This is a genomic window from Thioalkalivibrio versutus (genome assembly GCF_001999325.1).
GTDB classification, from domain to species: Bacteria; Pseudomonadota; Gammaproteobacteria; order Ectothiorhodospirales; family Ectothiorhodospiraceae; genus Thioalkalivibrio; species Thioalkalivibrio versutus.
Map to the genome: position 1 here is coordinate 1 of NZ_MVAR01000018.1, position 56,370 is coordinate 56,370.

The 56,370-nt window shown below is 65.1% G+C and carries 52 protein-coding genes and 4 tRNA genes; 33 read left to right on the forward strand and 23 right to left on the reverse strand.

Translation table 11 applies throughout. The annotated features are described in order from the left end of the window. Positions 1–274 precede the first annotated feature (274 nt). On the reverse strand, positions 275–1,030 hold the full coding sequence (locus B0684_RS06535; RefSeq protein WP_018649740.1) for a UDP-2,3-diacylglucosamine diphosphatase: 756 nt from the start codon (positions 1,028–1,030) through the stop codon (positions 275–277). 7 nt (positions 1,031–1,037) lie between these two features. Continuing rightward, positions 1,038–1,553 (reverse strand): peptidylprolyl isomerase, encoded by a 516-nt coding sequence (locus B0684_RS06540; protein ID WP_026304767.1) that lies wholly within the window; start codon positions 1,551–1,553, stop codon positions 1,038–1,040. A 199-nt stretch (positions 1,554–1,752) separates the two neighbouring features. On the opposite strand from B0684_RS06540, the gene gltX reads away from it, so the two are divergent. After that, complete coding sequence (gene gltX / locus B0684_RS06545) at positions 1,753–3,183, forward strand: glutamate--tRNA ligase (RefSeq protein ID WP_018176100.1); 1,431 nt, start codon at positions 1,753–1,755, stop codon at positions 3,181–3,183. Between the two features lie 50 nt (positions 3,184–3,233). Here the strand turns inward: gltX and folD are convergent, their stop codons facing one another. Beyond that, positions 3,234–4,097 (reverse strand): bifunctional methylenetetrahydrofolate dehydrogenase/methenyltetrahydrofolate cyclohydrolase FolD, encoded by an 864-nt coding sequence (folD, locus tag B0684_RS06550; protein WP_018144036.1) that lies wholly within the window; start codon positions 4,095–4,097, stop codon positions 3,234–3,236. Between the two features lie 134 nt (positions 4,098–4,231). Continuing rightward, positions 4,232–5,107, reverse strand: coding sequence for a GGDEF domain-containing protein (locus tag B0684_RS06555; RefSeq protein ID WP_018176099.1), 876 nt, complete (start codon positions 5,105–5,107; stop codon positions 4,232–4,234). A gap of 173 nt (positions 5,108–5,280) precedes the next feature. On the opposite strand from B0684_RS06555, the gene B0684_RS06560 reads away from it, so the two are divergent. The 5 genes from B0684_RS06560 to B0684_RS06580 all read left to right on the forward strand — a co-directional run bounded on the left by B0684_RS06560 (position 5,281) and on the right by B0684_RS06580 (position 8,076). Beyond that, positions 5,281–5,357 (forward strand) — tRNA-Pro (locus tag B0684_RS06560). Between the two features lie 67 nt (positions 5,358–5,424). After that, positions 5,425–5,501, forward strand: a tRNA-Arg gene (locus tag B0684_RS06565). Positions 5,502–5,541: 40 nt separating this feature from the next. After that, positions 5,542–5,617 (forward strand) — tRNA-His (locus B0684_RS06570). Between the two features lie 18 nt (positions 5,618–5,635). Beyond that, a tRNA-Lys gene (locus tag B0684_RS06575) sits at positions 5,636–5,711 on the forward strand. Positions 5,712–6,078: 367 nt separating this feature from the next. Beyond that, a complete protein-coding gene (locus B0684_RS06580; protein WP_018176098.1) occupies positions 6,079–8,076 on the forward strand; it encodes a polysaccharide biosynthesis protein in 1,998 nt (665 codons plus the stop codon). 520 nt (positions 8,077–8,596) lie between these two features. Here the strand turns inward: B0684_RS06580 and B0684_RS06585 are convergent. The 12 genes from B0684_RS06585 to B0684_RS06640 all read right to left on the reverse strand — a co-directional run bounded on the left by B0684_RS06585 (position 8,597) and on the right by B0684_RS06640 (position 22,366). Next, a complete protein-coding gene (locus B0684_RS06585) occupies positions 8,597–9,565 on the reverse strand; it encodes a D-2-hydroxyacid dehydrogenase (protein WP_018168164.1) in 969 nt (322 codons plus the stop codon). Beyond that, complete coding sequence (locus tag B0684_RS06590; protein ID WP_018144032.1) at positions 9,556–10,407, reverse strand: aldolase/citrate lyase/malate synthase family protein; 852 nt, start codon at positions 10,405–10,407, stop codon at positions 9,556–9,558. Before B0684_RS06590 ends, B0684_RS06585 begins: the two co-directional genes overlap by 10 nt. Continuing rightward, a complete protein-coding gene (locus tag B0684_RS06595; RefSeq protein ID WP_018168165.1) occupies positions 10,404–11,054 on the reverse strand; it encodes a sugar transferase in 651 nt (216 codons plus the stop codon). The genes B0684_RS06590 and B0684_RS06595 overlap by 4 nt, the downstream gene beginning before the upstream one ends. Then, on the reverse strand, positions 11,051–12,265 hold the full coding sequence (locus B0684_RS06600) for a glycosyltransferase family 4 protein (protein WP_018176097.1): 1,215 nt from the start codon (positions 12,263–12,265) through the stop codon (positions 11,051–11,053). Before B0684_RS06600 ends, B0684_RS06595 begins: the two co-directional genes overlap by 4 nt. A gap of 184 nt (positions 12,266–12,449) precedes the next feature. After that, positions 12,450–13,739 carry a nucleotide sugar dehydrogenase gene (locus tag B0684_RS06605; RefSeq protein ID WP_018144029.1) on the reverse strand — a complete coding sequence of 430 codons (1,290 nt, stop codon included), beginning with the start codon at positions 13,737–13,739 and terminating at the stop codon, positions 12,450–12,452. 72 nt (positions 13,740–13,811) lie between these two features. After that, positions 13,812–15,158 (reverse strand): hypothetical protein, encoded by a 1,347-nt coding sequence (locus B0684_RS06610; RefSeq protein WP_018168166.1) that lies wholly within the window; start codon positions 15,156–15,158, stop codon positions 13,812–13,814. Beyond that, complete coding sequence (locus B0684_RS06615; RefSeq protein WP_018176096.1) at positions 15,155–16,291, reverse strand: glycosyltransferase; 1,137 nt, start codon at positions 16,289–16,291, stop codon at positions 15,155–15,157. Before B0684_RS06615 ends, B0684_RS06610 begins: the two co-directional genes overlap by 4 nt. Further along, the gene (locus tag B0684_RS06620; protein ID WP_018176095.1) at positions 16,288–17,625 is read right to left on the reverse strand and encodes a phenylacetate--CoA ligase family protein; all 1,338 of its coding nucleotides are present in this window, start codon (positions 17,623–17,625) and stop codon (positions 16,288–16,290) included. The genes B0684_RS06615 and B0684_RS06620 overlap by 4 nt, the downstream gene beginning before the upstream one ends. A gap of 12 nt (positions 17,626–17,637) precedes the next feature. Beyond that, positions 17,638–18,357, reverse strand: a complete 720-nt coding sequence (locus tag B0684_RS06625; protein WP_018176094.1) for a hypothetical protein — start codon at positions 18,355–18,357, stop codon at positions 17,638–17,640. 28 nt (positions 18,358–18,385) lie between these two features. After that, on the reverse strand, positions 18,386–19,471 hold the full coding sequence (locus B0684_RS06630; RefSeq protein ID WP_026304766.1) for a sugar-transfer associated ATP-grasp domain-containing protein: 1,086 nt from the start codon (positions 19,469–19,471) through the stop codon (positions 18,386–18,388). A 34-nt stretch (positions 19,472–19,505) separates the two neighbouring features. Continuing rightward, on the reverse strand, positions 19,506–21,341 hold the full coding sequence (locus B0684_RS06635; protein WP_018168171.1) for an ABC transporter ATP-binding protein: 1,836 nt from the start codon (positions 21,339–21,341) through the stop codon (positions 19,506–19,508). Then, positions 21,341–22,366, reverse strand: coding sequence for an NAD-dependent epimerase (locus tag B0684_RS06640; RefSeq protein WP_018176093.1), 1,026 nt, complete (start codon positions 22,364–22,366; stop codon positions 21,341–21,343). Before B0684_RS06640 ends, B0684_RS06635 begins: the two co-directional genes overlap by 1 nt. A 385-nt stretch (positions 22,367–22,751) precedes the next feature. Here B0684_RS06640 and B0684_RS06650 point away from each other — a divergent pair, with 385 nt between their 5' ends. From B0684_RS06650 to B0684_RS06660, 3 genes are read left to right on the forward strand one after another with little or no spacing between them, the layout of a single operon-like run. After that, positions 22,752–23,882, forward strand: a complete 1,131-nt coding sequence (locus tag B0684_RS06650; protein WP_018168403.1) for a polysaccharide export protein — start codon at positions 22,752–22,754, stop codon at positions 23,880–23,882. Positions 23,883–23,884: 2 nt separating this feature from the next. After that, positions 23,885–24,328, forward strand: coding sequence for a low molecular weight protein-tyrosine-phosphatase (locus tag B0684_RS06655; protein WP_077276996.1), 444 nt, complete (start codon positions 23,885–23,887; stop codon positions 24,326–24,328). A 22-nt stretch (positions 24,329–24,350) separates the two neighbouring features. After that, complete coding sequence (locus B0684_RS06660) at positions 24,351–26,531, forward strand: polysaccharide biosynthesis tyrosine autokinase (RefSeq protein WP_018168405.1); 2,181 nt, start codon at positions 24,351–24,353, stop codon at positions 26,529–26,531. 366 nt (positions 26,532–26,897) lie between these two features. Here the strand turns inward: B0684_RS06660 and B0684_RS06665 are convergent, their stop codons facing one another. From B0684_RS06665 to B0684_RS06680, 4 genes are all read right to left on the reverse strand, one after another. After that, a complete protein-coding gene (locus B0684_RS06665; protein ID WP_026304765.1) occupies positions 26,898–28,988 on the reverse strand; it encodes a YjbH domain-containing protein in 2,091 nt (696 codons plus the stop codon). A gap of 17 nt (positions 28,989–29,005) precedes the next feature. Further along, positions 29,006–29,770 carry a capsule biosynthesis GfcC family protein gene (locus B0684_RS06670; RefSeq protein ID WP_018168407.1) on the reverse strand — a complete coding sequence of 255 codons (765 nt, stop codon included), beginning with the start codon at positions 29,768–29,770 and terminating at the stop codon, positions 29,006–29,008. 17 nt (positions 29,771–29,787) lie between these two features. Next, positions 29,788–30,327 carry a YjbF family lipoprotein gene (locus tag B0684_RS06675; RefSeq protein WP_026181998.1) on the reverse strand — a complete coding sequence of 180 codons (540 nt, stop codon included), beginning with the start codon at positions 30,325–30,327 and terminating at the stop codon, positions 29,788–29,790. Positions 30,328–30,474: 147 nt separating this feature from the next. Further along, entirely contained in the window at positions 30,475–30,807 is a 333-nt protein-coding gene (locus B0684_RS06680) for a hypothetical protein (RefSeq protein WP_018176092.1), read from the reverse strand. 273 nt (positions 30,808–31,080) lie between these two features. Here B0684_RS06680 and B0684_RS06685 point away from each other — a divergent pair, with 273 nt between their 5' ends. Beyond that, a complete protein-coding gene (locus B0684_RS06685) occupies positions 31,081–31,533 on the forward strand; it encodes an RT0821/Lpp0805 family surface protein (RefSeq protein ID WP_018144014.1) in 453 nt (150 codons plus the stop codon). Positions 31,534–31,659: 126 nt separating this feature from the next. Here B0684_RS06685 and soxB read toward each other — a convergent pair whose 3' ends face one another. The 3 genes from soxB to B0684_RS06700 form a co-directional block, all read right to left on the reverse strand. Continuing rightward, positions 31,660–33,468 (reverse strand): thiosulfohydrolase SoxB, encoded by a 1,809-nt coding sequence (soxB, locus tag B0684_RS06690; protein WP_018176091.1) that lies wholly within the window; start codon positions 33,466–33,468, stop codon positions 31,660–31,662. Positions 33,469–33,578: 110 nt separating this feature from the next. Continuing rightward, a complete protein-coding gene (locus B0684_RS06695) occupies positions 33,579–35,021 on the reverse strand; it encodes a M48 family metalloprotease (protein ID WP_018168411.1) in 1,443 nt (480 codons plus the stop codon). A gap of 55 nt (positions 35,022–35,076) precedes the next feature. After that, positions 35,077–35,430 carry a hypothetical protein gene (locus B0684_RS06700; RefSeq protein WP_018168412.1) on the reverse strand — a complete coding sequence of 118 codons (354 nt, stop codon included), beginning with the start codon at positions 35,428–35,430 and terminating at the stop codon, positions 35,077–35,079. Positions 35,431–35,628: 198 nt separating this feature from the next. On the opposite strand from B0684_RS06700, the gene B0684_RS06705 reads away from it, so the two are divergent. The 23 genes from B0684_RS06705 to B0684_RS06815 all read left to right on the forward strand — a co-directional run bounded on the left by B0684_RS06705 (position 35,629) and on the right by B0684_RS06815 (position 56,185). Further along, the gene (locus tag B0684_RS06705; RefSeq protein ID WP_018144010.1) at positions 35,629–35,958 is read left to right on the forward strand and encodes a rhodanese-like domain-containing protein; all 330 of its coding nucleotides are present in this window, start codon (positions 35,629–35,631) and stop codon (positions 35,956–35,958) included. A 136-nt stretch (positions 35,959–36,094) separates the two neighbouring features. Continuing rightward, a complete protein-coding gene (locus tag B0684_RS06710; RefSeq protein ID WP_018144009.1) occupies positions 36,095–36,325 on the forward strand; it encodes a sulfurtransferase TusA family protein in 231 nt (76 codons plus the stop codon). A gap of 187 nt (positions 36,326–36,512) precedes the next feature. Then, positions 36,513–37,187, forward strand: a complete 675-nt coding sequence (locus tag B0684_RS06715; RefSeq protein ID WP_017941141.1) for a 4Fe-4S dicluster domain-containing protein — start codon at positions 36,513–36,515, stop codon at positions 37,185–37,187. A gap of 43 nt (positions 37,188–37,230) precedes the next feature. Next, positions 37,231–38,637: a heterodisulfide reductase-related iron-sulfur binding cluster gene (locus tag B0684_RS06720; protein WP_018168413.1), complete on the forward strand. Its 1,407-nt coding sequence runs from the start codon at positions 37,231–37,233 to the stop codon at positions 38,635–38,637. Positions 38,638–38,660: 23 nt separating this feature from the next. Then, positions 38,661–39,689, forward strand: a complete 1,029-nt coding sequence (locus tag B0684_RS06725) for an FAD-dependent oxidoreductase (protein WP_018168414.1) — start codon at positions 38,661–38,663, stop codon at positions 39,687–39,689. Beyond that, entirely contained in the window at positions 39,628–40,500 is an 873-nt protein-coding gene (locus B0684_RS06730) for a hypothetical protein (protein WP_018168415.1), read from the forward strand. Before B0684_RS06725 ends, B0684_RS06730 begins: the two co-directional genes overlap by 62 nt. Positions 40,501–40,549: 49 nt before the next feature. Then, a complete protein-coding gene (locus B0684_RS06735; RefSeq protein WP_018144005.1) occupies positions 40,550–41,266 on the forward strand; it encodes a 4Fe-4S dicluster domain-containing protein in 717 nt (238 codons plus the stop codon). Beyond that, positions 41,259–42,170 carry a CoB--CoM heterodisulfide reductase iron-sulfur subunit B family protein gene (locus B0684_RS06740; RefSeq protein ID WP_018144004.1) on the forward strand — a complete coding sequence of 304 codons (912 nt, stop codon included), beginning with the start codon at positions 41,259–41,261 and terminating at the stop codon, positions 42,168–42,170. Before B0684_RS06735 ends, B0684_RS06740 begins: the two co-directional genes overlap by 8 nt. A gap of 111 nt (positions 42,171–42,281) precedes the next feature. Next, a complete protein-coding gene (locus tag B0684_RS06745) occupies positions 42,282–42,728 on the forward strand; it encodes a biotin/lipoyl attachment domain-containing protein (protein WP_018168416.1) in 447 nt (148 codons plus the stop codon). Between the two features lie 8 nt (positions 42,729–42,736). Continuing rightward, complete coding sequence (locus tag B0684_RS06750; protein ID WP_026313015.1) at positions 42,737–43,144, forward strand: DsrE family protein; 408 nt, start codon at positions 42,737–42,739, stop codon at positions 43,142–43,144. A 36-nt stretch (positions 43,145–43,180) separates the two neighbouring features. Further along, positions 43,181–43,618, forward strand: a complete 438-nt coding sequence (locus B0684_RS06755) for a glycine cleavage system protein H (protein WP_077276997.1) — start codon at positions 43,181–43,183, stop codon at positions 43,616–43,618. A gap of 105 nt (positions 43,619–43,723) precedes the next feature. Next, positions 43,724–44,905, forward strand: a complete 1,182-nt coding sequence (locus tag B0684_RS06760) for a radical SAM protein (RefSeq protein WP_018649742.1) — start codon at positions 43,724–43,726, stop codon at positions 44,903–44,905. Then, positions 44,898–45,989, forward strand: coding sequence for a lipoate--protein ligase family protein (locus tag B0684_RS06765; RefSeq protein WP_018649743.1), 1,092 nt, complete (start codon positions 44,898–44,900; stop codon positions 45,987–45,989). The genes B0684_RS06760 and B0684_RS06765 overlap by 8 nt, the downstream gene beginning before the upstream one ends. Before the next feature lie 25 nt (positions 45,990–46,014). Beyond that, positions 46,015–47,097 (forward strand): geranylgeranyl reductase family protein, encoded by a 1,083-nt coding sequence (locus tag B0684_RS06770; protein WP_018649744.1) that lies wholly within the window; start codon positions 46,015–46,017, stop codon positions 47,095–47,097. A 54-nt stretch (positions 47,098–47,151) separates the two neighbouring features. Then, on the forward strand, positions 47,152–48,324 hold the full coding sequence (locus tag B0684_RS06775; RefSeq protein WP_018143997.1) for a radical SAM protein: 1,173 nt from the start codon (positions 47,152–47,154) through the stop codon (positions 48,322–48,324). A gap of 284 nt (positions 48,325–48,608) precedes the next feature. Continuing rightward, positions 48,609–49,946, forward strand: a complete 1,338-nt coding sequence (locus tag B0684_RS06780; RefSeq protein ID WP_018649745.1) for an OmpP1/FadL family transporter — start codon at positions 48,609–48,611, stop codon at positions 49,944–49,946. 206 nt (positions 49,947–50,152) lie between these two features. Beyond that, positions 50,153–51,109, forward strand: a complete 957-nt coding sequence (locus B0684_RS06785) for a hypothetical protein (protein ID WP_018649746.1) — start codon at positions 50,153–50,155, stop codon at positions 51,107–51,109. A gap of 154 nt (positions 51,110–51,263) precedes the next feature. Continuing rightward, entirely contained in the window at positions 51,264–51,692 is a 429-nt protein-coding gene (locus tag B0684_RS06790) for a hypothetical protein (protein ID WP_018143994.1), read from the forward strand. A 3-nt stretch (positions 51,693–51,695) separates the two neighbouring features. Continuing rightward, the gene (locus tag B0684_RS06795; protein WP_018649747.1) at positions 51,696–52,739 is read left to right on the forward strand and encodes a lipoate--protein ligase family protein; all 1,044 of its coding nucleotides are present in this window, start codon (positions 51,696–51,698) and stop codon (positions 52,737–52,739) included. A 39-nt stretch (positions 52,740–52,778) separates the two neighbouring features. After that, positions 52,779–53,162 (forward strand): hypothetical protein, encoded by a 384-nt coding sequence (locus tag B0684_RS06800; RefSeq protein ID WP_018143992.1) that lies wholly within the window; start codon positions 52,779–52,781, stop codon positions 53,160–53,162. Between the two features lie 53 nt (positions 53,163–53,215). Continuing rightward, complete coding sequence (gene proV, locus B0684_RS06805) at positions 53,216–54,421, forward strand: glycine betaine/L-proline ABC transporter ATP-binding protein ProV (protein ID WP_018176083.1); 1,206 nt, start codon at positions 53,216–53,218, stop codon at positions 54,419–54,421. Between the two features lies 1 nt (position 54,422). Beyond that, positions 54,423–55,265: an ABC transporter permease gene (locus B0684_RS06810; protein WP_018143990.1), complete on the forward strand. Its 843-nt coding sequence runs from the start codon at positions 54,423–54,425 to the stop codon at positions 55,263–55,265. Positions 55,266–55,315: 50 nt separating this feature from the next. Beyond that, positions 55,316–56,185 (forward strand): glycine betaine ABC transporter substrate-binding protein, encoded by an 870-nt coding sequence (locus B0684_RS06815; RefSeq protein ID WP_018649748.1) that lies wholly within the window; start codon positions 55,316–55,318, stop codon positions 56,183–56,185. The last annotated feature ends 185 nt before the right edge of the window (positions 56,186–56,370 follow it).

Sequence of the window (56,370 nt, forward strand, 5' to 3'; positions counted from 1 at the left end):
CGGAGCGAGGTTCCCGGGCGGAATCCGGGTGCCCTTCTTTGGGTCCTTTCTTGGGCAAGCAAGAAAGGACCTCGGGGCGCGCTGGCGAGTCAGCGCTCGGCAGGCGGCGGACCGGAGCCACCGTAAACACCGGTTGCCGAACCAGGCCTAGCCTCGACGTAAAAGGCTATCTTCGTACGGATACGATTCGGGACCCTGTGGCCTGTCTATTAGGGCTTGGTGGGGGCGTTCGCGGGCAAGCCCGCTCCCACAACACTCGCTGTGGCGGATTCGATCAGGTGCAGAGGAGGTGTTCGGGGTAGGGCGAGCCGTCGAGCTGGCGCAGGACGGGGCCGGTCGCGCTGATTTCCAGGTAGCCGGGGTGTTCGTCCCAGGCGGGCAGGACGCAGCGTTGGCGTGGCTGGCCGTCGACGGTCAGCTCATGGATCGCTGGGCGGTGGGTGTGGCCGTGGATCATCAGCGGGACGTCGGCGTCACGGAAGGTGTTGGCGACTGCCTCGGCATTGACGTCCATGATCGCGGCGGCTTTCATCTGACCCTTGTCGCGGCTGGCGGCGCGCATGGCTTCGGCCTGGCGGATGCGTTCTTCCAGCGGATGGGCGAGAAACGCCCGTTGCCATTCCCCACTGCGTACTTGCTGACGAAACGCCATGTGCTCGGTGTCGTCGGTGCACAGGGAGTCACCGTGCAGGAGTACGGCAGGGCCGCAGGGCAGTGCCGCATGCAGGGGGTCGGGAGCCAGCTGCATCCCCGCGCGCGCGGCGTAGGCCTCGCCCACGAGAAAATCCCGATTGCCATGGATAAAGGCCACCGGGATGTCCAGGGTCTTCAGGCCTGCGGCGAGCCGTTCGGCAGCGGGAAAGCCGGCGTCGTCGCCGACCCAGTACTCGAACAGGTCGCCGAGGATGTACAGGGAGGAGGCCGCGCGCGCCGGCCCTTCGAGGAAGGCGAGCGTGGCCTCGAGCAGGGGGCCGGGTTCGCGATCCAGATGCAGGTCGGAGATGACCAGGGCCGGCGCGCGGGCACTCACGAAGAGGTTAGTCCTCGACGCGCTTGACGCTTTCCATCACGACCGGCTCCTGCGGTACGTCCTGGTGCATGCCGGCGCGGCCGGTGGGAAGGGCCTCGATCTTGCGCACCACGTCCATGCCCTCGGAGACCTTGCCGAATACGGCATAGCCCCAGCCCTGCGCGTTCGGGGCCGTGTGGTTCAGGAAGTCGTTGTCGTTCACGTTGATGAAGAACTGGGCGGTGGCGGAATGCGGGTCCTGGGTGCGCGCCATGGAGATCGCACCGACCTCGTTCTGCAGGCCGTTGTCCGCTTCGTTGCGGATCGGCTCGCCCGCGGACTTCTGGTTCATATCCTTGTCGAAGCCGCCGCCCTGGACCATGAAGCCCGGGATCACGCGGTGAAAGATCGTGCCGTCGAAGAAGCCATCATCCACGTAGGAGAGGAAGTTGGCGACCGTCTCCGGGGCGGCTTCGGCGTTGAGTTCCAGCACGATGCGGCCGTGGTTGGTTTCGATTGCGACCTGCGGATGGGTGTCGGCCATGAGGGCTCCTGATGTAAAGAGGGTGATCAGCAGGGTGGCCAGCACGACGCCGAGCCGGGTGCGGATGCGTTGCATTGGACTGACCTCCGGAAGATAAGACCGGCAATGGTACCCGCCACTGGCAAGGCCTGCCAGCATGCCGGAAGTGTGTGTGGGCGTGAGGGCGAGGCGCTGGTGAGCCGGTGGACGCTCCGCTACCATGCGCGCGATGACGAACTCGATAATCCGCACCCGCTTCGCCCCCAGTCCCACCGGCCTGTTGCACCTGGGCAATGTACGCACGGCGCTGTTCAGCGCGCTGCGGGCCCGTTCGCGCGGAGGGCATTTCCTGTTGCGCATCGAGGACACCGACGCCGAGCGCTCGCGCCCGGAGTTCGTCGACGCGCTGCAGCGCGATCTGCGCTGGCTCGGGCTGGACTGGGACGAAGGCTTTGGCGCCGGGGGCGATGCCGGCCCCTACGCGCAGTCGGAGCGGGGCGAGCTCTATGATGGCTATTACCGGCAATTGACCGAACAGGGTCTGGCCTACCCGTGCTTTTGTTCGTCCGCCGAGCTGGAACGCGGGCGCAAGCGGATGCGCGCGCAGGGCAAGCCGCCGCGCTATCCCGGGACCTGTGCCCAGCTGAGTGCCGAGGAGGTTGCCCGGCGCGAGGGCGAGGGCCAGAAGCCGACGCTGCGCTTCCGTGTGCCACTGGGCCGGACGGTGCGTTTCGAGGATGGCGTGCGCGGCCCGGTCAGCTTCCGCACCGACGAGATCGGCGATTTCGTGATCCGTCGCTCCGACGGCACGCCGGCCTTTTTCTTCTCCAACGCGATCGATGATGCCCTGATGGGCGTGACCGACGTGGTGCGCGGCGAGGACCATATCGCCAACACGCCGCGGCAGATGCTGCTGCTGGAGGCGCTGGGCCTCGCGGCACCCGCGTATCACCACCTGCCGCTGGTGATGGGGCAGGACGGGGCGCCGCTGTCCAAGCGCAATGGTTCCGCGAGCGTCGAGGAGTTGCGGACGAAGGGCTATCTGCCGGTCGCGATCCTGAACCACCTGGCGCGTCTTGGGCATCGCTACGAGAGCGATGCCCTGCTGTCGCCCACGGAGCTGGCGGCCGGATTCAGCCCCGAGCGTATTGGTCACAGCGCGGCGCGGCATGATCCGCAGCAGCTGGATCACTGGCAGTCAGAGGCCCTGCGCAGCCTTTCGGATGCCGAGATGCAGGCCTACCTGGAGGCGGCGGGGGTGCTGGAGGCGGTGGCCGCCGAGCAGCGCCCGGCGCTGGCGCGGCTGCTGCGCGACAACATCACCCGCGCCGAGGAGGCGCCACTGTGGGTCGCGGCGTTCGCCGCCGATCCGGCGCCGTACAGCGCGGCCGCGCGCGAGGAACTGACGGCCGCCGGCGCGGAGTTCTTTAGCGCGGGGCTGGAGGCGCTGGATGCGGCCGAGGATTTTCCCGCCCTGGCCAAGGCGGTGGGGCAGGCCACCGAACGCAAGGGGCGCAAGCTGTTCATGCCGTTGCGGGCGGCGTTGTCCGGGCAGACCTTTGGGCCGGAGCTGCCGCGTATCTGGGAGTATCTGGGGCGCGAACGCGTGCGTCTGCGGCTGGAGGCCGCGCGTCGTCACGCAGCGGGCTGAACCCGCGAGAAGCAAGCGCCCGCCCGCAGGCGGGCGCTGGACGCCATCGTTCAGGCCGCTTCGTGGGTCCCGAAGGCGCGGGCGCGCAGGGTGTTGTCCAGCAGCATCGCCACGGTCATCGGGCCGACCCCGCCCGGCACGGGCGTGATCCAGGCGGCCTTCTCGGCGGCGGCGTCGAACTCCACGTCGCCGGTCAGGGTACCGTCGTCGCGGCGGTTGATGCCGATGTCGATCACCGTGGCGCCGGGCTTGATCCAGTCACCCTTGACCAGGCCGGGCTTGCCGACCGCTGCGACCACGATGTCGGAGTGCCGTGCAATGGCGGCGGTATCCGGGGTGAAGCGATGGCAGATGGTCGGGGTCGCACCGGCCAGCAGCAGTTCCAGGGCCATGGGTCGGCCGACGATATTGGAGGCGCCGATCACGCAGGCCGTGCGGCCCTTGAACGGTTCCTCGATATGCCGCAGCAGCTGGATGACACCCCAGGGGGTGCAGGGGCGCAGGCGCGGCACGCGCGCCACCAGGCGGCCGACGTTGTACGGGTGGAAGCCGTCCACGTCCTTGGCCGGGGAGATGCGCTCGATCACCGTCTCGGGGTCGATGTGATCCGGCAGCGGCAGCTGGACCAGGATGCCGTCGATGGTGCGGTCGGCATTGAGCTGGTCGATCAGCGCTAGCAGATCGGTCTGCGGCGTGCCCGCGGGCAGGTCATAGGAGTGGGAGACCACGCCCACCTGTTCGCAGGCCTTGCGCTTGTTGCGCACATAGACCTCGGAGGCCGGGTTGGTCCCGACCAGCACCACGGCGAGGCCCGGCGGACGCAGGTCGCGGGCGGTCATGGATTCGATCTCGGTCGCGATTCTTGCGCGGTGGGTCTGGCCAATCGCGCGTCCGTCGATGATCTGGGCCGTCATGGGGTCTCGCCTCCGGGGGAACGCCCGCGATCTTCCCATGGCGGGCGCGGGGGCTCAAGCGATTTGCCGGGCGGATGCGGCATGCGGCGTGGAGCACCGCTGGATCCGCGCAGCCATCGCGCGCGGCGTGTTTTCTAAAGGGCCACCGAGAGCCCGCTGGTGGGCGCGCTGGCCTCGCAGCGGTTGCGCCCGTCCTGTTTGGCGCGATAGAGCGCGTCGTCGGCGCGGGCAATCAGGGTCTCGGCGGTGTCCCTGGATCTCGGGTTCGCGTCGCGGCTGGCGATGCCGACGCTGACCGTGACCGTCAGGGTATCCGGTGCGCAGGGCGGGGCGGCCTGGTGCCCGGTCAGGGTGATCGGGTGGCCGGATATGGCTTCGCGCAGCTTCTCGCCCAGCGCCATGGCTGCCTCGAGGTCGGTATGCGGGGCGACGACGACGAACTCCTCCCCGCCGAAGCGCGCGGCAAGGTCGGAGCGCCGCAGGACCTGCTGCATGCGTTCGGCCAGGGTCGTCAGGATGTAGTCCCCGATCAGGTGGCCCAGGCGGTCATTGATCGGCTTGAACTGGTCGATATCCAGCATCACGACGGACAATGGCTGGCCGTAGCGCCGGGCGCGGGATACCTCCTCGTCCAGCCGGCGATCCATGTGCCGGCGGTTGAACAGGCCGGTCAGCGGGTCGGTGATGGATTCGTGTTCCAGCCGCGTAATGTGGCGGATCTTCTCCACCGAGCTATGGGTCAGACCGACCACGGTGCAGACGAAACAGCCCCCGAGGAGGAAGATGGCCGGCACCAGGAGGTCGGGCAGGCCCTCGTAGAGCCCCCAGTTCAGCGGGATGTAGCCGAAATAGCCGAGGATAAAGACCGGGACCAGAAAGAACATCATCTTCCAGCCGGTGCGGACCCGGCTCTCGGGGAGTTCGCGCAGCAGCCGGGCGAGTGTCCATTGGGCATACAGGAGGCCGCTTGCCCCCAATACAATGGCTGTGTTGGCTACCCAGTCGAGCATCCGTCCCCTCCGCGCTCGCGACCCTGCGAACGTCCCAAGCCGACGTTAGCACGGGGCCGCGCCCGAGGGGAGGGCATTGCAGGCGGAATCTGTTGATGAATGTTGACCGCGAACCCCTCGCGGGGCTACCATCCTGCGCTCGCTGTGTAGGCCCTTTAGCGGGGACGGCTCGACGGGGTATAGCGCAGTCTGGTAGCGCGCCTGCTTTGGGAGCAGGATGTCGGGGGTTCGAATCCCTCTACCCCGACCATGGCTCCCGGCCACGGTTTTCCGGCAGGCTCGGATCAGGCGCCATGGCCTCAATGCTCGGCGGTAACGCGCTCGTAGCTCAACCGGATAGAGCATCGGCCTTCTAAGCCGACGGTTGCAGGTTCGAGTCCTGCCGGGCGCGCCAGGGCCGCCCTTCGCGCAAGTAGCTGTACAGTGACACGGTGGTGACCGTAGCTCAGTTGGTAGAGTCCCGGATTGTGACTCCGGTTGTCGTGGGTTCGAGTCCCATCGGTCACCCCACCCCCTTTTTTGTTCAGGGGGCCGTTAGCTCAATTGGTAGAGCAGTGGACTCTTAATCCATTGGTTGTAGGTTCGATTCCTACACGGCCCACCATTTCTTTCCAGACCCTTGCATACCTTGGTGACGCTCGATTGATCGGGCTCGAAGCCGTGTGGGTGCGCATGGGGCATGAGCCCGCGTTTCGTGGCTGCTCTCTCTTCTTCCGTCTGATCTGTGTCTCCTTGAGGTGCCCGTCGCGGCGATCCCCCTGTGACATACGGAAGGTATTCTCCGGCTCTTTCGGAGGGACGTCCGGATAGCGTGACGACGCCCTCAGTCGCGTCCCCTACAGCGTGATTCCCCCCCCAGATGTCCGGTGATTGCACTGGTAGCCTCCCTTCTCGCTTGCGGCGAACGGCGACATGAAAACGTCGTTGTTCTGCCTCGTGATCCGATCGATGACACGAAGGGAGGCCATACGATGGCGTTACTGGATCGTAGTCTTGAAAACCTGCTGCAGCTGCCGCGTGGCGCGAAGCAGGGGTTGATGGTGCTGGCAGACAGCACGATGCTGCCCCTTGCCCTGTGGCTGGCGTTTGTAATCCGCACCGGGCAGCCGCTTCCGGCCATGATGGTCGAGGCCTGGTGGCTTTTCCCGCTGGTTTCGGCGGTCGGTATTCTGGTGTTTGCCCGGCTGGGGCTCTACCGGACGGTAGTGCGCTTCATGGGGGCTCGGGCGTTCAAGGCCGTGATCGTCGGTGTGCTGGCGCTCGCGGTGATGATCTGGGCGTCCACCGAATTGACGCAGACACCCGGCTTCTTCGGAGCGATTTCGGTGAACTTTGCCCTGTTGGCCTTTGCCCTGGTGGCGGCCGGGAGATCTCTGGTGCGTAGCTGGTATCAGGCGGTCTCCGATGCGCGATCGGGGAGTGAGCGCGTGGTGGTCTTCGGTGCTGGCGAGGCGGGTATTCAGCTGGCGTCCGGGTTGCAGTCCAGTGGACGCTTCCGCGTGATGGCGTTCATCGACGAGGATCCGGCGGTCCAGGGGCGTGCCATTGACGATATCCCGGTATGCGGGCCCGCGGCCCTGGAGACTCTTGTGGACCAGTGCGGTGTCGCGCGCGTGTTGCTGGCCGTTCCATCGGCGAGTCGAGCCGATCGCCGGCGTATCCTCGAATGGCTGGAACCGTATCCGTTGCATGTGCAGTCGGTGCCATCGCTGGAGGCGGTGGTGTCGGGGCAGGCACCGCTGGATCAACTGGAGGATCTCGATATCGCGGATCTCCTTGGGCGCGATCCGGTGCCGCCCAACGAGGCCCTGCTGGCCCGAAGCATCCGGGGGCGTGTAGTGATGGTGACCGGTGCCGGTGGTTCGATCGGTTCGGAGTTGTGTCGGCGCATCCTCAGCCTTGAGCCGGCCGCGTTGGTGCTTTTTGAACGTAACGAGTTCGCGCTCTACCGGATCGAGCAGGAACTCGCGGAGCGTCGTTCCGGCATGCAGACGGAGGTGGCGGTGCACGCCGTGCTCGGATCGGTCGCGAACCGCGCGCGGGTCGCCGAGGTCCTGCGCGAGCACGGTGTGCAGACGCTCTATCATGCCGCCGCCTACAAGCATGTGCCGCTGGTTGAAGGCAACCTGCTCGAGGGCCTGCGCAACAACACGCTGGGTACGGCTGTGGTAGCCGATGCAGCGATCAGCGCGGGAGTCGAGCGCTTTATCCTGATCAGCACCGACAAGGCCGTGCGTCCGACCAACATCATGGGTGCAAGCAAGCGCCTGGCCGAGATGGTCCTGCAGGATCGGGCGCGGCGCCAGAATGCGACGGTCTTCAGCATGGTGCGGTTTGGCAATGTGCTGGGTTCGTCCGGTTCCGTGGTCCCGCTATTCCACCGGCAGATACGCGAAGGGGGGCCGGTGACGGTCACCCACCCCGAGATTACCCGTTACTTCATGTCCATTCCGGAGGCGGCCGAGCTGGTGATTCAGGCCGGCGCGATGGCCGAGGGTGGCGAGGTCTATGTCCTCGACATGGGGGAACCGGTCCGGATCATCGACCTGGCCCGGCGCATGATTCGCCTGCATGGCCATCAGGTGCGCGAGGACGAGGCCGCCGGGGGAGAAGGCATCGCCATTACCTGTACGGGCCTGCGTCCCGGCGAAAAGCTCTATGAGGAGCTGCTGATCGGAGATAACGTGGAGGCGACGCCTCACGCCAAGATCATGCGCGCCCGCGAGACCTGTGTGGCGGCGGATGTACTCGCCCAGGCATTGCAAGCGTTGAAGCAGGCCGACCACGAGCGGGATGCCCGGGTCGCGTTCGAGACACTGCGCCGGGTCGTGGATGGGTACAAGCCCGGGAGCGAGGAAGAGGCAACGCACAGTGCCCCGGCACCGTCCCGCCCGCCACGACCGGTTCCGGCTCCGGTGCGCCCTGCAGTGGTGACCTATGCGCGAACGGCCGCGCCCGCTTCGCGGTAGGTGATGCGGTGGATCACGGTCCGGTGGTCGTGCACCTCGCATACCGTCGTGGATGACTCGCGGCCTTCGGTGCGGTCACGCGGGTTGCCAATGCACTGGCGTCGGCACCTCCGTACCTTTCCAGTGTCATGTCCGTACCGCTTGCCGGTCCGCGGATGTGGCTCGGGAAGTAACGCCCGGGTGGCTTCGCGGGCGGGCTGTCGCCAGTCACCTTTCCGCCCCATTTTGGCCACGGTGCGCAAGGTAAGAGGCCCTGTGGTGGCGCGATATAGCGTGGTGGCAGGCCGAGCGGATCCATTCGGGGGGGCGCGTTGGCGCCCGATTCTTTCCAGGACCGGGTCTTTCCAGGACCAGGCGCGGCGTCCCGGCAAGTGGGGTCGACTCTTCCGCGGCCGTGCGGATGGATCCACGCCCCCCTGGGGGGGGCGAGTGATGTTCTCCGGGCCCGCATACTTGCAGGAAGGGAAGTGCGAGAGAAACGAGCAGGGCTCTTGCGGAGCCGCGTTTTGTCGGGCGGCAGTCAGTAGCCGGCGGCGGGATCGACCGGCGTGATCGGGGCGTGGCCCTGTTCAAGCGCGCGGGCGTTGCGCACGAAGATCTCGAGGGCGCGCTCCATATAGTGCGGCGAGGTTCCCGAGACGTGTGGAGTGACGAGGACATTCTCCCGGTTCCACAGGGACGAGCCCGCGGGCAGGGGCTGCTCCTCGAAGACATCCAGTGCGGCGCCGCGCAAGTGGCCCGTGTCCAGGGCCTGGGTCAGGGCCCGCTGATCCACCACGCCGCCACGCGATATGTCCACCAGAACCGCGCCGGGCTTCAGGTGCTGCAACTGGGGCTCGGCGACCAGGTGGTGAGTGCCCGGCGTGAGGGGCAGGCAGACGACCAGGTAGTCCACTTCGGATAGACGTTTTTCCACAGCGTCCAGCGGGATGACCTCGCTGGCATGGTCATGGGCCCGCGGGTTGCGCTGGACGCCGATCACACGCATGTCGAACGCCTGGGCGCGGCGGGCTACCAGCGCGCCGATGTGCCCCATGCCGAGCACCATGACGGTGCGTCCGGTCAGTTCCCCAAGCCAGCTGCGCTCCCAGCGTTTCTGGCGGCTTTGCTCGTTGAAACGATCGAAGTGCTTGGCGAAGTAGAGCATGGCGCCGATCGCATACTCGCTCATCGGGGCACCATGGACGCCGCTGCTCTTGGTCATCATCAGGCCATCCTTGGGGAAGGGCATGTCCCAGATTCGCTCCACCCCGGCGGACAGGAAATGGATCCACTGATAGCGCGACAGGCGGTTCAGGGCCTCGGGCAGCCAGGGCAGCGTGGGGGCGATGACCGCGTCGACCTCAAGCCCCTCGGGAACGGCGTCGGGCCCCCCGGCGAAGGTCAGCGCGGTGTTGGGAAATGCCTCGCACAGGCGGCTTTCGATGAGGCCCTGTTGTTGCCGCAGGACGTCAGGCTTCTGCAGGAACAGCGTCCGGCTCAGGCGCATGCCCGACTCCGGTTGTGCAGCCGGGCCGCCAGCCGGAAGATGCGGCTGCGGACCTCGTCGCGGTTCTCCCCCAGCTGTTCCGGCGTCGCCGCGCGAAACCGTTGTTCCGCCGCTTGCAGGCGTCCCAGTTCGCCGCGCAGGCGCGCGGCCCCGGTGGCCGGGTCTTCCTGACTGACGACCTCGCGGAATGCGCGCGAGAGGATCACCCATTCGGAGCCGAGGCGGACATGCTCGCCCAGAATGGATTCCGCCGGGATCTCGCCTTTGCCCACGGCCCCGACGCCTCCAAACCCGAACGCGACGCCGGCCTCGCGGCACAGTGCCGCAGGGGCCTCGAGCATGCCGCCGGCCAGGGGTTCGAACAGGAAATCGAGCCCGGTGGCCAGGCTGAGGTCATTCAGGCCGATGTGAATCTGGTCGTCGGGCCCCAGCAGCGGCAGGTAGGAGGGGAGCCGGATCAGTGCCTGGGGTGTCTCGACCAGCAGAGCGACCGGCACTTGTCCGCCCACTGCGTCGAGGAAGAGCGCGACCTCGTCGATGTGGGTGAACATCGGCAGCATCAGCCGGTCGGCGCCGGCTTCGATCGCCTGGCGGACTTCGGAGGGCGTTTGCGATGCCGGGGGGTTGATGCGAACCATCAATTCGGCGCTCGTCAACGCGCCGGCAATGCGGCGCACATCCTCGAGCGTGTGGCGCGCCTTGTGCGTGTCCATATGGCCCTGACGCTCGGCCTTCCCGCGGACTTCCATATCGACAAAGATGCGCGCGATCCCGGCTGCCTCAGCTTGTCGGGCGACGTTGGCGGAGGCGGTGATGAACATGTGTTTCAGGGTCGAGTTCATTTCGTGTCCCCTTGCTGTCGGTTACGCAACGAATCGCGATAGGTACGCCAGTTGATGCCGGCCTCGCCGTACACCCCCTGGCCGGTCAGGACTACGTAAATGGTCCGCAGGATTAATCCCAGGTCATACAGCAGGTGATGCTGCGCGGCGTACTCGGTATCGGCCTCGAGCTGCTGGATCCAGCCCAGGGTGCGGCGACCGCGGACCTGGGCCAGGCCGGTCAGGCCGGGCCGCACGGAAAAACGGGAGGCGTAGGAAGGCGGGACGACCTCCACCTGCTCCGGCAGGATGGGGCGGGGGCCGACCACGCTCATGTCGCCACGCAGGATGTTCCAGAGCTGTGGCAGTTCATCGAGACTGCTGGCGCGCAGCAGCCGGCCTGCACGCGTGATGCGCGGATCGATCCCGGTACTGACGACCTGCTCGTGGTGCTGGTCGATGGTGTCCGGGTCGCGATCCACCATGGTGCGGAACTTGAGCACCCGGAAAGGCTGGCCATGGAGGCCAATACGTCGCTGGCGGAACAGGACCGGGCCCGGGCTGTCGAGGCGGATTGCCGCGGCGATCAGAAACAGGACCGGTGCCAGCAGGATCAGGGCCCCCATGCTGGACAGGACGTCGAACAGTCGTTTGAGAGTCGCGTTCATGTGAGCTCCATGGACCGAAGAATCACGCGATTGACCTGTCCAACCTCGTATTTCGCTTCCACCCGCTCACGCGAGGCCCCGGCCATCTGGGGTAACAGTTCCGGCTGATCCAGAAACCGTTGCATGGCCTCGGCCAGGGGCGCAGTGGTTCGGGACGGGACGAGAAAGCCGTTCTCGCCATCCAGGACGGTTTCACGGCAGCCAGGGGCATCCGTGGTGATGATCGGGCGCCCCACGCTCATCGCCTCCAGCACCGAGCGGGGCGTGCCTTCTCGGTAGGAGGGCAGGACGAAGACCGAGGCCTTCTCGAGCCAGGGCCGAACATCGGTAACGCCGCCTGCGAACTCGACGATGCCCTCGCGCTTCCAGGCCTCGACCTGCTCTGCCGGGATCGAGTGGGGCAGGTCCGGGTTGTGGGGACCGACGACGACGAACCGGGCGCTGGGGGATTGCTGGTGGACCTGGCGCGCCGCCTCCACGAATTCGAGGATGCCCTTTTCGGTCAACAGGCGACCGACAAACAGGAACAGTGGGTCGCCCTCGGGCAGGGGCTGCCGCGCGAAGCGCTCCACATCCACGCCGGATCCGTTGATGCGGACCACCCGTTGGGTGTCGGGCAAAACCCCGCGGTCGAGGAAATCCTGCAGGTCATCCGGATTCTGGAAGAACACGCGATCGCAACGAGCGAGTGCCGTTCGGTACAGACGCGAACTGATGGTCCGCAACACCCGTGTCCGCCAGGACTCGGTCGTGAAGGCATGCCCCAGGCCGGTGATCATGGCGTATACCCGCGGAACGCCGGCCCAGTGTGCAGCCAGGGAGCCGTACACGACGGGCTTGACGGTGTAGCTGAACACCGCCTCCGGGCGCAGCCGCCGAATCAGCCGCGCCAGGGACATTGTGGTCCGTAGGTCTTCGACCGGGTTGACTCCGGTCCGGCCCAGGTCGAAGGGGTAGATCGGGATACCCAGGTCCTCGACCTCGGGTAGATAGTCCTTGCGCGGGACTGCCGCGGCCACGCCATGCCCTCGCGCCTGAATCTCGCGGATCAGATCACCGCGGTTGGCGATCAGCGAGCGGGCGTTGGCGGCCACGATCAGCAGATCGACGCTGCAGCGTTCGCGTACCGCGCCTTGACGGGTGGTCTCGGCAGCACTGGAGGTGTTGCCGCGCAGGGGCGATACGATTCGGCGATGCTCGGTTTCCTGCATGCGTTGCGCTCCTGTCTCGAGGGTGCTTCGCCCCCCTCCGGGGTGGCGGCGTTCAGGCACCTCGTAAGTCCGTGTGCATGAGGGCAAAAGGTAAACAAGACAATGGTTTATCGCCATCTTTCCGGGGGCTCAAAGTGTGCGAGACACCCCGAAAAGACAGCGCGAACCAAGAGGGATTGAGCGTTTATAGACGCAGGTCACTCGCCTCCGGCGGGAGCACGGATTTGACGTCGAAGATCACCGCGCGCTCGCGTGCGAACTTCTGTACGCCCTGCGGGCCCAGTTCCACGAACTCCCAGTGCGGGACGGCGAGGACGATTGCATCGTAACGAGACGGCTCCGGGGTATCGGACAGGAGGTCCAGGCCGTACTCGTGATGGGCCTCGGCTGCGTCCACCCAGGGGTCCCAGATGTCGACGTTGGCGTTATAACCGTGCAGGTCATGGACGATGTCCACCACGCGCGTGTTGCGCAGATCCGGACAGTTCTCCTTGAAGGCGAGACCCATGATCAGGATGCGCGAACCCACGACCGGGAACCCCTTGCGGATCATTGCCTTGATGGTGCGGTCCGCGATATGCCCCCCCATGCCGTCGTTGGTGCGGCGTCCGGCGAGGATCATCTCCGGGTGGTAGTCGACGGCCTGCGCCTTGTGCGTCAGGTAGTACGGATCTACGCCAATGCAATGCCCGCCCACCAGGCCGGGCCGGAACGGCAGGAAATTCCACTTGGTCCCGGCCGCGGCCAGTACCGCCTCGGTATCCAGGTCCAGGCGCTCGAACAGCATGGCGAGTTCGTTGATCAGCCCGATATTCACGTCGCGCTGGGTGTTCTCGATGACCTTGGCCGCCTCGGCGACACGGATGCTGGCCGCCGGATGGGTGCCTGCGCGGATGATGCGGGTGTAGAGCGCGTTGACGAAGGCGGCGACCTCGGGGGTGGAGCCGGAGGTGACCTTGACGATGTCGGGGATACGGTGTTCCTTGTCGCCGGGGTTGACCCGTTCCGGGCTGTAGCCGAGGAAGAAATCCCGATTGAGCTCCAGCCCCGACTCGGCAGCCAGCACGGGGGCGCAGTCCTCCTCCGTGGCTCCGGGGTAGACCGTGGACTCGTAGATCACCACGTCGCCCGGCTTCAGCACGCCCCCCACCGTGTGGCTGGCGGCCAGTAGCGGGCCCAGATCGGGGCAGCGATGCGCATCAATCGGGGTCGGCACCGTCACGATGAACACATTGCATTCCCGCAGCCGCTCCCTGTCTGCGGTCAGCTCCAGATGTTCGGCGCCGGCGAGTTCCTCGCGCGAGACTTCGCGCGTGCGGTCATGCCCCCCACGCAGTTCCTCGACCCGACCCGTATCGATGTCGAAGCCCAGCGTGGGCAGGACCCGTCCGAACTCGGCCGCCAGAGGCAGGCCGACATAACCCAGACCAATAATGGCCAGACGCGGGGCGTCCGGTGCCGCAAATTCCGCCATCTTTCAATCTCCTGTGTGAATGTGCGTAGGGGCCCCGGGAGTGGGGCGGGTGCGCGTGGGGTGCGCGGCAAATCAGGGCGAGGCACGCCGCGGGTGCGGCAGGCTTGTATCGGAAGATTCGGGTGGATCGGTGACATTGTCGGTCGTCGCTGCACGCCTCCCGGTGAGCCGTTGCAGGCGTTCCCAGCGCCATACGCGGCGGCCGGCCAGGCCCGCGGCCAGGGCAATCAGAATTCCGAGGAATTTCGCGCGGTGGCGGGCGGCGGTACCGAAGTTGCTGGTGCCCCAGGCGAAAATGATCGTGAGCACGACGAACATCACCACCAGCAGTCGGAAGTCCTTGCGTTGCCACCAGTGGTGGCGATAAACCGCCAGCAGCAGCACCAGGGACAAGTAGAACAAGCCCTCCAGCATGCCGATCAGGTGAACCGGGGAGCGCACCTCCCACAGCGGGGGGCCGAACAGCAGATAGCCCATGCGGACCGGCGTCAGGACCAGCGCCTGAAGATCATTGGAGGGAATGAGAAAAGACGGATAGGCGGCGCCGCCACGCGCGCTGCGCTCGGCCCGCTGGTCCAGGGTCTCGGTCTGCTCCATGACATCGCCTAGCTGACCAATGGAGGAGAAACGCATGTCGTCCATCACCAGGAAGCCCAGGACACCGGCCGCGCCGAGCAGGATGCCGCCGAACAGCAGGCCTGGGCGCATGCGGCCCAGGTCCGAGGCGCGCAGAAACTCCTTGATCGACCAGCCGACCAGCACGACCGCAATGCCGGCGATCGCAAACACCGCGGCGCCATGCACGATCGCCGAGGCCAGCAAGACCCCCACCGCCGCCACCAGAAAAACGCTGCGCTGGCTTTGCACCCAGCGCACCAGCCAGAGCACCCCGAGCAGGAAGAAGGCGGTGAACCAGACCTCGCGCAACGGCACGGCGGCGTTCACGATCAGGATGGGGAACAGCGCGGCGATCCAGGCGGCGCGCACCGCCGCCTGGCGGTCCCAGAGCTGTTCGGCGATGCGCGCGATCAGGTAGACCGTCAGCATGCCCAGGGCGATATTCACGGCCTGGAAGGCGAGGGGCGCGCGGTCGACGCAGGCATAGATGTTCGCGATCAGCCAGCTGTGCAGGTAGGAACTGCCCATGCTGAAGTGATCCCCGAGATTGCCGCAGCCGCTTTGGGCCCAGAACCAGGCGCGGCGTTCGAAGCTGATCGCATCGGCGCCGCCCTGGGGCAACGGGAACAGGAAACGCTGCACCAGGGCGGCGCCGATGCGGGCAAGGAGGGCCGCCAGCAGTGGCCACAGATAGCCCTCCCGGGTGCGGCCCGTCCACAGCACGGCGACCAGCACGATGATCAGGAAGCTGCCCGACAGAAGCAGTTCCATGAAGGTGAACGGGATCGCGGTATAGCTCATGGCGAGACGGACGCGGTGCCTGCCAGGGCATCCTGGAACAGGGCCTGATAGCGCGCGCTCACGGCATCGAGGGCGTAATGCGATTGCATGCGTGCACGAGCCTTGCCCCCGAGACCGCGCAGGCGTTCACGGCCCTGGCCAACGGCGTAGCGAATGGCGTCGGCCAGGTCCGGCGGCTTTGGGCTTGCGGAGACAAAACCGGTCTCTCCGACCACGGTGGCTGCATCGCCGATGTCCGTGACCACGGCGGGGACGCCGCAGGCCATTGCCTCGCCTACGACGTTGGGGAAGCCCTCGCCCCAGCGCGATGGCAGCACCAGCAAATCCAGGCCTGGATAGAGGGCCTCGGGTTCGGGGGTCGGAGGCAGCAGTGTTACGTGCCGGGCCATCCCGTGCTCGCGCATGGCCAGGGCCAGGGGATTGTCGTCTGCGGAGACCCCGGTGCCGACCATCACGCAGTGCACGTCCACCCCGGACTGGACCAGTTGCGCCAGGGCGGCCACCAGTCCGGCATGGTTCTTCATCGGATGGGCGCGGCCCACCATGCCCAGCAACCAGGTTTCCGCACCAATGCCCAGCTGCGCGCGCAGGCCACGGGGCGCCTCGGGTTCGGGGCAGAAACGCCCCAGATCAAAGCCGTTGGGCAGCACCACGCGACCGCTGGACGCAAAACCCAGGGCCTCGTGCTGCGCGGCCGCGGCCGCACTGTTGTAGACGATGCGCGCCGGATGCCGCGACAGCCACGCCCCGGTCCGGATCACCCAGCGGGTTCCGCGTTTCTCGTGTGCCAGGTCGTGCACCGAGTGGCGTACATTCCAGAACACCGGACCGCGGTGTCCAAGGCGCCGGGTGAGCGAGGCGGCAAGGTTGCCGTGGTACATCCAGCCCATGACGCCATCCGGCTGATAGGCGTCCAGTGTCCGGCGCAATGCCGCGATCCATCCCACCGAGAGCGGGCTGCGCAGTCCTCCGGAATACACCGGGATGCCGTGCGCGCGGATGGTCCCGGCCATTACGCCGGGCTCCTTGAGTGCGAAGACCGCCCCGGTATCCGGCGCGGCCCGTAGCAGGTTCCCTAGCTGGCGTTCCGCTCCGCCCTGGCCGAGCCCATTGATCACATGCAGGATCTTCACCGCCGATTCTCCCGCAATTCGCTGATGACATGCAGGTGCTTCCCGCTGGCCGAGGGCGGAATCGTGCCCACGCGTTCGATATCGAGTCGGGTGCTCGCGCCCAGTTGCTGGTGGATGGCGGGTTCCAGTCGCTCGCGCAGGGACTGCTCGCGCTCGCTGTCGGACCTGTTGTCTGCAGGGATCAGCCGCAGGCGGAGGTGATCCTCCGCGTGCTGTACCCACTGGTACTGCCCGATCCAGTCTTCCGGGTACAGAAGCTGGCGCAGCCAGCCGCCGAATACGACTGCACCGTTGGCGCCGCGTAGGTGATCGGTCACGCGCCCCCATACACCCTCCAGCAGGGGCCACTCACGGCCACAGTCGCAGGTCTCCCTCGACCAGCTGGCCAGGTCGCCGATCGCGTAGCGCAGTAGGGGCATGCTGTGATTCGTGAGCGAGGTGACCACGACGCGACCCGGGGTGCCGGGGGGTGCCGGCCGGCCCTCGTCGTCGAGGATCTCGAGGAACTGTGTCAGGGGGTTCACGTGCAGGCCTCGGTGGCGTTCGCATTCGCAGGCCATGTCGCCCACCTCCCGCGAGCCGTAGCGGTTGAACACAGGGGCGGAGAAGGCCTCCTCGATGGTGTCGCGCATATCGGGAAAGAGGGTTCCGGCCGAACTCAGCACGCTGCCGATACCCTGAATGCGGATCCCCCGGCGCAGGGCGTGCCGGGCGAGTTCGTGGCCGCTCTCCGCGTAGACCTGGAGCTGCGCGGGCGGTGCCGCGCGCAGCTGCTCCAGGTGTGCATCCATCGTGGCCGGATCCATGCAGTAGGCGTTCAGAAGGGTGCGATTCTTCATCCGCTCGGCCAGTCGGCGCACGCCGCGCCCGGCGGTCAGGTCGCGTGAAGCGGCCCAGAGCACGGCCTTGCGGTGTCCCGGCCGGTAGCCGGTCCAGGCATCGAACAGGGCCTTGGTGGCGCGGCCCCAGCGGCGGTAGGCGGTGTCCTGGTAGAACGTTGCGGGCTCGCCGGTCGAACCGCCGGAGGTGTTGCGCCGCAGTCCGGGGCGTGGCCGCTCGGAACGCAGGCGCTCGCCTTCGCGGCGGATGGTGTGCTTGTCGAGAATGGGCAGTGACAGCAGGGCCGCAACCGGATCAGTCGCGATCACGTTCACCGGTGGCAACAGGTCGCGGTAGTACGGGACCTCGTCTCGCGCCTGCATCAAGAGACGGGCCAGTCGTTCGGCCTGCAGGCGTTGCAGGGCAGGGAGTGAGAGCCGCTCGGCGCGGCGCAACGCGGCATATTCGCGCGGGCCGGACAGCCAGGGAAGGAGGGCACCAAAGGCGAGGGACATGGCGTTTGCGTCTCAGGCGCCGGCGGTGCGCATCAAGCGCAGGCTGGAGCGTGCCCGGCGTGCGAGCTCCAGGAGCGGCCCCAGGCGCGAATACTGGATTGCCCGGTTCGACTCGCGCGAGAAGCGGCAAGGCTGGCAGTGACCACAGGGCCGGCCCAGGATCGGCGAGTGGCAGAACCAGGATTGTTCGAGCAGGGGCAGGAAGCCCTTGGCCTCGGCATCGAACTTCATCGCCTCCTTGGTTACTGACAGCAGCGGGAAGCGGTAGTACTGGAACAGCTCCCAGGCGAAGTCGTCCTCGCGAAAGCGGTAATCGCCGCACTGCGGATTGCGGAACAAGCGTTCCTGCAACTCGGTTCCGGCCTCGTGACCGGTCAGCGACAGTTCGAGGTCACGCAGGCCCTCCTGTGCGCACAGTCGTGCCAGCCAGTCGTACTGGGTACCCACATGCACCTCGCTGGCCAGGCGCTGATAAAGCGTGGTGATGTCCGGGCTCGCGAGGATGTCGTCGCGCAGGTAGACCCGGACCGGCGCGACCCGCCCGCGGGCTTCCGGGCGGGACTCCAGCCCTGCCCGGATGGTGGCCATGGCGCGCAGCTCGTGGACATAGGACTTGCGTCGCGGGTCCAGGACATAAATCGGTTGGACCCGGTGCTGGCGGTGCAGCGCCAGGTCCAGAAGGCGGTAGCTGGAGTCCCAGCCACCGGTCCACAGCAGTTTGATCGTGTGCATGACGTCCTCGTGATTGCGGCTGGCTGGGTTAGCGCGGATAGCCCTGTGGGACCGAGGGCAGCAACGGGCCAAAACAGGACTCGTTGCGCGACCAGGCCACTTGCTCCGCATTCCATTCCAGGATCACGGGCTTGCCGTCGGCCTGGATGCAGACGTCCCAGCCGATGAAGCGCAGATAGGGGATGCGGCGGTGGGCGTTCAGGCAGAGCTCGCGCACGGCGCCGAAGTTGGGGATCCGCAGGCCTTTGACGTCAGTGCCACTGTCCGGGTGGACCGAACCGATGCTGACGCAGACCGGGTCGCGCAGGTGGCCATCCAGCCAGCCTCCGCCGTCCACGCCGACGAAATAGCCGCCGGTGGAGACGTTGTCGGTGCGCTGTCCTTCGCGCCCGAGGCGCAGAAAGTGGTTCAGGATGCGCAGCTCGCCGGATTCGGGATCGAGGAAGGTCAGGACCCGCAGGGTGTTCACCGAACTGGCATTGATTTTCGCGATATCGGCGTGCTGCTCGATCAGGGGCTGCACGATGCAGTTGCCGGGAATCCGGGAGAGTTCCTCGGCGACGCGGTCGGCGGGCGCAAAGGTCACGCCGAGGCCCTGACGCCCCTCGTCGGGCTTGAGGACGTAGCTCTTGTCGTCTTCGAGACGGGCGAGGGCGGCAGCCAGCGGTTCCGGTGTGCCCCGGGCGTCCAGATACTGGCCACCCACGCGCACGAAGATGGGCGGTACGACGCTGTCCGGGAACAGGCGGGAGTCCATCGTCTTGAGTCCGCTCAGGCGGCGGATGTCCTGGCGGTTCCACAACGGATTGAGGTGTTCGGTGTAGTAGTCGTCGCCGATCCAGCCCTCGATGAACTCGCGGCGGACCTCGGTGTAGGCCGCCAGCCATGGCCACCAGGAATCGCTGCCGTAGGTTTGAGCGGCGTAACGCTTGATCTGTTGTAGGACCGGGCGCGTCACCACCGATTCGCCGTGCGCGCGGATCAGCTTTTCGCGCCACTGGATCGCGATCTTGCGCGACTTCTGCAGGTGGCGCAGGTGCACCGCACGCGCAAGGGTGCGCGCGAGGCGTCCGCTGTTCTTGATCTGCAGGGGCTGGGATTGAACGTGTGTCACGGGCATTTCCTCGGTTTGCATCGGCACGCCGGCTTCAGCAGTGGGTGCCGGAGGGCGCAGCGTCGGTAATCGACTGGACCGGAGACTCGGTCGTCCCGGGTTCGGTGACCAGGTCGTCGAAGCGGCCCACTGACGTGAACGAGCCGCGCTCCAGATGGGCGACCTGATCGCAGGCCCGCACGGTGCTCAGACGGTGGGCAATCAGGATGATGGTCTTGCTCTGCGCCAGGGACTCGATCGCCTCCATCACAGCGCGCTCGGTGGTGGTGTCGAGGGCGCTGGTGGCCTCGTCGAATACCAGGACATCGGGGTCGTGGTAGAGGGCGCGGGCGATGCCGATGCGCTGGCGTTGACCGCCGCTCAGGCGCACGCCGCGCTCGCCGACCATGGTGACGTACTGCTCCGCCATGTCCTGGACGATGAAGTCGTGGACCTGCGCCATGCGGGCGCAGCGTTCCACCCGGTCGTGGTCGATTTGTGCGGCCGGGATACCCAGCGCGATGTTTTCGGCCACGGTCGAATCCGTCAGGAAGATGTCCTGGGGCACATAGCCCAGGGACTGTTGCCACGCGCGCAGGTTGGCATCCGTGACGGGCTGGCCATCCACCAGGATGGCGCCCTGGGTCGGCCGTAGCAGGCCCAGAAGCACGTCCACCAGGGTCGTCTTGCCGGACCCGGTGGTGCCGATGATGCCCACCGAGCTGCCAACCGGGATTTCCAGATCAATGGACTGCAGGGCGGGCTGGTGGGCGCCCGGGTAGGTGTAGTCGATGCCCTTGAGCTGGATGGTCTGGCGTGGGACCAACGGCTGCGGTGCACGTCGATGCAGCTCCGCGAGGGCCTCGCGTTCACGCAGGTCGGCGGTCACGCTTTCCACCGCCGCAGCGCCGAAGCGCAGTTTGGCGAGGCCGGCGTAGATGTGCTGCGCGGCGGGCAACAGGCGATAGCCGGCAAAGGCATACAAGCCGATGATCGGGAGGATCTCGCCGAGGGAATCGGTACCCGTTCCGCCCTGGGTGTGCAACAGGATCAGGGTCAGCGCGATGATGCCGCCGAAGCCGATCGCCTCGATGAGGAATTTGGGGACCTGGGCGATGGTCTGGTTGGTGGCCTGGTGCCGGGCCTGGCGCTTGGACGGCGCGTCGAAGCGCGACAGGTAGGCGTGCTCGCGGCCCAGTAGCTTGATGTCCTTGATGCCGCCTAGGGCCTCGCCGGCGGCGGTGAAGCGCTCCTTGTTGGCGCGCGAACGATCGCGCCCGATGCGTCCGAGCAGGCCGCGCACGAACACAAAGATCGTGCCGTACACGCCGCCAATGACGACCGCGACTCCCAGCGCCAGCCACGGGTCGACGATGACGAGCAGCGCCGCGATGGCGAGGGTGACCACCAGGTAGGCCACCATGGTGATCCCGGGGCGGAAGACATTGAGTACCAGCTGGTCGACCTCCGAGAGGATGCTTTTGGCCATGTCGCCGCTGTGGCGATTCAGGAAAAATGCATACGGCTGGCGCAGGTAGGTCTCCAGGAGTCGCTTGCCGAGGCTGTGGCGGCGCATCTCGATGAAGCGGTTCATCGCAAAGTGCGTGAGTGTGCGAAACACCGCCGAGAACAGGATCAGTGCGAAGGCTGCGGCGCCCAGGGCAAAGATGAACTGGTCCACCGAGGTGAAGCCCAGCCCGGTGTAGAGCTGGTTGAGCACGGGGTTGGTGTGGACCAGTTCGGGGTTTCCAAGCACGGACAAGAACGGCATGACCGACGCCACGCCGGCGGTTTCCAGTATCGCCATCACCATCACCATGCCGAGCACCAGGGCGCCCCGCCGTCTCTCGGCCGGGGTGAGCAGTTGCAGGGTCTTGCGGTAGATGCCCATCAGGCGGCCGCCCGGTAATACCCCAGGTACCAGTCCACGAAACGGGCGATGCCATCCTCGACGGTGGTGGTTGGTTCGTAGCCGGTATCGGCGCGCAGGGCCTCGACGTCGGCGTAGGTATCCGGCACGTCCCCCGGCTGCAGCGGCAGCAGGTGCTTCTGGGCCTTGCGACCCAGGCAGTCCTCCAGCACCTCGATGTAGTGCATCAGCTCCACCGGACGGTGCGCGCCGATGTTGTACAGGCGATAGGGCGCGGAACTGCTCGCGGAGTCCGGGGCCGCGCCACTCCACTCGGGGTTCGGGGCCGCGGGCCGATCCAGGGTGTGGATCACGCCCTCGACGATGTCGTCGATATAGGTGAAGTCGCGCCGGTGGTGGCCGTAGTTGAAGACGTCGATCGGCTCGCCCGCCAGGATCTTCTGCGTGAACAAGAACAGCGCCATATCCGGGCGGCCCCAGGGGCCGTAGACAGTGAAGAAGCGCAGCCCGGTCACCGGCAGATCGTAGAGATGGCTGTAGGTATGCGCCATCAGCTCGTTGGCCTTCTTGCTGGCGGCGTACAGGCTCAGCGGGTGATCGACGTTGTCGTGCACCGAGAACGGCATGGTGGTGTTGGCGCCGTAGACCGAGCTGGAACTGGCGTAGACCAGGTGCTCGACGCCGTTATGCCGGCAGCCCTCCAGGATGTTGCCGAAACCGACCAGGTTGGTGTCGACATAGGCCGCCGGGTTCTCCAGCGAATAGCGCACGCCGGCCTGGGCCGCCAGGTTCACCACCCGCTGCGGCCGGTGCTCGCGGAACACCCGTTCCACCGCCGCTCGATCGGAGATGTCCTGCTGTTCGAACACGAAGTGCTGACGGGCGGCGGGGAAGGCGCGTATGTGATCCAGCCGGGCCCGCTTCAGGCTCGGGTCGTAGTAGTCGTTCAGATTGTCGACACCGATCACGGTGTCGCCACGTTCCAGCAGGCGCAGAGCCAAATGGGAGCCGATAAAACCTGCCGCGCCGGTGATCAGGACTTTCATGTCGCCTTTCCCTCGTCGGATGAATGGCGGCTGTTTCCGGACCACAAGCCCGCTGTACGGGCGGTGTGATGGAGGTCCGGGACAGTCGCAGATGGACGGAACGCGATGGATTCAAGCACCCCCATTCAGGGCCCTGCAACGCCGTTTCCGGGAAACGTGAGGTCGATCCGCCGAAGCTGTGAACAGGCCCGTAAGTTTCGTGTTTGGGCGTTGTCCCCCGGGGGGGGTGCGCCGATATTCTGCGCCAGTTCGGCGACGATCCTGCTCATTCGTGACAGGGTCACCCCGCTTGAGGCCCAAGCCGCCCGGGGTCGCCACGATCACTGGAAGCCCCGCAGCTGCTGGCACGGCAGGCGTTGCGGTAATGCGCGAAAGAGGATGATCCATGAACGAGACAACCCCCATTCGCTGGGCCCTGTCGCTGGTCACGCTACTGGCGCTGAGCGGTTGTGCCTGGGCACCTGGCGGGCATATCTCCGAGCGCAGCTCGAGTGCCCCGGTCGAAGATCTGGTCGACATTGAACCGATTACGTTCGGTCTGATCCGGGCGCAGGAGCAGCGCTCGGTACCGCCGGACCTGCGTCGGGCGAGCGATGATTTGGTGCGGGACGTCGACGAGTACGACTACCGCGTGGGTCGTGGCGATGTGCTGGCGGTCATTGTGTATGAGCACCCGGAGCTGACGATCCCGGCCGGGAGCGAGCGGTCGGCGGTGGAATCGGGCAACACCGTGCATTCGGACGGCACGATCTTCTATCCGTATATCGGACGGGTGCATGTGGAGGGGCGCACGGTCGCGGAGGTGCGCGATCTGATTGCGCGCGACCTGGCGGCCTTTGTGAACGAACCCCAGGTCGAGGTGCGGCTCGCCGCGTTCAACTCGCAGAGGGTCCGGGTGACGGGCGAGGTGCGCGAGCCGGGTGTGCAGCCCATTACGAACGTCCCGCAGACGGTGCTCGATGCCATCCACCAGGCTGGTGGTCTGGCGGACACGGCCAACTGGCATGAGGTGATCCTCACTCGGGACGGGGAGGAAATCGTCGTCTCGCTCTACGAGATGCTGCGCCATGGGGACATGTCGCAGAACCGGCTGTTGCGCGATGGGGATGTCCTGCACATCCCGGACACCGCCGGCCAGCAGGTCTATGTGATGGGCGAGGTGGGTGATCCTCAGCGCCTGCCCCTGGGCCGTGGTCAGGTCACCCTGATGGATGCGCTGAGCCAGGCTGGAGGCTTCAACGAAACCCGGGCGGATGCCAGCGGGATCTTCGTGATCCGCCGTGCACCACCCGAGAGCGACAAGCTCGCGACCGTCTATCAGCTGGACGCGCGCAATGCCTCGGCACTGATGCTCGGGGCCGAGTTCGAGCTCGAACCGCTGGACATCGTCTATGTCACCACCACGCCCCTCGGGCGCTGGAATCGCGTGATCAGTCAGATCCTGCCCACCGTGAGCGCGGTCTATCAGGCATCGCGGACCACGCGAGATGTTCGAAACCTCAGCGACGACTTCTAGCCATGTTCAATCGGATTCTTGTGGTTTGTACTGGCAACATCTGCCGCAGCCCCATTGGGGAAGCCCTGTTGCGTAATCGTTTGCCCGATCGCGCGGTGGAATCCGCCGGCCTTGGGGCCCTGGTCGGGGAGGGCGTTCACCCTGAAGCCCGGCGTCTCGCCGAGGCCGACGGCCTGGATGTCTCGGCACACGTAGCGCGTCAGGTGGAGCCGGAGCTCCTGCATCACGCCGACTTGGTGCTGGTCATGAGCGAGCGGCAGCGGCAGGCAGTGGGGGCGCGCCACCCCGAGGTGCTGGGCAAGACGATGCGCTTCGGTCACTGGCTGGAAGATGGCCGGGGCCGTGATGTTCCTGATCCCTATGGCAAGAGCCCCGAGGTATTCGGGCAGGCACATGCCCTGCTCGTGGAGGCTGCCGACGCCTGGGCGCGGCGGCTCAATCGATGATCTTCGACACAGGTAAATCCCGATGACCCAGAATCATTCTCCCGGGGGACCGGAAGGCGAACTGGATATTGGCCGACTGCTCGGTCAGTTGCTGGACCACAAGTGGTGGATCGTGGCGATCACGGTCCTGTTCGCAGTGGCGGGCGCGATCCATGCGACGCTGTCGACTCCGATCTACCGGGCCGATGCGCTGGTGCAGGTCGAAGACATGGGGCGTTTCAGCAGCCCCCTGGCCAACGTGCGTGAAATGCTGGGGCAGGAACCCCGGGTCGAGGCCGAGCTACAGATCCTCCGCTCGCGCATGGTCCTCGGACGCGCGGTCGACCAGGAGTCGCTGGACCTGGTGGTGCGCCCGCACCGCATGCCCGTGGTGGGGGACTACCTGGTGCGGCGCGGCATGGAGCGCCCTGCCTTTGCAGGTTCGAGCGTCTGGGCGGGCGAGTCCCTCAATGTTGGCGACTTCCGGGTGGCCCGTGCATACGAGGGACACACCTTCACGCTGGAGGTCCTGGATGACAACCACTATCGCCTGTTGGGCGGCGATCGCGACCTGGGCGAGGGCCGGGTCGGCGCGGACGTGGAGTTTCTTGATGGCGACGTGCGGCTCCGGGTGGCCGAACTGGAGGCGGCCCCTGGGGCCCGCTTCGATATCCAGAGGCGTTCCCGCCTGGCCGCGATCAATGGCCTGCGCGCCCAGTTCGATGTCGGACAGCAGGGTCGGGAGAGTGGCGTGTTCAGCCTGGCCCTGACCGACCCGGACCCGGACCATGCGCGCCGCATCCTGAATACAATCAATCAGATCTACCTCACGCAGAACGTTCAGCGCAAGGCGGCCGAGGCGGAGAAGAGCCTCGAGTTTCTGGAGGAGAAGGTTCCGGATGTTCGCGAACAACTGCAAACGGCCGAAGACGCCCTGAACGACTACCGGATGGAGCGCGAGAGCGTGGACCTTTCGCAGGAGACCCGTACCGTGCTGGACCGGCTGGTCAACCTTGAGCGTCAGCTCAATGAGCTGGAGTTCGAAGAGGCGGAGATATCCCGGCGGTATACGCCCAGCCATCCGACCTATGCGGCACTGATCGAGAAGCGTCAGAAGTTGCGAAGCGAGCGCGACCGGTTGAATGAAGAGATCGGTGCGCTGCCGGAGACCCAGCAGCAGATCCTGCGCCTGAACCGCGATGTCGAGGTCAATCAGGACATCTATGTGCAGTTGCTGAATCGCATGCAGGAAATGGATATTGCCCGGGCCAGTACGGTCGGGAATGTCCGCATCCTGGACGATGCGCAGGCCGGCCTCTCGGCGGTGGAGCCGCAGCGCAGGATGATCGTGATGTTGTCCACGGTCTTTGGCGGTGGCCTGGCCATTGCGCTGGTGCTGGTCCGCGGGATGTTGACGCGCGGTGTGGAATCCCAGGAAGAGATCGAGGGTATCGATCTGCCTGTGTACGCCAGTGTTCCCCGGTCGCGGCAGCAGGAGAACCTGCTGCGCAGGGTCAAGCGGCGTCGTCAGCCGCGCGGCTACGACGTGCCGGGTGGCGTGCTCGCCTCCCTTGACCCGGCCGACGACGCCATCGAGGCGCTGCGCGGACTGCGCAGCAGCCTGCACTTTGCGATGCTCGAAGCCGGAGACAATCGCCTGGTGATCACCGGGCCGAGTCCGGATGTCGGCAAGAGTTTTGTATCGGTGAATCTTGCCGCGGTCTGTGCTCAGGCGGGACAGCGGGTCCTGGTCATTGATGCCGATCTGCGCAAGGGGCATGTGCATCATGCGTTCGGGCAGCGCAGTGACGGGGGCCTGTCGGAGTATTTGGCCGACCGCGAATCGCTGGACGGGATACTGCGAGGCACCGAGATCGATGGGCTGCACTACATCGCCCGTGGGAGTGCTCCGCCGAATCCGTCGGAGCTGCTGATGGGGGATCGTTTCAGCCGTCTGCTGGAGCAAGTCAGCCGCGACTACGACTTGGTGCTGATCGACACGCCCCCGATCCTGGCGGTGACCGATGCGGCCGTGGTGGCACGTCAGTGCTCGACCACCCTGATGGTCGTGCGTTTCCAGCTGAATCCGCTGCGCGAGATCGAGTCGGCCCGGAGGCGTCTCGAAGCGGCCGGGGTCGACGTGCGCGGTTGTATCCTGAACTCGATCGAGTACAAGGCCTCGACCAGTTACGGGTACGGTTACTATCACTACTCCTACAAATAGCGCTTCCTGACAAGGATTGGCGATCGCGAACGCGCTAACCCGAGGCCCCGGCTCTTGCCGGGGCCTTTTTGTGGCAGGGCGGGTCGCCGGAATCGATTTCGGTCGTGTAGGTGCAGAGGGTCGGTATCACCGGCCTCGCGAGACTCCGTGAAGGCCGAACTCAAGCGCAAACGGGGGAGGGTGGGCATTCAGAAGGCCCGACATGGGAATCGACGGCCTGCCCGGCTGGCATCCTGGCACGGGCCCCGCGCCGCCAGGGGTTGTGCATGCGGCCGGGCTGAGGCTGGACTGGTCGCTGCCAGCGCAAAGGGCGGCGGGTCTGGTGGAAGCGGTATCCGGGCCCCGAGGGACCCGGATACCTAAGAGTTATCGCCAGGTGGCGTCGGGCTCGTCCCAGTAGCGACCGAGTTGGCGCTCCTCGGTGATGTCGAAGAGCTGATGGCGCCGGTTCAGGCGCGCCCCACCGTCGCGGGTCAGCGGCTGCCAGGCGATGTTGGCCCGGTTGCGGCTGGAGGTGGAGAAGAATGAATCGTAGGGGATCGACAGGTACAGACCCTTGTCGAAGCTGCCTTCGCCGAAGTCGTCGCCGGCGTCGGTGAAGGTCGACCAGGCACCAACCACCACGCCATTGTCGAACTGGCGCGAGAAGTCGAGTGTGGTCCCGAGATCCCCTGCGAGATAGCGGCCTACGCTGACTCGGGCATGGATGTCCTGGATACCGGTATCGAGGTAGGAGGTGACGTGCCCGGTCACCTGTTCATAGTCGCGCAGGCCGAACTGCTGGTCGAACTCGCGCTGGCGGACCCAGTTGGCATCGACCCCCAGGGCCCAGCGGCTGTTGAACGGCCGGTACAGGATCTCGCCCCCGATGCCGGCGTACATGGTCTCCAGCAGGCCGCCGTAGGCCATTGCGTACCAGTCCTGGCCGAGACGCTGGGTATGGGTGGCTTGCAGGTTGGAAATTCCCACATCGGTCTCAGCCAGGTAGTCCCCGATGTGCGTGCGCACGCGGGGCAGTTCGGAATCGGCGATGTAGTCATAGTTCTCCAGGTTGTCCAGCAAGGTGGTGGAGAGCATCGACGAGATCCAGGTGCCCTGGCTCAGGAAATAGCTGGCGTCCAGGTAGGCCGAGAGGCGATAGAGATAGCCATCCGGTCCGCCAAAGTTCTGCTCCAGCGAGGGCCCCATGCCCCATTCGAACCGGCGCGGTTCGGCTGCGTAGAGCACCTCGCCGCGATCGTTGTCGGTGGGCTTGGCATCGCGTACCCGCACACTGTGGCGGTAGTCGGTTTCGTGATCGGCCGAAGCCAGGGCACGGCCGAAAGCCTCGCGATCGTGCAGGCTCTCGCGCAGATCGAGACCGAGGGTCTGCCAGCGATACTGGAAGGTATGAATGCCAGCTTCGGCCTGGGCTTCCAGCAGGCGGTTGGCGCGCCCTTCGGACTGCTTCAGGTCGCGGAAGCGGCTGGGCTGGCCGGTCACCTGAATGGTGTCGCCGACCTGGCGAATCTCGGTCACATGAATCCCGGCGTTGGCATTGAGGTCCGCGGCGACCGCGTCCCAGTCGCGGCGGTCGAGATGCGCGGGTTCGACCGGGGGTGGATCATCGGCCTTGGGCTGCGAGAGTCGAGCCAGATTGGTCGTGAAGTGCAGGCCGACCATCGCGGTGTTCCCGCGCTGCCAGCCGGCATGCAGTTCCACGTTGCTGGTCAGGCGCAGGCGGGCGCCAAAATTGAAGCGCGAGTCCTGTTCCTGGGCATTGCTCTGGGGCTCTTGTTGATAGGTGTTGCCCTCGTACTCGACCTGCAGCAGCAGGCGATCCCAGGGGGTCTGGTATTCCACCCCGCCGAACAGCGCGGCGGGACCGCGGAACATCTGGTGCGTGGCGACTTCGCCCCCCTGGCCGCCGCCGGCGGACCGCGGGCGGCGGTCGAAGCTGTCGTGGATCCAGCCCAGCGGCGATTCGATGTCTCCGTGGTTACCGAGGTAGCCCCAACCAAGCCCGAGGGAGAAGTCGAGGTTGTTCCAGCGTTTGTTCGCGACCAGATATTCGCCGCCGAACAGGGTCGTGCCGCCGAGATCCTGAAAGCCCACGGCCACCTCCGGGATGTACCGGGTCTCCTGCTTCAGGCGCAGCTTCATGTCGACGCCCTTGTCGATGTTGTAGCGGTCAGCATCACCGGCCGCGAGGTAGGCCCGGTTTTCCACCTGGACGTAGCGGAAGCCCAGTTCCATCCAGTCCATGGGCTGGACGAAGACACTCCAGCGGCGATAAGGGAAGGTGCGATTCCAGCCTCCCGCGAAATGGCCGGCATCGCCGGTGCGGGCTGTCGGGGTTTGCATCAGGCCGATGCCACCGGTGTCCCGCTGGCCCAGGCCGAGTCCGAAGTCCTCGGCCTGGGCGGAGGGAATGCCCAGGCCGACGAGTACGGCGGCCACCAGGCTGCGGCGGCGCAGGCGCGAAGCGGTAATGTTCATGGGAGGGTCCGTAATGTGCAGTTGTCACCCGGCAGGCGAGTGGCGAGAAAGCGCGGCAGACGATGGTTGAGCAGGTCCCCCTCCAGGGTGCCTCCAAGGTCGCGGATGTTGAGATGGGCCATCACCCGGGTGCCGGGGGCGATCGTACTGTCTTCCCTGTTCCAGGCCGCGACCCCGAACACATGGACTTCGCCAAGCGGTGTCACTACGGCGGCCGTATCAGAGCCGCGCACCGCGGCGCGTGGCGGACGTGACAGGAGGTCCTGCAAGGTCATGCCCGGGTCCCATTCGTGGCGCTGAGCGCCGTCCATGGACCACAGCTCCACCCAGTCGGGCGGGTCGCAGTAACCGATATGTTCCAGGTCCGTCGCCGTCGGGGCATGCCGCAGGTTGGCCAGGAGCCAGGGCAGATCGAGACGTTCCGCGCTGCGCGCATGGGGGGTGGGCTCCATCGACTCGACCGTACGGCTCCAGTTGTCCAGCGCGTGCGCGACGTGCGGACGCCCGGCGATGTCCATGGTCTGTGCGATCAGTTCAATCTCGGCCAGTAGCCGCCTGCGCTCGTGGTCGACCGCGCGCATATCGCGGCTGCGCAGGCCAAAGCTGTAGCCCCAGTCGATTGGCGCGGACAGCTCGCCTTGCCAGGCCACCCAGTGATCGGTGAGCGGGGTCTCGGCGGGCGAACGGTCGGCCAGGCCCGCGGACGGAGCCGCGGCCAGCAGACACAGGGCCAGCCAAGGGAAACGGATAGGGTGTTGCATCAGGCCTCCTGCCGGGGCTACCACCAGGGGCGAGCCACCTGCCAGGCGATCATGGGGCCACCCGGCCAGGCCTGGCCGTCGTATGCCCATAGATCGCGGGTTTCGGGGTCGCGCCAGAGTTCGGCACGGGTAGTGCCGTCCCCTTGCCAGTCGATTCGCTCGCGGCAACGCTCGAGCTCCAGGGTCGCCAGGGGGAGGTCCCGCGCCGAGGGTGCGGCGCACTCGAGGGTGCCCTGGCCGACGTGGCGCACCACGGTTCCCGAGTCATCCCGGACATGGCGTTCGATCCGGTAGCCTGCGGAGGCCTCGCCGCGCCATGGGGGCGTTTCCAGGTCGGGGTGGTGGGTGCCAAGCAGGTCGGCGCCGAGGCCGGCGGTGGCAAACAGGCCCCCGTCGTGCAGTTGGAGCGACAAGCCCTCGGCACTCGGCCAGTACGTGTGTCCATTGGACATCGCTCCGAGGATCAGCAGTCCCCGGTGATGTTCGGTGTGGACCGCGAGCGAGGCGTAGGGGATTTCCTCCGCGCGGGAAGACGCATCCGGACCACCGGATACCATGCTTTGCAGGGATGCCCCCAGCGGTGTGGGACCGCCACTACCGCAGGCCGTGATCAGGCTCACGAAAATTCCCAGGCCCAGACATGCGAAAGCCGCCCGGAGGCGGCCTTCGCGAAGGAAGAGCGGATTGGTCCGCATGGGCGTGCGTTACCGGGTGCCCGTGGCCGGGGTGGTACCGCTACCCGGAGTGGTGCCCGTGCCCGGGGTGGTCCCGGTGGACGCGATCAGGCCGACCAGGCGGCCGGAACGGGTGGCGATGCGCGAGACCGCGCCGGGTTCGGAGCGGGCCGCAGCGGAGATGCCGCCCGACGGGGAGCCGCCGGCGACCGGAGAGTTGGGGTTGCCCTGCGGGGCACTGGCGCTGGCGCCCGCACTGGTCCCAGCGGAGGGGCCTCCCGCGCCACCGGCCGACTGGGCCATCAGGGGGCTGGATGCGAAAACGCTGGCAACAATTGCAGTGGCGAATATCTTCTTGATCATGGTCACGTTCCTCACTTCACCGGGGGTGTCGTTTACCGAGGGACAGTGTAGGAATGGATGTCCGCCGGGAACAGCGGACGGGGTTGATTCTGAGAGGTGAATGGGAGGTTTCGCGCACGTGTCTTGAACCAGTTGGAAATTTTGCCTCCTGGAGGTCACATTCGTGGGTGGTTCCTGTCCCGCGGACCCTTTCACGAAGCGTTCAGCTCGGCCGGTCTAGGCTTAATGGCGAGACCGAATCGCGCAGCCCCTGGCCGCGCAATGGAGGCAGAGATGACAAAACTAGTGCTGTTCCTGGTGGCAGCGGGCCTGATTTTGCTGTTGTCGGGGTGTCAAACGGTGAGCAAGCAGCAGACGGGGGCCCTGATCGGGGGCGCGGCAGGCGGTGTTATCGGCAGTCAGATCGGGGGCGGGCGCGGGCGTACTGCGGCGATTATTGCCGGGACCCTGGCGGGTGCGGCGGTTGGCGGTTCGGTGGGGCGGAGCATGGATGACGTAGACCGGATGCGCGTGTCGCGTACGCTGGAGACGGTCCCGGATCGCCAGAGCTCGACCTGGCGCAACCCGAATACCGGGCATCAGTACCACGCCACACCGACCCGGACCTACCGCTCCTCGGGGCAGGACTGCCGCGAGTACCAGGTGCAGGCCACCATGGACGGCTACCCCGAAACGATTAACGGCACGGCCTGCCGTGATGCCAGCGGGCGCTGGGTGGATGTTTAGATAGAACCCCTGGGGCCCCGGGCGACTTGTCCGGAGGCGGGTCACCCGGAAGACGGCCACAAAAAAGCCCCGCATGAGCGGGGCTTTTTCGTTCCGGGGTTGCCCCCGGAAGGGGGTGCGAACCGATCAGGACCTGCGGTACATGTCCTCGGTGGTCGGGACGTAGCCGAGGTTGTCCTCGCCGATGCCCTTGACCTTCGGTTCGTTGAGGTCGCTGATGCGCACATTACCGTCCTGGCTGCGCAGGTAATCGGCGACGCCGTCCCAGATGTCGACCCCGACACCGCCGGGCACGCTCTGCTGCACGCTGGCCCAGCCGGCGACGACGTATTCCTTGTCGGCGTCCAGCTTCCTGCCGTCCAGTTCCATTTCGGAGATCCGGTTGCCGGCACTGGCGCTCGGGTCGATGGCGTACTTCAGGCCGCCGACACGGACCATGTCGCCGCCCTGCTGGTAGAACGGATCGGCGTTGTACAGGTTGTCGGCCACGTCTTCCAGGATCTCCTTGATCTGGGCACCGGTAAAGGCGTTGCGGGTCATCTCCGGGTAGGTGAGGCCGGTCTGGTCCATCACGTGCTCGAAGGTGATCGGCATGCCCGGCAGCACGGTGGTGCCCCAGCGGAAGCCCGGGGAGAACGAGATCTGCGCATCGTTGTATTCAATCAGGCCATCGCAGATCAGCTGGTCGAAGGTGCCGTTGAAGTTGCCGCGGCGGAACAGCAGGTCCTCGGTGACCGCCAGTTCCTCGGACAGCTTCTCCTCCATGTTGAAGGTCTCGCCCTTCCAGGTGACCTCGCTGTTGCGCATGTTGTGGATGTAGGTCGCCATTGCCGGGTCTTCCGGCAGCATCTCGGCGAACACCGGCACCAGGCGGTATTCCCAGTCCTTGATTGCGCCGTCCCGGAAATCGAAGTCCAGCACGCCGACGAACTTGGCGTTGGAGCCGGCATTGGTGACCAGGCAGGTCCCGCCGTCGGGGCGCTCGACTGGCAGGGGCTGCGGCACGGCGTCATGGGTATGGCCGCCCATGATGGCGTCCAGGCCCTCGACCATGCCGGCCATCTTGATGTCCACGTCCATGCCGTTGTGCGACAGGGCAACGACGATCTCGGCGCCTTCGGCACGCGCGTCGTTGACCGTCTCCTGCATGTCGTCCGGACGGATGCCGAAGGACCACTGCTCGACCATCCAGCGTGGGTTGGCGATCGGGGTGTAGGGGAAGGCCTGGCCCACCACCGCCACGTTCACGCCGTTCATCTCGCGGATCACGTAGGGCTTGAAGATGCGGTCACCCCAGTCCACGTCGCGCACGTTCTGGGCGACGAAGTCGATGCCGGCATCGGCGAAGTCGCCGTTCACGATCTCTTCCACGCGGTCGGCACCGTAGGTGAATTCCCAGTGACCGGTCATGACGTCGATGCCCAGCAGTTTCTGTGCATCCACCATGTCCTGCGCGTTGGTCCACAGCGCGGAGCCGGAGCCGCCGCCCCAGGTGTCGCCGCCGTCCAGCAGGAGGGCGTTGGGTCGCGAGTCACGCAGCTTGTTGATCAGCGTCTTCAGATGCGCAAAGCCGCCTACGCGACCGTATTGTTCGGCCGCCTCCATGAAGTTCAGGTTGGTATAGGCGTGGGCGTAGATGCTGTCGCGTTCGATGTCGTAATGCTTGAGGAAGTGCTCGCTCACGATGTGCGGCGGACGGTTGCGCATGTCCGCCACGCCGAGGTTGACGTTCGGCTCGCGGAAGTACACCGGCTTCAGCTGGGCGTGGCAGTCGGTGTAGTGCAACAGGTGCACATTGCCGAAGCGATCCAGGGTGTCGTAGGGATCACCCGCAGTACCGCCCTTGTTGTTGCTGCAGGCGGCGGCGCCCAGGGGGAAACCGGCGGCGCTGGCGGCGGCCAGTAACTGCATGAATTCTCGGCGTGAGATGTGCATGAGGAGTTCTACCTCTCTTGTCCGGGTGTATTGGTGGTGGGTTTTCGGGCAGTTCTATGACTGTCGGTAGACGAATGGTCCTGCGGGAACATTCCCCGCGTGCGCGGTTTCTATCGCCGGTCCTCGCGCGCCTCGCGTGCGGTCTGTCGGGCCGTGTCGCGCTTGTCCTCGATGCGTTGACGGTCGCGCTCGCTGGCATCCGAGGCGTCCATCCCCGCCTCGAACTGGCGCACGGCCTCCTCGTACTGGGCGCGATGAAAGAAGTATTCGGCCATGGCCTCGCGGCTGATTGCAATATACCCGGCCGCGTCCGCGATGTCCGCCTGCAGGCGCAGGAGCTCCGGATTGGGGGCAGCCTCGCGGCGGATCATGTCGGACAGGATGCGAATGGCGCGGTCGGGCTGCCCGAGGTCCCGGTGGACCCGGGCCAGGCGTTCGCGGATCACCGGGTGGCCGGGGTACACCGCGTCCAGATCCTCCAGCCGTTCCAACGCCGCGCTGTGTTCGCCTTCCTCGCGCAGCAGTGCTGCGAACGCGAGTTCGAGGGTGAGTCCGGGGGCGTCCGCTGCATCGAGGCGTTCGAGCTGTTCGCGGGCGCGGCCGGGTTCTCCGCGTTCGAGATAGGCGACCGCCGCCCCGTAGCGCTGCTGGGGCGAAGGGGTGTCCGTTGCGCGGAAGCGTTCCAGGGTTCGCCGTGGATCCTGCAGCGCCTGCATGCGCGCCTGCATCCACTGGAATTCGGGGCCGCGGTTGCGGGTGTCGCTGGCAGCCATCTGGTTTGCGCGGTTGCGGGCGTCGGTGATCCGGTCGAGGGTGACCGGGTGCGTGCGCAGGTACTCCGGCACCTGGTCGCCGACCCCGCGCGAGAGTTCTTGCAGGCGCTCGAAGAAATCGGCCATCGCATTGGGGTCGAAGCCGGTGCCTTGCAGTATCTGCATCCCGGCACGATCCGCCTCGGCCTCGTTTGCGCGGGTGAAATTGATCTGTTGCTGGATGCCGCCGGCCACACCCCCGGTAATGATGGCCGAGCCCAGGGTCGGATCCACCGCCGAGGCAAGGATGCCCGCCAGGATGGCGAGGCCGGTGGTGAAATTGATGTCGCGCCCGCGCGCGAACATGCGCGCGAGGTGCCGTTGGGTAACGTGGGCGATTTCGTGTGCGACCACGGCGGCCAGCTCGGCCTCGTCGCGGACCTCCAGCATCAGACCCGCATGGATGCCGATAATGCCCCCGGGCATCGCGAAGGCGTTCACCTGGCTGTTGTCGATGGTCAGGAAGTAGAACGGCCCATCGGCGCTGGGTGCGTTGGCCAGCAACTGGCGTCCCAGGGAGTCGACATAAAAGACGATCTCAGGATCGGTCACCAGGGGGGCGCTGCGGCGGACTTCGCGCAGCAGGGAGCGGCCGAGCTCGCGTTCTTCCGCCGGGGTCAGTACGCCGCCGGAGGCCTCGCCCAGGTCGGGCAGGGAAACGCCACTGGAGTGGGCGGGTGGTACCGCCAGGCTCGCCACCACCAGAAGGGCGGCGAGCAGGAAATGGACAATAGAAGGCATGCCGCGAGGGCCGGCGGGCGCCGGCCCTCTGGTGTGGGCATGCCGGGGGCGGTCGTTACTTGCCAAGCCCCGGGGCCGACGAATAGGTGCGCATGCTGTCGCGGGTTTCCCACAGCTTCGGCTTGAGCATCGCCGCAGGCACCATGAACTTCTTGCGATCCAGCACCTTGTGGGTGCGGACAAGTTTGATCACGTCGTCATAGTCCATCTTGAACAGCAGGCCCACGTCGCCGCCGGAGGTGCGCCGCGCGATCATGTAGTTGTCCTGCATGTCGTGCACGTAGATGTTGGCAGGGCGCAGCTTGCCGTTCTCGTCTTTCAGCGTGACGGCATAGTGGCCGTCGACCTGGAATTCGCTCTTGTCCACCGGGATATCCTCCGCGAAGCAATGAAGCTGATGACTCTGCATCAGCGTTTTCTTAAGCGTGGGCGACGATAGCAGAACTTTTCGTCCCGGGCGACCATCCACCTCTCCTCGCTTGGTCTTGTTTGCATTTCCGATCGGTTTCGCTATGCTCCGCGCCCACTCCTTGCGTAGAGCGGCCGCTGGTCAGTGCTCGCGCGACGAGTTCGGCACCCCCCGCAAGTGAGAGACCCGGAGCGCAGCGTGTACGGATTTACCGAGATCACCCCGGACGAACTGGAACAGTGGCGCAACGAGGGCAAGAGCTTTCGTTTGCTGGATGTGCGCTCGCCGGGCGAGACCGGTCGCGGCGTTATCCCGGGGGCAGAGCTTGTCCCGCTGGCCACTTTGCCGCTGCGCAAGGACGAGTTCACCGGTAGCGATGCGCCGGTGGTCATTTACTGTCAGAGTGGGGCGCGTTCCGCCCAGGCCTGCGCCTTTCTCGCCCAACAGGGCGTGGACTGTGCAAGCAGCCTGCGCGGCGGCATTGTCGGGTGGGCCCAGACCGGAAAACCGGTGGTAAGCCCGGATTAGAATTCGGTTGTATTCCGATGCCGATTCGCCTATAAGGGGGAATTCGGTTGATTACCGTTCGGTAATGGCTGCAGCGCACGGGGCCCAACCGGACCGCAGTACACGACTGATAAAACGCACTCAAAGGAGAGAAACGATGGCCAACTTTGACCAAGAACTCGATGCTTCCGGCCTGAACTGCCCGCTGCCGATCCTGCGCGCCAAGAAGGCGCTGGCCGCGATGGACGCCGGCCAGGTTCTGCACATCATCGCGACCGACCCGGGCGCCGTGAAGGACTTCCAGGCGTTTTCCAAGCAGACCGGCAACGAGCTGATGGAGCACAAGGAAGAAGGCGGCAAGTTCTACTTCCTGATCAAGAAGGGCTAAGGCGCTTCAAGTGCTTGATTCGGGGCGGCAATTCGCAAGGGTTGCCGCCCCGAATCCTGAATAACGATGGTTGCCATGCGGTAACTGGATTGGTGCCTGGACGAGGTCTAGGCTGGCTGCGCAAGGTTCACAAGAAACCTGCATCGCCTAAAGCGAAGAGGTGTGAGATATGGCGACATACGCTGAGATGCAGCAAATCTTCGACGATATTCGTGGAGATTTTCGCTACGACCACGAGCTTAACGGCTGCCTGAACTGCGGCATCTGCACGGCCACGTGTCCGTCCGCCCAGTTCTACGATTACTCGCCGCGCGAGATCGTGCAGCTGCTCTGGACCGAGAACGTCGAGCAGATCTACGACGCGATGCAGGAAAAGATCTGGGCCTGCGCCCAGTGCATGACCTGTGCGGCGCGCTGCCCGTTCAAGAACTCCCCCGGTGGCCTGGTCGCGATCATGCGCGAAGTGGCCATCAAGCACGAGATGCAGTCCGCCAAGGACGTGCTTCGTCCGTTCGGCCGCGTCATGCTCAAGCTGATCACCACGGGGAACCAGCTGTCTCCCGATATGATCCAGCCCGATCACTTCCCTGACTGGGGTCCCAACATCCAGAAGGTGGAAGGTGATCTGCGCATCCTGCGCAAGGCGATTCCGGTGAAGACGCTGCAGACGGTCGAGACCGCCTGGGAAGTGTCCCTGAAGACCTCGGTGGAGATGTACACCATCTGGGAAATGACCGGAGTCCTGAAGTCCCTCGAGCTGATGGACGAGAACCTCTTCGACGTGATCGAAGACTTCATCGACGAGAAGCGCGAGGACTACGAAGACTGGCTCGAGGAGCAGGAAGAGGAAGACGACGAGTAAGTCGTCCACCGATTCCCGCATCCAAGACATCAGGAGAAGCGTTATGAGTGAACAGACCCCAGGCAACCACAACCAGAATGGTGAAGGCGCTGGCGCCGGCACCATGAAGCCCGGTTCCCACAATACCGACGGGCAGGGCATCGCCGGTCACGGTTCGTTCTTCCAGTCGACCGATCTGTCGAAGGAAGACGCAGTCAAGGCCACCGACTGGGTGCGCAAGCACGTCGACCGCCGCACCGTCGACCTTGGCGACCGCATGGACGACGTCCGCGAGCACATGTACGAGCTCGAGAAGGACGGCCAGATCATCATTCATCGCATTAACGATGAACACGAGCCGATGTCGGTGAAGACCCTGTTCGGCTGGGATAAGAAGATCCCGACCAAGCAGCTTTGGCACCACAAGTCCTGTGGCCAGTGCGGGAACATCCCTGGCTACCCGACCTCGCTGCTGTGGTTCATGAACAAGTTCGACTTCGAGCCGGGCAAGGACTACCTCGACGAAACCGACCAGACCTCCTGCACCGCGTGGAACTACCACGGCTCCGGTATCGGGAACGTCGAATCGCTCGCTGCCGTGTTCCTGCGCAACTTCCACCAGGCCTACGTCTCCGGCAAGCAGCACGGCCACGAGCTGGGTCATTTCTTCCCGCTGGTGCATTGCGGCACCTCCTTCGGCAACTACAAGGAGATCCGCAAGTACCTGATCGAGTCCGCCGAGCTGCGCGAGAAGGTCACCAAGATCCTCGGCAAGCTGGGTCGCCTGGTCGACGGCAAGCTGGTCATCCCGGAAGAGATCATCCACTACTCCGAGTGGGTGCACGTGATGCGTAACCGTATCGCTTCCGAGCTGCAGACCATCGACGTCTCCCACATCCGCACCACCGCCCACGTGGCCTGCCATTACTACAAGATGGTCCACGAGGACGCGGTGTACGATCCGACCGTGCTGGGCGGCAACCGTACCGCGATCATCACCTCCACCGCCCAGGCTCTGGGTGCGCAGGTGATCGACTACTCCACGTGGTACGACTGCTGCGGCTTCGGCTTCCGCCACATCATCTCCGAGCGCGAATTCACTCGCTCGTTCACGATGGATCGCAAGATCCGCGTGGCCCGCGAGGAAGCCAACGCCGACGTGATGCTGGCCAACGATACCGGCTGTGTCACGACCATGGACAAGAACCAGTGGATCGGCAAGGCACACAACCAGAACTTCCAGATCCCGATCATGGCGGAAGTCCAGTTCGCGGCCCTGGCCTGCGGTGCGGACCCGTTCAAGATCGTCCAGCTGCAGTGGCACGCGTCGCCCTGCGAGGACCTGGTCGAGAAGATGGGCATGTCCTGGTCCGAGGCCAAGAAGACCTTCCAGGAATACCTGAAGGAAGTCGAAGCCGGCAATATCGAATACCTCTACAATCCTGAACTCGCTTACGGGGGCAAGGTCTGATGCAGCAAGATACCGTTCTAGTAGTGGGTGGTGGGCCGGCCGGTCTGGCCGCTGCCGCCAATGTCAACTCGGCCGGCTACAAGGCCGTGGTGGTCGAGAAGGAAGACGTCCTGGGCGGCGCCCCGATCCTGTCGGGTTACGCCAAGCTGGTGCCTTCCGGCGAGTGGGCCAAGGATGCTATTGGCCGCATGGTCAAGCGCGTGGAAGACGACGCCAACTCGACCGTGCACAAGAGCGCCAAGGTCGAGAAGCTGGAAGGCGAGGCGGGTAACTTCACCGCCACGCTGACCAACGGCGAATCCGTCCAGGCGGGCGCCGTGGTCCTGGCAACCGGCTTCACCCATTTTGACTCCATCAACAAGCCGGAGTGGGGCTTTGGCACGTATGAAGACGTGCTGACCACCACCCAGATGGAACAGATGGTGGGCAGTGGCAAGATCGCCTGCCCGTCCGACGGGCGTGTGCCGGAGCGTGTCTGCATCCTGCTGTGCGTGGGCTCCCGTGACCGTCAGATCGGTCGCGAATGGTGCTCCAAGATCTGCTGCACCGTCTCCGCCAACCTGGCGATGGAGATCAAGGAGATCTCGCCGGAAACCGACGTGTTCATCTACTACATGGACATCCGGACCTTCGGGCTGTACGAAGACAAGTTCTACTGGAAGTCCCAGGAAGAGTTCAAAACCAAGTTCGTCAAGGCCCGTATCGCGGAAGTGACGGCCTCGGGCGATGGTCGCCTGCTGGTCAAGGGTGAAGATACCCTGGTCAAGCGCCCGATCATCATCCCGTTCGATATCGTCGTGCATGCCATTGGCATGGATCCGAACGCCGATAACCCCGAGCTTTCCCAGGTGTTCGGTATCGGCCTCGAGAAGCACGGCTTCATCGAGAAGGCCGAGCAGTACACCAACACCTGTGGCACCACCCGCAAGGGGATCTACTCCTGCGGTGCGGCCTACGGTCCCGAGACGATCGACGACTCGATCGCCCAGGGTGCCGCCGCGGGTGGCCGCGCGGTTGCGGATCTGCATGCGCTGGTTCAGAAAGCCGGCTGAGGTCGTCAGCGACGAGGCGGCTTCGGGGCTGGTCCCGGAGCCGCTTGAGGTTACCTTTGACAAGGAGATCCTCGCGTCCAAGCTCTCCACCCTGAAAGGGGCCATCGCCGAAGCGGGCGGGGTCGATGGGTTGGAGACGTTCATCGAGGCCTTGCGTTCGAAGCATGAAGTCTTTGCGGCGATCGTGGCCAAGGGCGACGAGATCGATGCAGAGGATGTTCGGGCCCTTGGGGGGCTGGTCTTTTCGGTTCGCCGGAAACTGGTCACCCTGATGGCGGAACGGCAAGGGGCCCTGGTGGACGGGGTACGTGCCCTGGTCCGCCCGGATGTGGATGTCAACGACCGCCTGGCCGCATTCGCGGACCTGGCGGCGGATGACAAGAAGCTGCGCCGGGCGATCTGGGACTTCGGTGCCGAGATCCTGCATTTTGCAGATCCCGACGCCGTGCCACTGGCTTGTCGCTGGGTCTGGGATACGTCGACCACGACCGGGTCGTTGCGCGAGTTCATTCGCGCCAACGACACGCTGCGGTCGATCCCGATCGGGGAGTCGGTCGGTGCGATCGAGGGAGCGCGGCGCTGGTTTTACGAGGCGCTGGCGGAAGAGGGCTTTTACCGTGACCTGCCGTTTGTGACGGATCTGGTCTGGGTCCAGGCCTATTCGGACTACGCCCGTTCGCTATCGATGAGTTTAGGGATGATCGACAACCAGTTTGGTGGCAAGCAGGATCCGCTGGAGCTGGCGGTGAAGATGCTGGGGATCGATTCCCCGGAAGGTCGCCTGAAAGGAACCGATGCGTCGCTGCATTGAATAACGGAACGAACTTGAGCCTGGCAAGACAGGTTTTCGGAGAGACGTCATGGCAATACATGAAAAAGCACTGATCGAGGACGAACGACTCCAGCAGCACGACGAGCTGGTGGTCGACGGGGTGGATGTTTCCGGTCACTGGAACACCATGATTGCCCCGCGCACGGTTCGCGATTACGACGACGATTTCGAGACGAAGATTCAGACCTACACGGGTGCGGAGAATGTGCACCGCTGCTGGCAGTGCGGGTCCTGCACCAACTCCTGCACGATGTACGCGCAGAATGTGCAGTTCAATCCGCGCTACTGGATCTACCTGACCCGCCTTGGCATGAAGGAAGAGCTGGTCAAGGACAAGGACATCATCTGGCAGTGCGTTTCTTGCAACAAATGCACGAACATCTGCCCGAAGGACGTGAAGCCGGAAGGCGTGATGAAGGCGCTGGCGCACTGGATGGAAGAGGAAGGGATCACCGAAAAGACCCCGTCCAGCATCTTCGATGAAGAGTTCGCCGACCAGATCTACAAGACCGGCCGCATCGAAGACGGCAAGGTGATGCAGAACTTCTTCAAGAAGACCGGCCAGCCGCTTCTGCAGGAATGGCTGAAGGTGTTCGTCTTCCGAATGATGAAGCACCTCCCGGTGAAGCACCTGATGGCGATGGGCTTCAACACGATTCATACGCCGCGCACCAAGTCCTGGGGCAAGACCGGGGACGTGCTGAAGAGTTACGTGCGCGAACAGAAGGAGGCCGCTCATGGCTAAGGTTGCTTACTATCCGGGTTGCGCACTTGAGGGCTCCGGTGGGCCGTACGATCGCTCCACCCGCGTGCTGGTGAAGGCGCTGGGGCTCGAGATGGAGAACCTGCGGGACTGGAACTGCTGTGGCGCGATGGAGGTGAAGAACGTTCACCCCATGCTGCAGACCTACCTGTCCGCACGGAACATGGCGATCGCCTCCGAACAGATGGGCATGGACACCGTGATGGCCCCCTGTAACGGCTGCTATCACAACCTGAAGAAAGCCGAGTTCGAAACTGCCACGTCGGAAGACGCGATGAACACCGTGCAGGATCTTGCGCGTCAGTCGGATGACCCGGTCTACAGCGGCGACGTTCGCACCCTGCATCTGCTCGAGTGGCTGATGGAAGAACTCGGTCCGGAAGGCATCAAGCAGAAGATGACCAAGAGCCTGAACGGTATCAAGGTCGCGAACTACTACGGCTGCATGTACACCCGTCCGCGCCAGATCTTCCCGGAGAAGGACAATGGCCCGGGCTCCGACTCCAGCTATCAGCCGCACTTCATGGATGACCTTCTGGGCGCCGCGGGTGCCGTGAACGTCGAATATCCGTTGAAGACGTCCTGCTGCGGTGGTGCGCACACGTTGTCCGATTCCGATACCTCGACCCAGCTGGTGCTGAACCTGCTGCAGTCGGCGGAAGACTCCGGTGCGGAAGTGATCGCCACCGAGTGCCCGACCTGCCACTCCGGTCTGGAGATGCACCAGGTGCGTGCCGAGACCGAGTTCGGCATCAAGACCGATGTGAAGGTGTTGTACTTCACGCAGTTGCTGGGTCTGGCCATGGGTCTGTCTGCGCGGAAACTGGGCATTCACGAGAACGTGAGTGATTCGATTGGCCTGTTGAAGGAGAAGGGGGTCATTTGATCCCTGGACCCATGCCCGGCATGGCCCATCGATGAGTTTGGAAGACGGGCGCCTGGCGCCCGTTTTTTTGTGTAGGCACGGGTCCCCGCGGCCCCGGGAATGAGGCGAAACATGGATTGCAACGGCTGCGAGTTTCACCCTGAACTGTTCTACGACGACGAATTCCAGATCTGGCTTCGTCGCGAGGACGACGACACCCTGACCGTGGGGATGACCGACCTGTCGCAGACGATTGCGGGCAAGATCATCCACGTGCGGGTGCGGCGGCCGGGTACGCGGCGACCGCCGGGCAAGCCGGTTGCCACGATCGAAAGTGGAAAATGGGCGGGTCCGATCCCCAACTTCATCGACTGCAAGATCGTCGAGGGGAACGAGGAAGTGCTGGAAAACCCGGTGCTGCTGAATTCCGATCCCTACAATGCCTGGATCGCCCGAGTCGAGCCCACCAACGGGATCGAGGCCGCGCTGGAGGTGTTCCTGACCGGGGACAAGGCCGAGGAAGGCTACTGCAAGCGGGCCAAGGACGATGACATCCAGTGCCAGCGCAAGCTGCGGTGAGCGGGACCATGGCGGATATCGACAACGATTATTACCTGGACAACGACGAGCAGACGGTCGTGATCATCATGACCTCGGGCCCGTCGACGCCCGGCCGTTGCGCCACGCCGTTCTATCTCGGCGCGGTGATGGCCTCGATGGATGTGGACGTGCACATCTTCTTCACCATGGAGGGCGTGCGCCTGATGGAGCAGGGTGTAACGGACGATCTGCGGGCCATGGAAGACGGCAAGCTGATCAAGGACTTTATCCAGGACGCAAAACGTGCAGGCGTGCGCTTGCACGTTTGCCAGCCCGCTCTGCCGGGGTATAGAATCGACGCGTCTTCGGATCTCATCGACGATGTCGATGAAGTGAATCGGGCGAGCGAGTTAGCCGACCTGATACTACGCAGTGATAAAACGATAACGTTTTAATTTTCCCGCTTTATTTGAATATTCCTGGAGGAAGACATGGGTGCAGTTCGGGGTTGTGATATTCCGGAAGATCTGATGTACAACGTTGAAAACAACGTTTGGGTGCGCAAGGAAAGCGACGGTACCGCCACCGTCGGTCTGACGTCCTACGCCTGTTCGCTGGCGGGCACGATTGTGTCCTACACCCCGAAGAAGGTCGGCAAGACGGTCAAGAAGGACAAGTCCTGCACCACCGTCGAATCCGGCAAGTGGGTGGGTCCGGCGAAGACCCCGGTCACCGGTGAAGTCACCGAGACCAACGACAAGGTTGCGGGTAACCCGGGCCTGATCAACGAAGATCCCTACGGCGAAGGCTGGCTGATCAAGCTGAAGCCGGAAGACTGGGATGGCGAAATCGGCGATCTGAAGACCGGTTCCGACGCCCATGCGGCCTTCGAAGCCAAGATGGAAGCGGACGGTTTCGGCGGCTGCTAAGCCCCGATCCGGTCCGGGCCGCTGACCCGTTGCGGTTGGCGGCCTCTTTTTTTCGGTAATACCCGAGTAAAACCTTCAAGAAATGCGCCGACCCGGAGACCGCTGATGACAAGCTGGAACGATGTAATCCAGCGGGTAGAGCCCCTCGAGGACGTCCCCGTCGATCCGTTGCTGGTTGATGACCTCCAGCATAGCCTGCAACACGCCGGGGATCCGGGTTCGGTGCACTTTTATACCCCGACCTTCAAGTCCTACCAGTCCAGCGAGCTGGCCGATTGTGGCAAGAGTGCGTGGCCTGCGATGTCCATCACCGGTGGTGATTGCAAGCTGGCCTGTGACCACTGCAAGGCCAAGATCCTGGACCCGATGATCCCCGTCCGCACCCCGGAGGATCTCTGGCGCCAGGTGAATGGCGTGATCGAGTCCGGAGCCCAGGGCATGCTCCTGACCGGTGGCTCGAATCATCGCAACGAGGTGGAATACGACCCGTATTACTCCACCATCCGGCGCATCAAGGACGAGTTCCCCGAATTCCGCATTGCCATGCATACCGCACTGGTGGACGACGACATTGCGCTGTCCATGGAACAGGCGGGAATCGATGCGGCGATGATGGACGTCATCGGTGCCCAGGACACCATCACGCAGGTCTATCACCTGCGGCGCAGCGTGGACGACTTCGAGCGCACGCTCGAGAGCCTGGTGAACACGAACATGAAGGTGGTCCCGCATATCGTGATCGGCCTGCACTACGGCAAGCTGCTCGGCGAGTGGAATGCGCTCGAGATGCTGGCGCGCCACCTGCCGGATGCCGTGGTGCTGGTGGTGGTCATGCCGTTCTACGCGCCGGCCAGTCGCCCGTTCGAGACCCCGGATGTGCATGCGGTGGGCCGCTTCTTCCACGACGCCCGCGCACGCCTGGGTGATACCTCGCTGCTGCTGGGCTGCGCCCGTCCGCCGGGCGAGGCCAAGAGCCAGATCGACAGCTACGCCGTGATGGCGGGCCTGTCCGGGATCGCTCACCCGGCGGAAGGGGTGGTGGAACTCGCCGCGCGCCTGGGCAAGCAGGTGCGCGTGACTCCGGCCTGTTGCTCGATCGCTGTCGGTGACGAGGTGATGGCCGAGGACGCCGGTGTTGCCAGTGGCGTGGAACTGGACCTGGACACCATCGTGGCCGAGGAAGCCCGCCGTCGCGAGCAGGAGCGCAAGGCGCGCCAGGGCCTGGGCGGCATTCGCATCGTCACCGAGGGGGGCGAGGTTGCAGCCGGAGGTGGTTGTCATGCCTGAACGCGACCAGACGACCCTGCGCATCCTCGACACCGGGCTGCGCCCGGCCGCCGAGAACATGGCGTTCAACCGCGCCTTGCTGGAATGCCATCAGGAAGGCGCATCGCCGCATACCCTGCGCTTTTTGCAGTTCCAGCCCTGTGCCCTGGTGGGGTTCCACCAGAACGTGGACCAGGAGATCAACACCGAGTACTGCCAGGAGAACGGCATCGCCATCCAGCGCCGCATCACCGGCGGTGGTGCGATCTATTTCGATGCCACCCAGCTCGGTTGGGAGCTGTATCTGGACAAACGCTTTCTCGGTTCGGCCGACATGGGTCAGATTGCCGCGCGCATCTGTAACGCAGCGGCGGCCGGCATGCGTTCGTTGGGCGTGGACGCGCAGTTCCGCCCGCGCAACGATATCGAAGTGGATGGTCGCAAGATCTCCGGTACCGGCGGCGCCTTTGACGGCGATTCGATCATGTACCAGGGCACGTTGCTGATCGAGTTCGATGTCGAGGACATGCTGCGCATCCTGCGCATACCGGCGGAGAAGCTTTCCAACAAGGCCATCGAGTCCGCGCGCGACCGGGTGGTGAACCTCGCCACGCTGCTCGACGAGATGCCCGCACTGGATGTGGTCAAGGAGGCCATTGCGCGCGCCTTCGCCGAGGAGTTCGGGGTGCGCACCGAAGCCGCCGACCTGCTCCCGGAAGAACGCCGCGCCTTCGACGAGGCGCTGGCCGACATCGATTCCGAAGAGTGGGTGTATCAGCGCAACCGTCCGGCGACCGATGCCCCGATGTTCGAGAGCATCTCCAAGTCCGATGGCGGGCTGATGCGGGTGGGCGTGGCGCTGGACCCGGAGCGCAAGCGTCTGAAGCAGCTGTGGATTACCGGGGATATCTTTGTGAAGCCGGCCCGCACGATCGCCGATCTCGAGGCGGCCCTGCGGGATACGCCGCAGGCGGAGATGGAGGAGCGCGTGCGCGCCTTCTTCGCCGAACGCGATGTCGAGATGCTCCAGCTGAGCGCGGATGACTTCATCGCCGCGATCCAGTCTGCGCTGGCGCAGGCCGAGGTCGAAACGGTCGCGGAATGATGAACGGAACACGAGGTTTTCGCTAATGCTGCCCGCCGCGGTGGATGTGCTGGTCGTTGGTCTGGGCCCGGGCGGGGCCTCGGCCGCGCGTGTGTGTGCCGAGGCCGGGTTGTCGGTGCTCGCGGTCGAGCGTAACAAGGCCTTCGGCGAGCCGGTGCAATGCGCCGAGTTCATCCCCAACCCGATGGGCGCGTACGCGCAGCCCGACGGCGTGTTGCTGCAGCGGATCGACGCGATGCAGAGCTTCCTGCCCTCCGGCGCGGTGGAACATTCCGACTTCCCGGGCCTGATGGTGGATCGCGGCGAGTTTGATCGCGCCATCATCCGTGCCGCCGAGGCGAACGGGGCGCAGCTGGTGACCTCGACTCCGCTGGTGGCGGTGGACGCGGAGCGTCATACCGCCCGGGTGAAACACGCCGGTGCCGAACATGAGATCGGCTATCGCGTGCTGATCGCGGCCGATGGGCCGCATTCGCCGGTCGCCGAGTCGCTGGGCCTGCCGGCCCTGCCGACGGTGCAGACCCGCCAGTACACCGTGCCGCTGAACAAGCCCTACACCGCCACCGATGTCTGGCTGTCCGATGACTACCCGGGCGGCTACGCCTGGCTGTTCCCCAAGGGCCAATGGGCCAATCTCGGTCTGGGCGCCGACAAGCGCATTGCCGGTGATCTCAAGGCGCCGCTGGAATCCCTGCATGCCCAGCTGGTCGATCAGGGCCTGCTGGGCGAGGAGATCCGCTACCGCACCGGCGGGGCGATCCCGGTCGGCGGCCTGCGGGATTCGCTGGTCGCTGGCGACGTGCTGTTCGTCGGCGACGCGGGTGGCCTGACGCACCCGATTACCGGTGCCGGTATTGCCGCAGCGGTGGTTTCGGGCGAGGCCGCCGGCGAGGCCGCGATCGGCCACCTGGAGGGCGACGCCGAGGCCCTGGCCGACTACGACGAGGACATGCGCGACCAGTACGGGCCGGCGCTGGATCGCGCCTGCGACCGGCGCGCCTTCCTCAACGAACACTGGCGAACCCCACGGGCGCAGGAAGATGCCACTCAGCGCCGCGGATGGATTGCATTTTCCGAGTATTTCAACGATGGTGACCGGGCCGCGTAATCGGCCCCGGTCGACGGATGCCTGGCATCCCCGAGACAACGCTGGAGGAATTCCATGAGTGCAAGTGCAGAGGAGATGGTCGCGCCGATCAACTTTTATCGGCCCGACTATCACATCAAGACCCCGGACATGCGTTCGCCGGAGTACGTGCAGATGTCCACCGCGGCCGCGATCACGCTGGGCCTGGTGCCGGGCACCATGCATCGCACGTCCTGCACGCACTGCCTGAACCTCCTGGTCACGTACCCGGAAGGCTGCCGTGCCAACTGTTCCTACTGCGGCCTGGCCCGCCACCGCGAGGAATCGCGGGATTACGCCGACCGCAACTTCATCCGCGTCGACTGGCCGACCGCCAAGTACGACGAGGTGATCGAACGCGTGAAGAACCACGCCGACGCCGGCCAGTTCGAGCGCATGTGCATCTCCATGATCACGCACCCGAATTCCGATGCCGACACCGTCGAGCTGCTGGAGCGCTGGGTCGCCGAGGTCAACCATATCCCGGTGTCGATCCTGTCCAACCCGACCACCATGAGCTATGAAGACCTCCAGCTCCTGCGCGACAAGGGTGCGGACATCTTCACCGTCGCACTGGACGCGGTGACCCCGGAGATCTTCGAGCGCACCCGCGGCAAGGCGGTCGAGAGCCCGCATAGCTGGGACAAGTACTGGCAGTCCATCGAGTGGGCCGCCGAGATCTTCGGGCCGGAGAAATTTGGCGCGCACCTGATCTGCGGCATGGGCGAGACCGAGGAAGAGATCCTGCAGGTCTGCCAGCGCATTCGTGACCTGGGTGGCCACAACCACATGTTTGCCTTCTTCCCGGAAGAGGGCTCGCTGATGGAAGACTGGAACCCGGTCCCGCGTGACCAGTGGCGCCGCGTGCAGCTGGGTCGCTTCGTCATCGACTACGCCGGTGGCCGCATCGACGACATGAAGTTCAATGCCGACGGCCAGGTCGTGGACTTCGGTCTGCCGCAAGCCGAGGTAGAAGAACTGATTGCCTCCGGCAAGCCGTTCCAGACCTCCGGCTGCCCCGGCAAGTCGGACGAGGAGGTCTCGGCCTGCAACCGCCCGTATGGCGATTCCAGCCCGACGGACATCCTGTCCTTCCCGTTTGCGCTGAACTCGACCGATGTCGGGTTCGTCCAGCGGCAAATGGCCGGGGAGGATGTCGGCACCTTCGACTTCGACGCCGACGAGGCGGAAGACGAGAAGACAGCCTGAAATCGATAGTGGTAGTATCCAGCGAAAGCCCCGGAACCCCCGGGGCTTTCGCACGTCAGGGGATCAATAAGACTTTCTGAATATTCAGGTTTCGAGCAGGGTTATCAAGGCCATTCGCCCGAGTGCCCTTGAACACACCTGCCGAAAAACTCGCGCCACAGTCGGTCACCGTGGCGCGGGCCGTGGGAACACCACCAAGACCGGACCGGCGGCGATACAAGGGGGCCGCGCGGAACCGGGGTGTTCGCACAACACAACAAGAAGACCACCAAAGGAGATAAAAGATGGAAGCACGCTTCATTCGCCGCAGCCTGGTGACGATCGCGGTCGGCCTGGCCATGGGCTCCGCCGGCGTCGCGCACGCCACCAACGGCTACTTCGCCCACGGCTACGGCACCAAGGCCAAGGGCATGGGGGGCGTCGGCATGGCGATCTCCCAGGACTCCTATGCGCCCGGTATCAATCCCGCCGGCATCGCCGGCATGGAAACGCGCATCGACGGTTCACTTGCCTACTTCCGTCCCGAGCGGTCCTATGAAGCTGGACAGCCTCAGATGCAGCTCGGGATGGACTCTTTCCCTGTTGCACCCGGGAAGGTTGACAGTGGTAGCAAGAATTTCTTCATCCCGTCGGTCGGCTTTGTGCAACAGATCGATGAGTCTCGTTCTTGGGGTGTCACCCTCCTTGGTAATGGGGGCCTGAATACGGATTACCCAGCGTTCAACAATCCAATGTGTGTTGATCCAGGTACAGGAGAGACTGTTGGCACCGGTACGGGTACGTTCTGTGGGGGCGCCACGGGGGTGAATCTCGAGCAGATGGCGATTATTCCCACATACGCTCAAAAGTTCGCTGACGGACGCGTTAGCGTGGGTTTCAGCCCGATCATCAGCTACCAGCGATTTAGCGCCAAAGGGATCGATGCCTTTGGGGATCCAGACTTCAGTGTTGATGGTTCAAACATCAGCGGAGATCGCACCGATTCGACTTGGGGTTATGGTGCTCAGATTGGCTTCCAGGCCGAGGTGGCCGATGGGGTGAATATAGGAGCAAACTACCGTTCCAAGGTTCGTAACGGGGATTTCGATGACTACAGTGGCCTCTTTGCGGATGGCGGTAGCTTCGATGTTCCCTCAACTTGGGGGGTCGGTATTGCCGTTGACGTGACGCCTTCAGTCACTGTCGTTGCGGATTACCAGCGGATCAACTATTCGGATGTAGACGCGGTCAGCAACCGGTTCGAGAACCTGTTCCTGCCTGATGGCAGCGGTCGCCTGGGCGGTCCGAATGGCGCGGGCTTTGGCTGGCGTGACATCAACATCTTCAAGGTTGGTGCTCAGTTTGAGACGGCGAACGACTGGACTTGGCGCGTGGGCTACAACCGTGGTCAGAACCCGGTGCGATCTTCGGAGGTGCTGTTCAATATCCTTGCTCCCGCGGTGATGGAAGATCATTTCACCGCCGGTTTCACCAAGGGCTTCGGGGATCAGCATGAGCTGAGCTTCGCGGCGATGTATGCGCCGAAGAAGAGCGTAAGTGGCACCAACCCGCTGGATGGTCAGGACATCGAGATCGAGATGCGTCAGTACGAGCTCGAGATCGGGTACGCGTACCGGTTCTGATCGGGAGGTCCGGGGCGGTCGCCTGACCGCCGTGGGCTTTGGTATTGCGCGCCCGGGAGGGGCGCGCCGGCCTTGAGGGGAAGGCCGGATCCGCCAGGGACGGCGGGTGATTCTGAAGTTCGTGACGCACCGGGGGGTGCGTTCCGGGCCCTTCTTCCTGTCGAGCATTCCGCTCGAACCTATTAGTGAATTCAAAGGAGGATGCCATGCGAGCAATCCACGCCTTGCGCGGGAGCGTCCGTGCGGTCGGCATGGTCGCGGCGGTTGCGCTGTTCGCGGCGAGCCAGACCGTGGCGGCCGATACCTATCGCCCGTTTGTACTGGCCTACACCGAATCGGGGACCGATGTCTCCGGCGAGGCTGCCAGTGTGCGGGAACGCCTGGAGGGGGCCGATTTCCGGTTTCTGGGCGAATACCCCGTCAGCAATGACCGACACGTGGTCGTGGTCACCCACGATGACCTGCTGTCCGTCGCCGGCTCGGAGGAGCGGGGTGGCTATATCGCCCCGATCCGCGTGGCCGTAACCGCGGTCGATGGCGAGCTGCAGGTGAGCTACAACAACCTGGAGTACTTCCGTCACGCCTATCGCCTGGATCGTCCAGTGACGGGTGTCGCCACCCGCCTGTCCAGCACTCTGGGTGCCGAACGCGAGTACGGTTCCGAGGACGGGCTGAGCGAACGTGATCTCAGCCGCTATCGCTATACCTTTGGCATGGAGCGCTTTGATGCCCCGTACGAGCTGGCGAGTCATGGCTCCCGGCGGGCGGCGCTGAGCGAGCTGGATGGCAATCTCGCATCCCGGGTCGCCGGGGTCAGCGAGGTCTACCGGGTGGACATCCCGGGGCAGGACGTCACCGTGATCGGCGTGGCCGTGCGCGAGGCCGACGGGGCCGACCAGGACTCGGCCGACCTGCACCAGCTCGGCATCGTGGATGTGGGCGAGTTCCGCCATACCGCGACCGTGCCGCTGGAGATCATGGTCCGCGGGGGCGAGGTGGAGGCGCTGCACATGCGCTTCCGCAAGGCGCTGCATTTCCCGGATCTGCGGATGCTGGGGGACAACAGCTTCATGCGTCTGCGCAGCTCGCCCGGCGCGCTGGAGGAGACCCTGAAGGCGGTCGCCGGCCACCAGGAGCGGGAAGATAGCGGATTCGAGTGGTAACCCCGCTATAATCCGTTCGCGCCATGGAATGGCGCAAGGGGTGGCGGAATTCCCGCGTACCCCACTCAAGAACCCCGGTCTGCCGGGGTTTTTTTACGGCCCGGGCACGCAGTTGTTTTATGCTCCCGCAACACTCGCGGCAGGATGCACATCCATGAAATCGATGAAGATCGCCAATATTGGCGAGATCCGCAACGAACTCAACAAGTACAAGAAGGGCAAGAAGCTCGATATCCATCAGTTCAACCAGGTCGCGCGCCTGGCCTGGCTCGGCAAGATCGTGATGCAGCCGCTGGATCTGGAGGATGCCGAGTGCAAGTCCTTCCTGGTCTACATCCAGGAGCCGGAAGAGCTGGCCGCGCACTTTCTCGACACCGATCAGGAGCTGTCCGGCGGCATCCATATCATCGATGGCGAGCAGGCCATGGCCATGGTCGAGATCATGCGCAGTGGGGTCGAGGAGCGTGCCAAGCTGTACGAGGATCTCTCGCGCAGTGACTTCTATTTCCGTTACTTCTACCAGCCCGGCCAGGAGGACAAGGCGGACGATCCCGCTGCCGGCCAGGACAAGACCGAGGGCTGACACTTGGTCGCATCGACGGTGACCCCGGAGTGGATCGACGCCGGGGCTCGCTCCGCCGAGGAACTCCACGCGCTGTATGCGGGGCTGGCGAGCATGACCTCGCCGGACGCCCCCCCGCGCGTACTCTGGACGCACGCCCGCGAGCCACATATTTCGGTCGGCGCCAGCCAGGATGCCGCGTCCGATCTGGACCTTGCGGCCTGTGCGGAGCAGGGCGTCCCGGTCGTGCGGCGCCCGCTGGGCGGTGGCTCGGTCTGGGTGGATGCCGATCAGGCCTGTTTCTTCCTGATCCAGCCGCGTCATGTCCTCGCTCGGGGGCATCGCCACTTGTTCGCGATGGGCTTGGGCATTGCGATGGATGTCCTGCGCGAGCTTGGGCTGGAGGGCGTGGAGGCGCGGGGTCAGGATGTCTGGGTCCAGGGGCGCAAGATCATGGGCACCGGCGCGGCCACGCTCGACGAGGGCTGCGTGTTCGGGGCCAGCTTCCTGCGACACTTCCCGGTCGAGCGTTTTCTCGCCTGTGTCCATGCCCCTAGCGAGGGCTACCGCGACTGGCTGCGCCCGGCGCTGGAGACTGGCATGACGGATTGCGCCCGTCAGTGCCCGGAGCCGCCCGAGCCCGCGCAGGTCGAGGCCGCCCTGCGCGCGGTCCTGGAGCGCCGTTTCGGCGTGCCGGTGCGGGTGATCGAGCCGGACAGAGACACCATCGAACAGTGGCTGGCGGCCGGGCGCGAGGAGCTCGAGGATCTGGCCGACGGGCAGGGGTCGCCTGCGGTGCGCGACGGGATCCGCGTGAACCGCGACAACCACGTGTTCGAGACCCGCGGGGCCTGTGGGCGCCTGCGTCTGCACGTCGAGGGCTCGCACATCGCACGGGTCTGGTGCGAGGACCCGGCGACCACCGCCATCCTCGAGGAGCACCTGATTGGCGAGTCCCCGGAGCGCCTGCGCGTGCGCTCGCGCCTGAACGGCCAGCTCGACGCCCGCATGGTCGACGAGATCAGTGCCCGCATCGACGGGCTCTATCGCGGAATCGCGGCGGCCTGACCCGCCCATTTCGTTACCCACGAACGCCGGAGATGCCGTATGTCCGAACCGACGATCGAACGCCGCCTGGAGAAACGCGTCATCCTGATGACGCAGGATGCCGGCTTGACCGAGCGCATGCAGGCCCAACTGCCGCAGGGCTGGCAGTTGCACCGGGTGACCGACCTGGATGAGCTCGGTCCGTGGAACGAGATCCTGCTGTATCGCTTCCTGCTGCTGGATCTGGACGAGATCGAGGCCTTCGACCCGCTGGACGTGATCCGGATGCTGCGCATGGAATACCAGATCAATCTTCCGGTATTCTGCTTCGGCGGGGATCAGGACATCCAGGACGAGATGCGCCTGGCCCGCGCCGATCGTTTCTTCGGGCGCGACGAAATGATCGACAAGCTTCCCGAGTTCATTCGCCAGTACGACTGGTAACGGGCCCCGGTCCGGCCTGACGGTCGGACGCAGCGTTACAGGGAGATCGTGGCATGGAACCCATCATCCGGGTGCGCGAGCTGTACAAGGTCTTTGGGCCGAACCCGCAGGAAGGCCTGCGCCTGATCGAGGACGGCCTGGACAAGGACACCATCTTCGAGCGCACCGGCAACACGGTGGGTGTGAAGGACTGCAACCTCGATATCGCCGAGGGCGAGATCTTCGTGGTGATGGGGCTGTCCGGGTCGGGCAAGTCCACCCTGGTGCGTCTGCTCAACCGCCTGATCGAGCCCACTGCCGGCACCGTGGAGGTCCGTGGGCGTGACGTCACGCGTATGAGCCAGCGCGATCTGATCCGGTTGCGCAGCGAGGATCTGGCGATGGTGTTCCAGTCTTTCGCCCTGATGCCGCACAAGACCGTGATCGACAACGCCGCGCTGGGTCTGGAGATCGCCGGGGTCGGCCGCACCCGGCGCCGTGAACGCGCCCAGGAGGCGCTGGACCAGGTGGGTCTCAAGGCCCATGCCCGCAGCTATCCGGATGAACTTTCCGGCGGCATGCAGCAGCGCGTGGGCCTGGCCCGTGCGCTGGCCACTGACCCCTCGATCATGCTGATGGACGAGGCCTTCTCGGCGCTGGATCCGTTGATCCGCACCGAGATGCAGGACCGTCTGCTGGACCTGCAGCGCGAGCACCGACGTACGGTCGTGTTCATCTCCCACGATCTCGACGAGGCGATCCGGATCGGGGATCGCATCGCCATCATGCAGGGGGGCGAGGTGGTGCAGGTCGGTACGCCGAAGGAAATCATCACGCACCCGGCCAACGAATACGTGCGCTCGTTCTTCCACGGCGTGGACATCACCCAGGTATTCCAGGCCTGCGACATCATGGACAGCGAGAACATCCCGGTACTGGATGCCGATACCACGGCCGGTGAGGCGCGCAACCGCATTGCCCACGTGCCGGGTAACGAGGCCGTGATCGTCGATGCCGGCGGGCGCTTCCAGTCCGTCGTCCAGGCCAAGCGTCTGGGCGAGCTTACCCTGGATCGCGCCGCCAGCGAGGTCGCGGTGGAGGTGGAGCCGGTCCCCGAGGATACGGCGCTGGCCGACCTGCCGCGGCGTGCTGCGCAGAGCCCGGTATCCATCCCGGTGGTGGATGGCGAGGGCCGGTTCCGCGGCCTGGTAACCCTGCAGCGCCTGGTCGAGGCCCTGGACCGCAGCCGCAACGCGGCCGCCGCGAACGGAGATTACTGACATGGAGGGGCGCATCAATATCCCGGTGGGCGACTGGATCGAGAGCGGAGTCGACTGGATCCTCGATAACCTGGAGCCGGCGCTGGACGGTATTGCCTGGTTCCTGGGGCTGCTGACCAATTCCTTCGAGGGGGCCTTGCTCGCGATCCCCGCCTGGCTGCTGGTGCTGGTGCTGGTGGGGCTTAGCTGGTGGCGGGTCAGCTGGCGCTTCGGCATCTTCGCCATCGTGGCGCTGGGCCTGATCCTCGGGATGGACCTGTGGGAGCCCACCATCAAGACGTTGTCGCTGGTGCTGGCGGCCACCGCCGTGGCGCTGGCGATCGGTATGCCGGTCGGGGTCGCGATGGCGCGCAGCGACTGGCTCGAGGCCTCCATCCGTCCGGTGCTGGATCTGATGCAGACCATGCCGCCCTTCGTCTACCTGATCCCCGCCGCAATCTTCTTCGGGCTGGGCACGGTGCCCGGCGCGATCGCCACGGTGGTGTTCTGCATGCCGCCGGTGGTGCGTCTGACCAATCTCGGCATCCGGCAGGTGAATCGCGAGCAGATCGAGGCCGGGCTGGCCTTCGGTTGCAATCGGCGCCAACTCCTGACCAAGATTCAGTTGCCTCTGGCGATGCCGTCGATCATGGCGGGCATCAACCAGACCATCATGCTGGCGCTCTCCATGGTGGTGATCGCGTCGATGATCGGTGCCGGCGGGCTTGGCAACACCGTGCTCACCGGTATCCAGCGGCTCGATGTCGGGCTGGGGTTCGAGGGCGGCCTGGGGGTCGTGATCCTCGCCATCCTGCTCGACCGGATCACTCAGAGCGTAGGACTGCGGCGCAAGGCGAGCAGTTGACCGGCCCTCGCGTCGCGCTATCCGTTTCACTCGAAGGAAGGAGTAGCACGATGAACAAGACACTGACTTCAACCCTGCTGGGCGGCGTGCTGGCCGCCTCCATGGGGCTCTCCACGGTCCAGGCTGACGATATCCAGATTGGCTGGACCGCGTGGTCCGACGCCGAGTTCGTGACCCGGCTGGCGGAACGCGTCATCGAGGACGAGATGGGCTACTCGGTCGATCTGATTCAGACCGATATCGCCCCGCAATACCAGGGCCTGGCCTCCGGCGACATCGACATGATGCTGATGGCCTGGCTGCCAGGGACCCACGCCGACTACATGGAACGCGTGGGGCAGGACGTGGTGAATCTTGGGCCGCTGTACGGAAACGCCCGCCTTGGCTGGGTGGTGCCGGACTATATCCCCGAGGACGAGCTCGGTTCCATCGAGGACCTGAAGAAGGACTCCGTGCGGGACAAGCTGAATGGCCGCATCACCGGGATCGACCCGGGCGCTGGCCTGACGCGGCTGTCGGAAGAGGCCATGGAGACCTACGGCCTGGATGGCTACAACCTGCAGATCTCCTCCGGGGCGGGCATGACCTCTGCGCTGGAACGCGCCATCCGTCGTGACGAGTGGATCGTGGTGACCGGCTGGAGCCCGCACTGGAAATTCGGCGCCCATGATCTGCGTTACCTCGAAGACCCGGAAGGGGCCCTGGGCAGCTTCGAACGGATCCATGCCCTGGCGCGTGAAGGCTTCGCCGAGGAGTACCACGACGTGGCGATGATGATCTCGCGTATGCACCTGGATCTCGAGGTCCTGGAAGACGCGATGTTTTACGCCCAGGAAAACTCCTACGCGGAGGCCGTGGATCGCTTTATCGAGGACAACCCGAAGTACGTGCAGTACTGGGTGACCGGCGTGATCGACTGATCACCGCAGGCCATGGCCATGCCCGAAAGCCCCGCTCCGGCGGGGCTTTCTTCGTCTGGGCCCCGACTCCATTGTTAACCACGAAGCGCACGAAGATACGAAGAAGGGCCAAGGCGATTGCACCACGGAGGACATGAACCGCACGCGGAAGTCCGATTCGGGGGCGGGCGACGGGTCGATCGGAA

Excerpts from the sequence above, each read along its gene's own strand:
- B0684_RS06540 (WP_026304767.1), bottom strand. The coding sequence starts at position 1,553 with ATGGCCGACACCCATCCGCAGGTCGCAATCGAAACCAACCACGGCCGC.
- gltX (WP_018176100.1), top strand. The coding sequence starts at position 1,753 with ATGCGCGCGATGACGAACTCGATAATCCGCACCCGCTTCGCCCCCAGT.
- folD (WP_018144036.1), bottom strand. The coding sequence starts at position 4,097 with ATGACGGCCCAGATCATCGACGGACGCGCGATTGGCCAGACCCACCGC.
- B0684_RS06555 (WP_018176099.1), bottom strand. The coding sequence starts at position 5,107 with ATGCTCGACTGGGTAGCCAACACAGCCATTGTATTGGGGGCAAGCGGC.
- B0684_RS06580 (WP_018176098.1), top strand. The coding sequence starts at position 6,079 with ATGGCGTTACTGGATCGTAGTCTTGAAAACCTGCTGCAGCTGCCGCGT.
- B0684_RS06585 (WP_018168164.1), bottom strand. The coding sequence starts at position 9,565 with ATGCGCCTGAGCCGGACGCTGTTCCTGCAGAAGCCTGACGTCCTGCGG.
- B0684_RS06590 (WP_018144032.1), bottom strand. The coding sequence starts at position 10,407 with ATGAACTCGACCCTGAAACACATGTTCATCACCGCCTCCGCCAACGTC.
- B0684_RS06595 (WP_018168165.1), bottom strand. The coding sequence starts at position 11,054 with ATGAACGCGACTCTCAAACGACTGTTCGACGTCCTGTCCAGCATGGGG.
- B0684_RS06600 (WP_018176097.1), bottom strand. The coding sequence starts at position 12,265 with ATGCAGGAAACCGAGCATCGCCGAATCGTATCGCCCCTGCGCGGCAAC.
- B0684_RS06605 (WP_018144029.1), bottom strand. The coding sequence starts at position 13,739 with ATGGCGGAATTTGCGGCACCGGACGCCCCGCGTCTGGCCATTATTGGT.
- B0684_RS06610 (WP_018168166.1), bottom strand. The coding sequence starts at position 15,158 with ATGAGCTATACCGCGATCCCGTTCACCTTCATGGAACTGCTTCTGTCG.
- B0684_RS06620 (WP_018176095.1), bottom strand. The coding sequence starts at position 17,625 with ATGTCCCTCGCCTTTGGTGCCCTCCTTCCCTGGCTGTCCGGCCCGCGC.
- B0684_RS06625 (WP_018176094.1), bottom strand. The coding sequence starts at position 18,357 with ATGCACACGATCAAACTGCTGTGGACCGGTGGCTGGGACTCCAGCTAC.
- B0684_RS06635 (WP_018168171.1), bottom strand. The coding sequence starts at position 21,341 with ATGGGCATCTACCGCAAGACCCTGCAACTGCTCACCCCGGCCGAGAGA.
- B0684_RS06640 (WP_018176093.1), bottom strand. The coding sequence starts at position 22,366 with ATGAAAGTCCTGATCACCGGCGCGGCAGGTTTTATCGGCTCCCATTTG.
- B0684_RS06650 (WP_018168403.1), top strand. The coding sequence starts at position 22,752 with ATGAACGAGACAACCCCCATTCGCTGGGCCCTGTCGCTGGTCACGCTA.
- B0684_RS06655 (WP_077276996.1), top strand. The coding sequence starts at position 23,885 with ATGTTCAATCGGATTCTTGTGGTTTGTACTGGCAACATCTGCCGCAGC.
- B0684_RS06660 (WP_018168405.1), top strand. The coding sequence starts at position 24,351 with ATGACCCAGAATCATTCTCCCGGGGGACCGGAAGGCGAACTGGATATT.
- B0684_RS06670 (WP_018168407.1), bottom strand. The coding sequence starts at position 29,770 with ATGCAACACCCTATCCGTTTCCCTTGGCTGGCCCTGTGTCTGCTGGCC.
- B0684_RS06675 (WP_026181998.1), bottom strand. The coding sequence starts at position 30,327 with ATGGTATCCGGTGGTCCGGATGCGTCTTCCCGCGCGGAGGAAATCCCC.
- B0684_RS06680 (WP_018176092.1), bottom strand. The coding sequence starts at position 30,807 with ATGATCAAGAAGATATTCGCCACTGCAATTGTTGCCAGCGTTTTCGCA.
- B0684_RS06685 (WP_018144014.1), top strand. The coding sequence starts at position 31,081 with ATGACAAAACTAGTGCTGTTCCTGGTGGCAGCGGGCCTGATTTTGCTG.
- soxB (WP_018176091.1), bottom strand. The coding sequence starts at position 33,468 with ATGCACATCTCACGCCGAGAATTCATGCAGTTACTGGCCGCCGCCAGC.
- B0684_RS06695 (WP_018168411.1), bottom strand. The coding sequence starts at position 35,021 with ATGCCTTCTATTGTCCATTTCCTGCTCGCCGCCCTTCTGGTGGTGGCG.
- B0684_RS06700 (WP_018168412.1), bottom strand. The coding sequence starts at position 35,430 with ATGCAGAGTCATCAGCTTCATTGCTTCGCGGAGGATATCCCGGTGGAC.
- B0684_RS06710 (WP_018144009.1), top strand. The coding sequence starts at position 36,095 with ATGGCCAACTTTGACCAAGAACTCGATGCTTCCGGCCTGAACTGCCCG.
- B0684_RS06715 (WP_017941141.1), top strand. The coding sequence starts at position 36,513 with ATGCAGCAAATCTTCGACGATATTCGTGGAGATTTTCGCTACGACCAC.
- B0684_RS06720 (WP_018168413.1), top strand. The coding sequence starts at position 37,231 with ATGAGTGAACAGACCCCAGGCAACCACAACCAGAATGGTGAAGGCGCT.
- B0684_RS06735 (WP_018144005.1), top strand. The coding sequence starts at position 40,550 with ATGGCAATACATGAAAAAGCACTGATCGAGGACGAACGACTCCAGCAG.
- B0684_RS06740 (WP_018144004.1), top strand. The coding sequence starts at position 41,259 with ATGGCTAAGGTTGCTTACTATCCGGGTTGCGCACTTGAGGGCTCCGGT.
- B0684_RS06745 (WP_018168416.1), top strand. The coding sequence starts at position 42,282 with ATGGATTGCAACGGCTGCGAGTTTCACCCTGAACTGTTCTACGACGAC.
- B0684_RS06750 (WP_026313015.1), top strand. The coding sequence starts at position 42,737 with ATGGCGGATATCGACAACGATTATTACCTGGACAACGACGAGCAGACG.
- B0684_RS06755 (WP_077276997.1), top strand. The coding sequence starts at position 43,181 with ATGGGTGCAGTTCGGGGTTGTGATATTCCGGAAGATCTGATGTACAAC.
- B0684_RS06760 (WP_018649742.1), top strand. The coding sequence starts at position 43,724 with ATGACAAGCTGGAACGATGTAATCCAGCGGGTAGAGCCCCTCGAGGAC.
- B0684_RS06765 (WP_018649743.1), top strand. The coding sequence starts at position 44,898 with ATGCCTGAACGCGACCAGACGACCCTGCGCATCCTCGACACCGGGCTG.
- B0684_RS06770 (WP_018649744.1), top strand. The coding sequence starts at position 46,015 with ATGCTGCCCGCCGCGGTGGATGTGCTGGTCGTTGGTCTGGGCCCGGGC.
- B0684_RS06775 (WP_018143997.1), top strand. The coding sequence starts at position 47,152 with ATGAGTGCAAGTGCAGAGGAGATGGTCGCGCCGATCAACTTTTATCGG.
- B0684_RS06780 (WP_018649745.1), top strand. The coding sequence starts at position 48,609 with ATGGAAGCACGCTTCATTCGCCGCAGCCTGGTGACGATCGCGGTCGGC.
- B0684_RS06785 (WP_018649746.1), top strand. The coding sequence starts at position 50,153 with ATGCGAGCAATCCACGCCTTGCGCGGGAGCGTCCGTGCGGTCGGCATG.
- B0684_RS06790 (WP_018143994.1), top strand. The coding sequence starts at position 51,264 with ATGAAATCGATGAAGATCGCCAATATTGGCGAGATCCGCAACGAACTC.
- B0684_RS06800 (WP_018143992.1), top strand. The coding sequence starts at position 52,779 with ATGTCCGAACCGACGATCGAACGCCGCCTGGAGAAACGCGTCATCCTG.
- proV (WP_018176083.1), top strand. The coding sequence starts at position 53,216 with ATGGAACCCATCATCCGGGTGCGCGAGCTGTACAAGGTCTTTGGGCCG.
- B0684_RS06810 (WP_018143990.1), top strand. The coding sequence starts at position 54,423 with ATGGAGGGGCGCATCAATATCCCGGTGGGCGACTGGATCGAGAGCGGA.
- B0684_RS06815 (WP_018649748.1), top strand. The coding sequence starts at position 55,316 with ATGAACAAGACACTGACTTCAACCCTGCTGGGCGGCGTGCTGGCCGCC.